Genomic DNA, 54,557 nt, shown 5'->3' on the forward strand with positions numbered 1-54,557 from the left:
CTCCAGGTCCACCGTGTCGTAACGACCGTCATAGATCGCGTCGACGTGCTCCTCATAGCCCTCCTGGAACGGGAAGACCTCACGGGAGTTCATGACCACCGCGTCATCACTGATCGGCTTGATCAGGTTGTCCACGATCTGCTGGCGCGGGACACAGTGGGCAAAGGCCTCGCGAGCGGCCAGGCCACCCTCGTCCTCGTGCCACGGGCTGCCCTCGGCGAAGTTGAAGTCCAGGTGCTCGAAGGTCATCGTGTCACCACGGATCAGCTCGACCGAGTCGCCCAGCGCCTCGATCTGCTGCACGGTGTCCACCGTGGCCTGCGGCTCGATGATGTTCAGGTCACCATTGCTCAGCGCCTGAACGTGGGTCTCCGGAGCCGCGAACCGGAAGGTCAGGTTCGACGTGGCCGGCGGCGGACCCCAGTAGCTCTCGTTCGGGCCGATGGTGATGTACTCACCCACACTCCACTCCGCGCCGGTGGCCGGGTCGATACTGTACGGGCCGCTGGACAGCGCGATCGAGGGATCCGGCAGCGTCTTCTCCGGCGACAGCCACCCGGTGTTCCAGAACTCCGCGGCCGGCGCGATCGCGTCGACGTCACCCTCCTCGATGGCGGTGACGAGCTCCTCGGAGGTCATCCCGCTCTGCTCGGCAGCAACGTGCGCTGGCAGCGCACCGCCGACCAACAGCTCATAGTCCGGGTAGGGCTCGGGGTAGGTCAGCGTGAACGTCTTACCGTCCAGCTCACCCTCCGGACCATCAGGCACGTACAGACCCCAGTCGGTGGCGACCGAGTTGAACGCCGGGACAAAGTCCTCGGCGGCCGGGTCGTCCGCGGCCGGGGGCTCACCATAGATCGACGGCGGGTTGTTGGAGGCCCAGTCGAACAGGAAGTCGTTGTACGTGATCGGCGTGCCGTCCTCCCAGACAGCCTCATCCGAGATCGTGTACTCAACCGTCAGCGGGTCCTCGCTGGTGACCTCATAGGAACCGAAGTCGGTGTCCGGGTAGATCGTGCCATCGGTGCCGTAGTACCAGAAGCTGGAACCCAGACGCCCCGAAACCGCCTGGTTGTAGACCGAGTTCGTCTCCGGCGTATTGGCGTTCAGCCCCACCCACTCGTCGGCGCCGACCGAGAAGGAGATGTTGTCCTGCGTGGTGGTGATGTCACCCAGGTCGGGCTTGGCACTATCACCAGAGGCCGCCTCGCCATCAGAGGTCGCCTCGCTGTCGTCCTCCCCAGGGGCCGCCGACTCGTCAGCACCCTCGTCGCTCTGGGTGTCCTCCTGCGTCGACTCCTCGTCTTCGGTGCCGGACGTGCAAGCGGACAGCACCAGGGCTCCCGCGGCCACAATCGCCATAGTCGTGCGCCTGATCTTCACGGTTCCTCCTGCAAGTGACCGAAGTGTTTAGTCCCAACGAGTGTCGTTCAGTTAGAGTGTACACACGCCAGTTTTCGGGGATGCGCTTCGCTACGAAAGGAATGAGGTCAACCGGTGGTGATGGATCGGAGGGGGCAGCACGCCCCGACTGACCAGGTGCTCATGAACTGCTCGGCCTTCGACGGGACAGGCGAGGGCTCGGTCGGTGACCAGGCCATCTGGCTGCGCTCCGACGGAACGGTGGCCCAGGTCGGCGATCGGCAGGCCGTGCTGGACGCTGCGGGAGCCACCCCGCAGCCAGTCAACGTGGTGGACCTCGCCGGCGGCTACGTGGCGCCGGGTCTGGTCAACATGCACGTTCACCTGGGCCTTGCCCTGCCCGGGGCCATGACCGCGGCATCGGACCGCACCGACCCTGCCGCACGGGCCCTGCAGATGGCCGGCAGCGCGCGGCGCGCCCTGCATGCTGGCATCACCACCGCGCGGCTGGTCGGCGAGACCGGCTACACCGACTTCACTCTCCGCCGCGCGATCCGGGCCGGCACGGTGCCAGGACCGCGGCTGTTCACGGCAGGCCACGCGCTGTGCTGCACGGGAGGTCATGGGCACGACTCCGACGGGCTGGAGGCCGACGGCGCCGACGGCTTCCGCCGCGCCACACGCGAGCAACTGCGTGCGGGGGCCGACCTGATCAAGGTGTGCGTCTCCGGTGGACTGGCCGGTGAGCACGAGGCGATCGAGACCCCGCAGCTCACGGACGACGAGCTCTCCGCCGTCGTGACCGTCGCCCACGACTGGGGCCGCAGCGTCACCGCCCATGCCGGACCGGCCGACGTGATCGAGCGGGTGATCGAGCTCGGCGTGGACGGCATTGAACACGGCTACCAACTCACCCCGGAGGTCGCGACCGAGATGGCGCGGCGCGGGACGTGGTACGTGCCGACCATCACGGTCAGTCGGTGCCGGGAGTTCTTCGAGGAGCACCAGGTGCCCGCCTGGATGATGGAGCGAGCGCTGGGCGCCGGCCCCCGACACTGGGAGAGCCTGCAGCACGCCATCGCCGCCGGTGTGCGGATCGTGATGGGCAGCGACATGCCGCCGGACGCACCCTTCGAGGGCACCACCGCCACCGTGCGTGAGATGGAGTACATGGCCGAGGCCGGCATGCCCCCCTCCGACGTGCTCCGCGCCGCGACCAGCCGAGCGGCCGAGTGGCTCGGTGCCTCGGGGCAGGTCGGCACACTGGAGCCCGGCGCCGCCGGTGACCTGATCGTGCTGGATGCCGACCCCGTCGTCGACGTCTCGGCACTTCGCACCCTGCACGCAGTGGTCCAGGGGGGTCGCGCGGTGCGCGACGACCGGGGCCACTGGACGAGAGAGGAGTCGCGGTGAGCGACGACGCCCGGCCCTGCGACGCGGAGGACGGAGCCATCACCCGACTGCACGACCTTCGGATCCTCGTGGACCGCATCGAAGGCCGCTCGGTGTGCGGCCTGCAGCCGGGAGACTACTTCGAGGTCACGGAGTCCAACCGGGTGCGCGTCCCGGAGGGGCAGCACTTCTGCCTCTACGCGATGGCCGCCGTGCTGCCACTCCTGCCGGCGAAGCAGCGTCCCTTGCCCGAAGGCGACTGGATGGCGCGCGACTCCGAGGTCGCCTGCCCTGACCCCGAGGAGCGCCTGATCATGCGGATCGAGCGCACCGGTCACCGGAGCATCCCGACAGAGGACCTGACGTGAGCACCGGGCAGCCCACCGGCCGGGCAGTGTCCCTGGCGCTGCAGTCGGACAAGTCGACCCCCGCCTACGCGGAGCTCGCCCGCCGGATCGAGCACTGGGGCTTCGACGGCCTGTCGATCTACGGGGACCTGGGCTACCAGCCGCCGATGCCGGCCCTGATGACCACCGCAGCCCACTCCGACCGGCTGAGGCTCGGGCCGGCCTGCCTCAACCCCTTCACCACACACCCGGTGGAGGTCGCCGGACAGATCGCCGCCCTGGACGAGGCCAGCGGCGGACGCGCCTATCTCGGCCTCACCCGTGGCTCATGGCTCTCCGACCTGGCCGTGCCACAGGACCGGCCACTGGCTGCCCTGCGGGACACCGTGGCAATAGTCCATCGGCTGCTCTCCGGGGACACGAGCGGGTACACAGGCGCTGCCTACCGGATCGAGCCGGGCTTTCGTCTGCGCTACACACCGCTGCGGCCTCGGATCGACGTGCTGCTCGGGGTGTGGGGCCCCCGGGGAGCCGCGCTGGCGGCCGAGATCGCTGACGAGGTCAAGATCGGCGGCACCGCCAACCCCGACATGGTGCGGCTGATGTCCAGCTGGCTGGCCGAGCGCTGTCGGGAGCTCGGGCGCGACCCGGCCGAGCTGGGTCTGGTGGCTGGAGCGGTGACCGTGGTGGACACGGACGGCGAGGCTGCCCGTGACAGGGCCCGCACCGAGGTCGCGATGTATCTGGACGTCGTCGCAGCACTGGACCCCACCGTGGCCGTCGACCCAGAACTGCTCGCCGAGTTGCGCATCCTCCTGGCCGAGGACCGAGACCAGGACGCCGGCGCGCTGCTGTCGGACGACCTGCTGGACCGGTTCGCCTTCGCCGGCACCCCCGAACAGGTGGCAGCCCAGGCCTCCGGTCTGTTCGAGGCTGGCGCGACCCGGGTGGAGTTCGGGACCCCGCACGGGCTCGACCCCGGCACGGGTATCGACCTGCTCGGCGCCCGGGTGCTCCCCTTGCTCCGCGGCACCACCGCGCTCTCCACACACAGGGACTCCCCCACCACAGGCTCCACGGCCGACCGACTGACCGCCGACACCCCCTGAGGATCCATGACTCACCGCACCGTCACCGCCGTCGCCGACGACTACGTCGCCTCGCTCGCCGCCCTCGACCCTTCCGCAGCCGAGGCACTCGGTCAGCAGGCCGACCTCGTGGTCCCAGACCTGTCGCCTGAGACGTTCGCGGAGCAGCTCGCGATAGCGCGCCGCACGCTCGCGGCTCTGGGCGAAGCCACCGAAACCGACCCAGATGAGCAGGTCCTCCGGGTCGCGCTGACCGAGCGACTGACCAACGACATCGCGCTGGCCGAGTCGGGCTTCACCACGCGGCTCCTGGCCCCTCTGGCCACCCCGATTCACCGGGTCAAGCAGATCTTCGACAACCTCCCGAGTCGTGATGCCGACGAGACGGGCCGGCTGCTCCGCAACCTGGAACAGGTGCCGACGGCACTGGAGCAGTATCGGCAGACCCTCACGGCCGCGGCCGACCAGGGCTTCGTGGCACCGTCCCGGCAGGCCAGGCTGGTGGCGGAGCAAGCCCGTGGCTGGGGAGACCCCGAGAACGGCTACTTTCGCCGGCTGGTCGGCGGCATGAGCTCCAGTTCGGAGGCTCTGACGCGGGCCGGTGCCGCCGCTGCCGCCGCGACACTGGAGCTGGCCCGCTGGCTGGAGACCGAACACGCCGCCCGTGGGTCCGACCAGGACGGTGTCGGCCATAATCTCTACCGCGTCACCTCCAGTGCCTTCCTCGGTGCCCAGATCGACCTCGAGGAGACCTACCAGTACGGCTGGGACCGGCTCGCCGCCCTCACCACCGAGGTCGACCGGCTCACCCGGCGGATCAGCGACGACGGGCCGGCCGCCGCGATGGAGGTGCTGGACGACCGCCCCGGCCAACGGCTGCCGGTAGGCCCTGAACTGGTCACCTGGATCGAGGACCGGATCAGTGCCAGCATCAGGACCCTGGACGGCACGGTTTTCGACATGCCGCCTGCGGTGCACCAGTGCGAGGGGCGGCTGGCCACACCGGGCTCGGGCGTCATCTACTACTCACCGCCGGATGTGGGCCTGACCCGGCCCGGACGGGTCTACTGGTCCACCCCGCCGGGGGCCGACACCGCGCCGGTCTGGCGCGAGGTCAGCACCGTGCACCACGAGGGGGTGCCCGGCCATCACCTGCAGTATGCGATCACCATGACCCAGGAGCATCTGCACCCGTGGCAGCGCTACCTGTGCCACATTCACGGGTATGCCGAGGGCTGGGCCCACTACACCGAGGGCCGGGCCGAATCCTGGGGTCTGGTGCACGACGACGCCGAGCGCCTGAGCGTGCTGCTCGCCCAGCGGTGGCGGGCCGCCCGGATCGTCGTCGACCTCGGCCTGCACCTGGACCTGCCGGTCCCGGCGGGCAACGGGGTCACCACTGCGACCCGCTGGACCCGCGAGGTCGGCCAGGACGTGCTGGTCGAGGTGGCGGGCATGGACCGGCACACGGCCGTCTTCGAGGTCGACCGCTATCTCGGCTGGCCCGGTCAGGCACTGGCCTTCTGCGTCGGAGCTCGGCTGTGGGAGCAGGCACTGGCCTCTGCGCGCACCACAGCGGGAACCGCCTACGACGAGAAGGCATTCCACATGGCTGCGCTGCAGCTCGGGCCGATGGGACTGGACCCGCTCCGACAGATGTTGGCCGAGAGGGCGGTGCGCTGATGCCCACCCCCGAGACCGTGGGTTCACACCCGGTGCTGGAGCGCTACGCCACCTGGGTCCATGAGACGGAGCCGCTGTCACCAGCCTCGGTGGCCAAGGGTCTCTGGGACGGTCAGTTGCCGAGCCGGGACGTCGACGCTGCGACCGACCGGGCAGAGCAGCTGCGCGTGTTCCTGCGCGAGTTTGACGAGGTCGGAGCCACGACCGCGGACGATCGCCTCGACCTGGCCACGTCCCGCATCGACGCCACACACCGGTTGCGAGAGCTTGAGGAGCTGCGCCCCTGGGCCCGGGTCCCCTACCTGTATGTCGAGGAAGCCGGCAACGCCCTGCAGAAGGCGCTGCAGACGCCAGGTGAAGCGGGCCACGACCTGCTCGCCACCTGCCTGACGGCCCTTCCTGACTACCTGGCCAGCGCGGGACGGAGCCTGGATTCGAGAGCGACCCCCTCGGCATACGTCGAGGCTGCACGCTCAGCCCTCACCGGGCTGCAGGACCTGCTCGACCAGGCCGGCGCAGGGGCGGCACCCCGCGACGCCGTCGTCGGCTTTGCCGCCGTCCTGGAGGACCTGCAGGGGCGTGCCGCTGGGAGCTGGGCAGCGGGCCGGGACTACCTGGAGCACTGCCTGAACGAGTACTTCCTGGTCGATACCCGCGTGGACGAGCTTGCGGACTGGGGACGTCAGCAGGTGCGGACGGACCAGGAGCGGTTGCGGGCTCACGCCGCGCAGACCGACCCCGGTCGAGACTGGCAGCAACAGATCCAGGATGTCCGGAGCGACCATCCGGCACCGGAGGAGGTGCTGGACACCTACCGAGCGGCCATGGAACGATCTCGCGCGCACACCCTCGAACACGACCTCGCCACGATCCCCCCGGATGAGGACTGCCGCATCGACGTGGTGCCAGAGTTCCTGCGCCCCACGATGCCAATGGGGTTCATGGACCTGGCACCAGCGTGGGGGCCCAGCCTGTCGAGCGCGCTGCGGATCACCCCCATCCGCATCCTCGACGACGGCTCTCCCGACGCCGACCACCTCGCGGAGAGCTGCCACGCGCTGATCACGACGATCGCCGGCCACGAGACCTACCCCGGACACCACCTGCAGCGCGTGCACCACAAGCAGGCGACCGAGGGCAACACCTCTATCCGGCGCACCTTCTTCTCGGCTCTGTTCGTCGAGGGGTGGGGCCTGTACGTCGAGGACCTGATGCGGGAGACCGGCTACATGGAAACCCCTGGGTTGGTGCTGTATGCGCTGCGCAACTCACTGTGGCGGTCAGCGCGAGTCGTGGTGGACGTGGGACTGCACACCGGCACGCTGAGCCAGCAGGAGGCGGTTGACTACCTGATGAGTGAGGCGTCGCTGGGCCGCCACATCGCCGAGGGCGAGGTCCGCCGCTACATCCGCCACGACAACCCGTCCTACCCCTCCGCCTATGCCCTGGGCCGCGAGGAGTTCCATCGACTCCGCGCCGACTGGGAACGCGCCGGCGGGTCAACCCAGCCGCTACGCGGGCTGCACGATGCCATCATGGGATTCGGCAGCGTGCCGCACGCACTGATCCGTGACAACGTGCTGGCGCTGGCTGCTCACGCTCGATGACCAGTGACACGACCGAAGAGAGGGCCGGCTCCATGAGCACGCTCGGCACCCGACTGGCAGAGTTGCGTCGCAAGCACGGCTACTCGCTGCGGGGCCTGGCCGCCGAGGCGGGCGTGTCACCCGCACTACTGAGCCAGCTCGAGAACGCGACCACCGACCCGTCACTGGCCACTCTGCGCAAATTGGCCAATGTCTTCGACACCTCCATCGCCACGCTCTTCGGCGACCCCGACGCGCCCCTGGTGCATCTGAGCGTTCCGGGCGAGCGCGTGCACCTCACCGCACCGACCGGCAACTTCGCCTACGACCGGGTCACCCCGGGGCGGGGCGACCTGGAGGTGCTCCACGTCGTGATGGCACCAGGGGACCAGAGTTCGGCCGAAGGGTGGGCCCACCAGTCCACCGAGTGCGCCTACGTCATCGCCGGCGAGGTCACGGTGGAGCTGTCCGGTGAGCGCCGTGTGCTGAGCGCGGGTCACGCTCTGACGTTCGACTCACAACTGCCCCACCGCTACATCAACGACTCGGCGGGCCAGGCCGAGATGATCCTGTCGGTGACCCCACCCACCCCCTGAGCTGGTCCGACCTCGGCCAGTGAGGGTCCGCCGGTGGTCGGCCACTCCCCCGCCGGTGGTCGGTCATGACCCCGCCGGGGAGAGGGTCATAGACTGGACCTGGCGAAGTGAGCGAGGTGACCGTGATCGTGGACATGACCAGTATCCCGGACACCACACGGACCTTTCCGCCCTTGCTCGTGCGCCGGATGATCGCTCGCGCCATTGACTCTGCCATCGCCTTCGTGCTGGCCTGCCTCATCGTGCTGCCCTTCACCGTCAACCAGGCTGCCGACGCACTCTTGCTCGGCGGCTTCGACTCCTTCAGGGACTTCTTCGCCGAGTGGGACGCCGGCACCGCCGCCGGTGGATCGGTCGGAGCCGCTGTGGAGCGGCTCCAGCCGGTGGCACTGAGCACGACCTACCTGCTGGGGCTGGTCATCTGGGCCTATGACTGGCTCAGTCACACATTGACCGGCAGCAGCATCGGCAAGGCGATCACCCGGGTGCGGGTGACGCGGCATCACGGCGGCCTCGAGCCGACGATCGCCCCAGAACTCCGGGCCCGCCGGTCCTGGATCGAGCGCCCGCTGCGGATGGGGTTGCGCGCTGCCCTCGTCGTTGGCCCCCCGACCCTGGCGGCCGGGATGGTGGTCGCCGCAGCCCTGGCGGTGCCCGGCGCCGTCGACCTGGCGGAGTTGTTCATCGCACTGTCGGTCGTCCTGCTCATTGCCTGGCTGGCCGGTGGGGTGGGCCTGCACGGGCTGGTCACCGGCACCCGGGTCGTCGGCTTCGAGTGGCAGGAGCTCAAGCAGGAGGCCGAGCATCAGATCGAATACCACACCGGCCACGCCGACGACTACCTCCACAAGCTCCAGGAGGCGGCCCGGACGCCGCGTGTCCAGGGGGCGGTGCGCAGCGCCGAGCACGACCCCCGTGTGCGTTCCGCGATGGCGCAGGGCCTGCGCTCCCGGGAGGATGCCACGTCCGCTGCCACCGCGACAACGCGCCACCTGAGGGAGGTCTACCGCAAGGACGGGCTGCGCGGCGTGGTCGAGTCGTTCCGGCGGATCCCACCGGGGCCGGGCGGGACGTGACCAGCGCGCTGCGCAACGCCATTGGATCGGATCACCAGCCGCAGCCGTGAAAGGAAAACCCCGGCCCCGCATGGTCGTGCAGGTCCGGGGTTCTCATGCACCCAGTGTGACGTGCCCACCGCGTGTGGTGGAGGTGGCGGGAACCGCACCTATAACGCTGTGACCTGCACCGATGCGTTCTCAATGGACGCTGTGCCAGTTCTGTGACAGGCTCCTAGCCAACTTCTGCACACTCCTGCGCGCTGTCAGTGCACCGTTGGTCTGGGAACTGTAACGGCAGACCACACACTCCCCCACCACCGTCACGGCACGCATACTTCCGTTCAAGCGATTGTGAACTCACGCTGGCCGGCCGCACAGCTTGGCGCCTGCATCACACGTGGCCGCTCCGAGTGCAAGGATTACACCGAACTCATGTCCGAGCTTCGTGTCGTCGCCGACCATCTGCACTGAGACCTCGAGCACAACTCACCGGGCGAGTATGAAACCAACCACTCGCTATCCGGCGGGCGAGCCTCACCCCAGTTCGCCACACAGCGAGTCTCCACTGACCGCGGGGCATCGCCGTCATACACCACTCCATCGGACTCGACCGACGTGTCAAGTCCGGTGGAGTGGTGTATGACGGTGATCCCTCGGTAGGGGTTTTCAGGTCGTCAGTGCTGGGACGGTAGCAGGTAGCTCCTGGTGGTTGGTGGGGGTCGGGGTGAGGGCTGCTCGGCAGCGGGTGAGGGTGTCGATGCCGATGTAGCGGCGTTGCTCGGCCCAGGCGTCGTGTTGCTCGGCCAGGACGGCGCCGACGAGGCGGATGATGGACTCGCGGTGGGGGAAGATCCCGACGACGTCGGTGCGCCTGCGGATCTCCCGGTTGAGGCGTTCCTGGGGGTTGTTGGACCAGGCCTGGCGCCAGACCTCCTTGGGGAAGGCGGTGAAGGCCAGGATGTCGGCTCGGGCGTCCTCGAGGTGGGCGGCGACGGCGGGTAGCTTCTCGGTCAGCCCTTCGACGACCCGGTCGAACTGGGCGTGCACCGAGGTGGCGTCGGGCTGGTCGTAGATGGAGTGCAGCATGGCCTTGACCCAGGGCCAGCTGGACTTGGGGGTCTGGCTCATGAGGTTGGCGGCGTAGTGCGTACGGCACCGCTGCCATGCCGTGCCGGTCAGGGTGGCCCCGATGGCCTCCACCAGGCCGGCGTGGGCGTCGGAGGTGACCAGCCCTACCGGGCCGGCCGCGGTAAGCCCGCGGGCCACCAGGTCGCGGAAGAACGCCAGCCAGGAGGCCGTGGTCTCCCCGGTGGCGACCTGGATGCCCAGGATCTCCCGGTAGCCCTCGACGTTAACGCCGGTCGCGACCAGGGCGCAGACCTTGACCACCCGCCCGCCCTCGCGGACCTTCAGCACCAGGGCGTCGACGGCCACGAACGTGTACGGGCCGGCGTCCAGCGGACGGGTGCGGAAAGACTCCACGTGCTCGTCCAGCTCGGTCGCCATCACCGAGACCTAGGACTTGGACAGCCCGCTGATACCCAGGGCGGTGACCAGCTTGTCCATCCGCCTCGTGGACACCCCGAGCAGGTAGCAGGTGGCCACCACGGTCGTCAGCGCCGCCTCGGCACGGCGGCGCCGTTCCAGCAGCCAGTCGGGGAAGTAGCTGCCCTCGCGCAGCTTGGGGACCGCGACGTCCACGGTCCCGACCCGGGTGTCCAGGTCCCGGTGGCGGTACCCGTTGCGCCGGTTGGTCCGCTCAGCCGTGCGGGCCCCGTAGTCGGCGCCGCACACACTGTCAGCTTCGGCGGACAGCAACGTGTTGATGAAGGTCGCCAGCATCTGCCGCATCAGGTCAGGACTGGCCTGGGCCAGCTGCTCGTGCAAGAACGCCTCAGGGTCGATACTGGGTCCAGCGGTCATCGTGGTGCTCCTCTTCGAGAGTGCTTTGGAAGGTTCACTCGAAGGATCACGCGGTGGCCGCGCCTACCTCAGCAGGACACGCTCACCGGGGTCGTCGTACACCACTCTGCTGGACTCCACTCCCTCAAGGCGTGCGTGCGTTGTCAGGTGAGTCTCTGAGGCTCCGTACCTGGGCTTTAGGTGGCATGACGGCACAACCGAAGACACAAAGAGGCCAAACAAGGCAGTTCGAGTCGCTCAGCGCGGCGGCCGAGCGTACGGGCATCAGCGTGCGTACGTTGCGGCGACGCATTGCAGTGGGACGTTTGCCTGCGTTCCGCAGCGGCCCACGCATCATCCGCGTTGATCCCGCGGATGTGGATCGACTCATGGTCAAGATCCCCACGGTATGATTGTGGCGCTCCTGCAGATGTGGCCGCCCCCATGCCCGGCGTGGTGCTCCAACTTGGGGAGTCATTGGCGGTGATGAACCGGGTCTGGTCGGCCGTCTCGTTGACCACAAGCGACCATGCCGCCGTCTGGACGCGGCGCTGGTCCATGTCCTGCGGTGCCAGGGTGAGTTGAGACCAACAACGCTGCTACGGGTCAGCGCGGTTAACGGGCGGTTAACGGTGCGACCGCGGTGAGAAACCCACACGCTTAGCTTTGCGATCGGGTGGTCCTCCTGGGCGCAGGTAGCGACGATGGCCTGTCCCAAATCGGTCGGCACTGGCAGCGGTCGACCCGGTTTCCTTTGCCGTGAACCCGGACGTCCCGCCTGCCAGTCCGTGTCATCGAGCCGTAGCACGGCGACCTCGTCGCAGCGCAGACCAGACGCAGCAGACAGGCGATGACGTCCAGGTCTCACCTGCCGACCCGCCGGGCAGGGTCGAACGCGCCGACCACGGATTGCACCTGCGGCGGTGTCGACGGCTGCGACAGGCCGGACTGCCTGCGGTACGCGAACGACGGGACAGCGACCGCCAGGTCCACGGCAAGTGGACCCGCGTCGTGCAGGTACAGCAGAAACGAGCGCAGCGAAGAGGGCCGTCATCTGTGCGGTCTTGCGACCCAACCTGGGCAGGTGATCGCGAGGAAGCCAGCGACCAGTCCGCGCTCCAAGCCGCCGGCAATACGTGCGCCACCTTCTGACACGATCATGGGACGAGCACTGGCTTCATCGCTCTTCCCGTCCGCATGTCTTGAAGGGCCACGTTCACCTCTTCAAGCCGGTATTCGCTCACGAGGTCCACAGTGTTGAAACGACTCACCAGTGACGGCAACGTCTGGACGTAGGCGATGAAGTCCTCTGCCCCGAAGGCCCATGACCCCATGACCTGGAGTTGCTTCTTGGTAATCAGGTGGGGGTTGATCGGGGTAGTCCCGTGGTCGGTGTATTGTCCCACCACTAGGTATCGACCATTGCGCTTACACAGGTCGATTCCTTCCGCGACGGCAACAGGAACACCGGCAGCCTCGATCACAAGGTCGGCACCGCGACGACCCGGAGTATGCCCCAAAACCTCGTCCAACCGGTCCACAGCCCGGGGGTTCTCGTCGATGTCGACCGTCAGGTCGCAGATTCCCAGGGCTTCGGCCAGCGCCAGACGGGACGCAGGCCCGCCGATCATCACCACCGTGCCCGCCCCCGCCAGACGTGCGTACATCGCTGCGGCCATACCGACAGGCCCGCTCCCCTGAACCACCACGAACTCGCCTATTCGTGGAGGGGCGATGCGGAGAAGCGCGTGAGCGACGGTTGGTCCCGCGCACCCCAGGGACACTGCTTGGAGGGAACTCACCCCGGATGGAAGCCGGACAATTGTCGAGCCGGGCCGAAGGTAGATCTGCTCCGCCCAGCCGCCAGACAAGTGGGGTGGGCTCGAAACAGTTTGGTTGATTCCGTAGACCACACGCTTCTCGCAGAGCGAGAACTCCTTCTCGATCACGCAGTAGTAGCAGGTCCGACAGGGGATGCTGGACGCCCAGGTGACGGTGTCCCCCTCGGCAAGTGTCTGGCCCAAAGCATCCGTGGTCACTCCTTCCCCCAATTCGGCGACACGGCCTACGGCCTCGTGACCCAGGATGAGCGGTGTTGGGACGGGGAGTCTGCCCTGATGCAGGTGGACGTCCGTGCCACACACCCCCCCATACTCGATATCCACTAGGACCGCGCCCGGGACAAGGTCACTACCCGGCACGTCTAGAATCTCAATCGGCTCGTTGAACCCTGTCAGGACAGCAGCCCTTTTCGAGGTCATTTCAAGTTCCTTCGCGTGGGTCAGGTTGTGCCAGTTGCGCTATCACGGCCGGGACCTGAAGAGTTCCGTCGATGCGGCGGATGATGTCCGTTGTCTCGTCTCGAAGTTCGACGGGAAGCACCTCCTGCGGTGCGTTCTGCCACGCCAACGGTCGTTGAAATCGGCGCACGGCAGTGGCGCCCACTGAGGTGTGAAGGCTGTTTGATGCCGGCCAACCTCCCCCATGGTTCTGCGCCCAGGACACCGCCACCCCAGTAGGGAAACCGTTGTACACGAGGCGACCGCACCGCGACTCAAGCGCGACGCGGAGGGACTCGTCGACGTCGGTGAGGTCCGCGGCGGTGTGTAGGGTCGCTGTGAGCGAGTGAGGCAGCTTGTCGATTGCCGCTAGGAGATGTGCTCCACCATCGTATCGAACAACAATCGCTATGGGTCCGAAGCACTCCTCGACCATGCCCTCAGTCAGCTCATCTAGGTGCACTTCCAAGAGCTGAGCCACTGGAATATCCTCCGCCACACCGTCCATCTGGCCGGAGGCCACCCGCCGCACTACATGTTGCCTGATCAGGGTGTTGACCCCTTGGGCAAACGACTTAGTGATCCCGGCGTTGAGCATGACGGTGCCGGGCTGGCTCTCGATTACCTCAGCAGCCGCACTCACGACCCGATCTCCGTCCGCGCCCGACGGAACGAAGGCGACCCCTGGCTTGGTGCAGAATTGACCCGCACCGAGGGTGACTGAGGAAGCGAGGCCCCGTCCGATCTCCTCTGCGCGCTCAGCCGCCGCCCCTTCGCTGACAACAAGCGGGTTCACGCTACCCAGCTCGCCGTAGAAGGGAATGGGCTGAGTGCGCTGCTCGATGAGGGCCATAAGGGCACGACCACCCTGTACGGAGCCGGTGAATCCGACGGCGCTCACGCTCGGGTGCTGCACCAACTGCGAACCCGCCGGCCGACCATACACGATCCCGATGGTCCCCTTGGGTGCGCCCAGACGCTCGGCTGCCTCCTGCATCGCGGCGTGGCAGAGTCGGGACGTGTCGGGGTGGGACTCATGGGCCTTGACCACTACCGTGCAACCGGCTGCGAGGGCAGCGGCGGTGTCCCCACCCGGTACAGAGAACGCGAGCGGGAAGTTACTTGCCCCGAACACGGCTACCGGACCGATGGGAACTAACATCCTCCTGAGGTCAGGCCGCGGGCCCATAGCCGTGTCTCCTGAATGGTCGATGATTGCTTCGACGAAGCTTCCCTCCTCCACTACGCCCGCGAACATGCGCAGCTGGAAGCAGGTGCGGGTGAGCTCGCCGTCGATTCGGTCAGCGCCCAGCCCAGTTTCTGCGTCTGCTATAGCAACGATGTCCTCTCGACGCGCCGCGAGCGAGTCTGCCATCCCACGAATGAGTTTGGCACGCCAGCTGCGGTCCCGTTTGTGCAACTTCCGGAATGCCTCATGCGCAAGCAAACATATGGCATCCACCTGCTGCGGACTCGTCTCCACTCCTACCAGTGCACGTACATTGCCCGTGCGGGCGTCAACGCTCTCAACTTCAGCCACTTGTCTGCCTCTCCTTGATCGATGCGGGTACCAGGTCTTGACGCTGGGTGCCGAGTCCTGAAATGCCCATCTCAACGACGTCTCCGGCTTTAAGGTAAGGGAACCTACCCGACAAAGCGACTCCCTGGGGTGTTCCAGTGTTGATGACGTCGCCTGGTTCCAGTACGAGGAACTGCGACAGGTGCCAAACGAGTTCATTCACCGAGAAGACCATGTCCTTCGTGGACGAGTCCTGTCGTGGTTCCCCGTTCACTGTTGACCAAATGCGAAGCTCTTGTGCAGGGACCGAATCGGCTGGTACCAGCGTCGGACCGAGGGGATTGAACGTCTCGCAACACTTGCCCTTGGACCACTGCCCCAGCGACTCCTGCATTTGGTAGCGTCGCTCGGACACGTCATTGCTAACCGCGTAGCCCGCGATGAACCCTGCAGCCTGGTCGGGAGATTCCAGATAGCGCGTCCGACGTCCGATCACGACCGCGAGCTCCACTTCCCAATCAACCTGTGAGGCGCCCGGTGGGATCCGGACATCATCGTTTGGACCAACCACCGTATTGGGGTGCTTAAAGAAAAGGATGGGCTTTTCTGGCGGTGGGTCGTTGGTTTCGGCCGCGTGTGCAGCATAGTTCTGACCGATGCACAGGACCGCCATCGGTCGCGCGATCGGTGCTCCAACGCGAAGGCTCTCCGCGTCAGGCAAGACTGGTAAATGCCCGGCAACCAGTGCATCCCTCGTCCGCTCGATCCCGGAGGCGGCAAAAAATTCACCGTGCACGTCATTCGTGATTGAGGTCAGGTCATAGACGAGACCGTCCTCTGCGCGGACGCATGGACGTTCTGCACCAATTGGACCGAGACGAAGTAGTTCCATAGCTATCTCATTTCTTTGCATTAGCGAAAGGCACCAGGTCGCCGTCTGATTGCGTCTGGCCTCCGGCGGTGGTCACACAGTTCATGAGCGTGCCGACCTCAGGAATTTCGATGCTTACTACGTCACCCGGGAGCGTGGTGAAATCCAGCCCAGGCACGATTCCCGTTCCTGTAGAGAGAAGTGCGCCATCCGGAAGCGTGTAACATCGGAAAAGGTGTTCGACTAGTTCCGCGAAGCGACGAGTGAACGAGCCAGTGGTGGTTTCGCCCCGCCAAACCCCTACGCCGTCCCGCGTCACATCCATCTTTATCATCAACTGACGGTCTAGTCCGGCAGGGCCTCCAAGTTCCCACGCAGGACGGATACCGGAGGACAAGGCGAAAGCGCCGTTGTAGATTTTGGCTTGGGGGAGGTACAGCGGATTCTCGCCCTCTATTGACCGCGAGCTCATATCGTTGCCTACTGCGTAGCCGACAATTTCGGCGTGACAGTTTAGGATCAGGACGAGTTCGGGCTCCGGGACGTTGAGCAGAGAGTCGATCCGGATCGCGACCGGCGACCCGTCGGACACTACGCGCCACGCCGCGCTCTTGAAAAACAGTTCCGGTCTAGTCGCGCCGTAGACACGGTCGTAGACGTCTTGCACCACGGACTCTTCTACTCGCGCGTCTCTAGAACGCTTGTAGGTGACCCCGCTCGCCCATACCTCCGTCAATCCGTCCACCGGGGGCAGCAGCGACACAGTTCCGATATCAAAGGCCGGCGAGGTGGTGGTGGACTCGACTAGACTTCGGATCTCAGCAACACGAAGTTGGAGCAAGTTGCTGATCGAGTCGGTGCCCATTGCGCGGAGGGCGGTCCCGTCGAGCACCCCTACGTGGGTAGTTTGGTCGCGGGTTGCGTATCGAACAATTTTCGTCAAGAGGACATCTCCTGTTCGTGGACGGTCACGCCATCGCGGGCGCGCCGATGAATGCGTACGAGGAGCAGCCCGGCGGCCGCCGCCGGTACAGCGATGAAACCAAAGCCCGCCGAGAAGCCGGCAAACGCGATGAAAGTTCCTACGCAGTAGGGCGTCACGCCCGCAACCAGAAAGTTCGCGGTGCTCTGCAGGCCGAGCGTCGTTCCCATCCGCCCCGGAGGAGCGAGTTCACCTGCCACCGTGAACGCCAAACCGTTCCAGCAGATGACGAACGCACCAACGATCACCGAAAGCACGACGAGAAGTGGTAGGGGACCGTCAACTGCGAGGCCGAGCGACGCTCCGCCGGCCGCCATCCCAAACGCCACCACCCGCAACGGCATCAGCCGGTCAGGAACGTTATCGGACCAGCTTCCCACGAGTACCCGTGCACCCGCTCCTGTCAACTGCGCGACAGCGAACACCAAGCTCGCTGACCGCAGGGTGAGGCCGCGGTGACCGTGCAACATTTCAACAACGAAGGAGACGAAGGTCGCCTGGCACATTACGAGGGCGACGCCAGCAACGATGACGTTCCGGAGCGCACGCTGACGATTTCGACGTTCGTTGTCAGGCTCCTTTACCCGCGCTTCTATAGTTCCCGCAGTTCCGAACTCGTGGTCCTGTGGGGGTTCCCTGATCCAGATCCACGACGAGACCGCGGCCATCATAGCCACCGCTGCGAGGCTCCTGAAAGCAAAGCCTATCCCCCACCCTGCGACCATGGTTGGCAGCATCAGAGCGGCTGCGGCTGCACCCAGCGGTACCGACGTTTGACGCAGACCCATCGCAAACCCGCGGCGTTCCCTCGGGAACCAGCGAAGCACCGCTCGACCGCTAGCGGCGTTCACGGATGCGGCCGCCGCGCCCGCGAGAGCAAGGCAAAGGGAAAGGGGCCACAGCCCCGACACGGAACTCGTCAGCACCAAGAAGTACGCCGTCGCTGCAAGCCCGACAGCCATCACCGGGCGCTCGTCGAAGCGGTCTGTAGCGGCTCCCCAGAGGAGAAGGGTCATCACGAAGCCCGCCATTGGAGCGCCGAGGAGGATGCCGAGTTCGCCGAGGGATAACCCTTCCGCGTGGCGCAGCGCGGGTCCAATAGCCGCTAGCCCCACGAAGAACGTGCTTGTACTCGCCTGCGCAAACATCCCGACGATGAGCACAACCCACTTGTAACGAGTGCGTGCTTCCGTGCCGGATGTTTTTTTCAGGTGAGTCAACGGTCCAGCCGCCTACCCATGGACTTGTTGTACCGCTCTCCGACGGCCGCCCCTTTAGGCACCAGTCGCTCCAACTCGTCGAGTACACCTGGATCCAACTCTACGTATGCTGCATTCAAGTTGGCACCCAGGTTCCGGAAGCTACGAGTTCCGGGGATCGGGACGATGTCGTCACCGCGTGATAGGACCCAGGCCAGTGCCAGCGTGGCCGGTTGCATGCCGAGACGCTCCGCCAAGGCGAACATCGCTCCGGCGAGATCAAGGTTGTGGTCGAGGTTCTCGGGTGAGTAGCGCGGGTACCGACTCCGCCGCGCATCGTCCGCCGGTAGGTCTGTGGCGCTACGGTAGGCCCCGCCGAGCAACCCCCGACCGAGGGGGCTGTACGCCACGAGCCCGACGCCGAGCTGGCGCATGGTGACGAGCAGCTCGCCTTCGAGGTCACGCGACATCAGGGAGTACTCCTGTTGTACGACCGTGATCGGGTGAACTTCATGTGCCGCCCGAAGTGTCCGAGCAGTCACCTCGGAGAGCCCGATGTGGCCGATCTTGCCTTCCGCGACCAACTCCCCCAGCGTGCCGATCGATTCCGCGAGCGGAGTCGTGGGGTCGATCCTGTGCATGTAGTACAGGTCGACCCGGTCGGTGCCCAGCCGGGTCAGGCTGGCCTCGAGGGCCTCACGGATGCGCTCGGGGCGTCCGAGTCCCTCGCGCTGGATGCCGAATTTGGTCGCGAGCACGACATCATCGCGGCGGCCTGTGAGCGCGCGCCCCACGAGTTTTTCGTTGTGCCCCTGTCCGTAGGAGTTCGACGTGTCGAGGTGCGTGATCCCGGCTGCCATCGCCTCATGGAGCAGTCGGATCGAGGCCGCGTCGTCCACCTCTCCGTAGAGTCCCGAGAGCGGCATGCAGCCGAAGCCGAGCGCACTTATCTCGGGTCCTGACCGCCCGACTCGGCGACGAGGAAGTTCCCTGCTCACAGAGGAACCGCCAGGTACTTCGGTTCGAGGAACTCCAGGATTCCCGCGTCACCTCCCTCGCGCCCGAGCCCGCTCTGCTTCATCCCTCCGAACGGTGCGGCCGGGTCGCTGGCGACACCGCGGTTGATTGCGACCATGCCGGTCTCGATCCGCTCGGCCGTACGCACGGCTCGGCTCAGACTCGAGGAGTAGACGTAGGCGATCAGGCCCATGTCCGTGTCGTTCGCCCAGTCGATGGCTTCGTCGTCCCTGTCGAAGACGGTCACCGGGGCCACCGGGCCAAAGACCTCCTGGCGGATGATGTCATGCCCGTGATGAACGTCGGCGAGCACCGTCGGTGGATAGAAGGCCCCTGCGCGCTCCAACCGGGAGCCGCCCGTCAACACCGTCGCTCCTTCCGTCACGGCGTGGTCGACCAGCCGGGCGATCTTCTGGCACTCCGCCTCCGACACCATCGCCCCCACCTCGTTCGCTGGGTCGTCGCCCGGGCCTGCGCCGAGCTGGCCCATGCGCTCGGCCAATTGTCGGGTGAATGCTTCTGCCAAAGAGCGGTGCACGTAGAACCTGTTGGCCGCCGTGCACGCAGCACCACCGTTCCGCAACTTCGCCACCAGGGCGCCTTCGACCGCCTCATCGACGTCGGCGTCGTCCAGGACCAGGAAGGGCGCGTTCCCGCCGAGCTCCATGGAGGTGCTTACCACCTGATCTGCAGCTTCGTGCAGCAGTGCGCGTCCAACCTCGGTGGAACCGGTGAATGACAACTTACGGACCGCCGGGTGGTGCAGCATCGCACTGACCGCCGGTCCGGGATCGGCCGGTGTCACGCAGTTCACGACACCTGCCGGCACACCGGCGCGCTTCAGCAGGTCCATGAGGTAGGTGGCCGTCAGAGGAGTCTCGGTTGCCGGCTTAAGCACCACGGAACAGCCCGCTGCAAGGGCTGGCCCGATCTTGCGCGTCGCCATCGCTGCCGGGAAATTCCACGGCGTCACCAGGACGGCGACACCGATCGGCTGATGCGTGACGATGATCCGCTTGTCGCCGCCGGGGGCGACCCGGAAGTCGCCTTCGACCCGAACGGCCTCCTCGGAGAACCACCGGAAGAACTCCGCGGCGTAGTCAACCTCCCCGAGTGCGTCCGCGAGCACCTTGCCGTTCTCGCGGACGATCAAACGGGCGATGGTGTCACGTTCCTCAGTCATCAGCGTGAACGCGGTACGCAGAATCTCTGCGCGCGCGCGGGGCGGCGTCGCCGACCAGGACGGGAACGCATCCCGTGCTGCCTCGACGGCCTCGATGCACTGCTCCGCCGAGGTGTCGGCGACCTCGGCGATCACTGACCCGTCGGCCGGATCCACCACGGACTGGGTGGCACCTTCGGTGCTCTGAACCCAGCATCCGTTGATGAAGGAGCCGGTGAAATGCTCCTGGTTCTGCTGAGTGGTAATCATCTGTGCGCCACAGCTGCGACGGTCTCACGCTCGGCCAGAATGCTGAGTGCAACGTCGATGATCATGTCCTCTTGGCCGCCGACGTACCCGAGTTCGCCTACGCGGCCCAGGATCTCGTGCGCTGGCACGCTGTACCGCTGCGAGGCTGCCTCCGCGTGTTTCAGGAAACTGCCGTAGACGCCGGATTGACCCTGGATGATGGTCGTGCGTGTCATCAGCGGCGGGTTGATGAACGGGCGCACCACGTCGTCGGCGGCGTCGAGGAGGGCGGGTGTGTCGAGTCCGGTCGGGATCCCCAGCCGGTCGAACACCACCGAAAGAACCTCGGTAGGGCTGTTGCCCGCCGCAGCTCCGAGTGCGCAGAGCGTCCCGTCGATTTGCCGGGCACCGGCCCGGTACGCGAGCACGGAGTTGGCGATACCCAGGCTCAGGTTTTGGTGGCCGTGGAAGCCGACCTGTGCGTCGGTCCCTACCTCCTCGACGACGGCGCGGACCCGGTCGTAAGCTTCCTCAAGGACCAGTGCGCCCGCGGAGTCGACGACGTAGACGCACTGGCAGCCGGCATCGACCATGATGCGGGCTTGGCGGGCCAGTTCGGCCGGGGTCACGCTGTGGCTGAGCATGAGGAAACCGACCGTCTCCAGGTTCATGTCCCGCGCTGCGGTGAAGTGCTGGACCGAGACGTCGGCTTCTGTGGCGTGCGTGGCAACCCGGATGATGGACGCGCCGGCGGACGCGGCCTCCTTCATGTGCTTGATGGTGCCTACGCCAGGGAGCAGGAGGCAGGCGATCCGTGCGCGGGTGGCCTCGTCGGCGGCGGCGGCAACGAGGGAGATCTCGTTCGTCAGTGAGAACCCGTAGTTGAACGACGACCCGCCCAAGCCGTCTCCGTGGGTCACTTCGATGACTTGGATGCCGGCCTTGTCGAGGGCCCGGACGGTGTCTCGGACCTGCTTTTCGGTGAACTGGTGGCCGACCGCATGGCTGCCGTCGCGCAGCGTCGTGTCCGTGACCCTGACCGGATCGAGCGGTGCGCTGCCGGCTGTTGCGAGGGAGTCGTTCATGCCGAGACCTCCTGGGTTGACTTGGCGAGCATTGCGCCGACGCGTGCTGCGGCCGACGTCATGATGTCGAGGTTCCCGGCGTAGGCGGGCAGGTAGTCAGCCGCCCCTTCGATGCGCAGGAAGATGCCGACCCGCGCTTGGCCGCCCCACCCCGGTCGGGGGTCGTCGAACTGCGGATCGTTGACGAGTTCGTAGCCGGCGACGTACTGCTGTACCTCGGCGACCTTGGCGTGGATGGACTCCTCGATGGCGTGGCGGTCCGCGTCGGGTGAGATCGCGCAGAACACGGTGTCCCGCATGATCATGGGCGGCTCCACGGGGTTGAGGATGATGATCGCTTTGCCCCGTCCAGCTCCGCCGACGTTCTCGATGGCTTCTGCCGTGGTCTCGGTGAACTCATCGATGTTCGCCCGGGTTCCCGGGCCTGCCGACCTGGAGGCGATCGAGGCGACGATCTCGGCGTATGGCACCGGTGTCACTGCGCTGACAGCGGCGACCATTGGGATAGTCGCCTGGCCACCGCAGGTGACCATGTTCAGGTTCGGTGCCCCCAGGTGCTCGTCGAGGTTGACCGACGGGACGACGTACGGGCCGACGGCAGCGGGCGTCAGATCGATCGCCGTGACGCCCGCCTCGGCGTATCGCGGCGCGTGGGCGGCGTGTACCTGTGCCGCGGTGGCCTCGAAGACGATATCCGGGAGTTCCGCCCTTTGTAGGAGCCAGTCGACCCCCTCACTGGACACCTCGATTCCGAGTTCGTGGCCCCGGGCCAGTCCCTCGGAGGCAGGGTCGATCCCGATCAGGTAGCGCAGCTCGATCTCCGGCGTGCGCTCCAGCTTGATCATAAGATCGGTCCCGATGTTGCCGGAACCGACGATGGCGGCGGTGAGTGTCATGGGAACTCCAATTGGGATTGTTGATGTGCTGCTGGTCAGAGACCGAGGAGCCGGCGGGGATTGTCGATGACGGTCCGGCGGAGATCTTCCTCCGGTACGCCATGGTGAAGGAGGTTGTCGAGCAACACCCGCAGGGTCTCGTGAGGGGAGGGCGTCTGGATGCCACCTCCGTCCGAGGCGAGCACCACGTTGTCGCAGCCCACCCGTTCGATGATCTGTAGGACGTTCTCCAACCGGAGCTTGTCCCAGAAGCCCCCGACGAGGATCGAGCAGATCTCGACGAGGGCGCCTCGGCGGACCACCTCCTCGATGAACTCGTAGTCGCAGTCCGGCATGTACATCACGTGGTTGACCAGCACGCGGGTCCCGACCATTGCGGCGTCATCGACCACGGCCAAGATCTCGTCGGGGGCGAGGTGGCTGGTCGCAAGCAGTGCGTTGCTTTCGGCCAGTAGTCGGTTCACTTCGCGGGCCTCGTCAGTGAGACGGCCCTGTTCGTCGAGGACCGTTAGCCCTTTCGCCCCGGCTGGGTTCTGGAGCTTCATGAAACTGTTCCCCCAGCCGCCGAGAGTGCCTGTGATCTCTGCGTGGTAACAGGAGTGGCCGCTCGGCATCCAGACCACCTTGCCTCCGACGGCGAGGCAAGCGTGGACAGCTGTCGGGTTGATCCCCCCAACCGGATAGTTCAACGTGATTCCGCCATACATCGTGAAATCGGGGACCATCTGATTGACCAGGTGTGCACGTACCGCAGTGCTCTCGAAGTGACACTTGACGGCCATCCCGCCCATGCCCGCGGTCGCGCACCTTCGGGCGATCTCGGCGTCGTCGCCGAGCCGCGGGAACAGGTCCGGGCCGGTGTGCACGTGCATGTCGATAGCGCCGGTCATGTCGAACATTTGGCCTCCTCAGTGTCGTGAAGCAGGGAAGGGTCGGGAACGGTGTTCCCCGCGACGCGTCGCAGCGTCTTGGCGTACTGGCCCAGGGCGCGGTCGTCGAGAGCACCAGTCAGGCGCAGGAGCACCGTGCCTTGGGTGAGCCTGTGCTCAGGTTGGAGCATTTGGCCGCCCTCGTCGAACCCGTAGGTCTGGGCGACGAGGGTTTGTTTGTCGAGCTGGCGAAGTCTGGCCTGTACGTCCCTAGGCGTGTCATAGACCTCCACGACACCGCCCTCGCGGATCACCCGGCGGGGGTCATCGGTGGATACGCGCAGGTCGTCGAACGCGGCGGCGCGTGGGCGCGGGTGCCCCGGTGGTGCCGGAGCGGGAGGCGTGCACACGGCGATGTGTCGGACCGGGAGACCGGCCTCCCGCAGCCCCTGTGCAACCCCCACCGCTGTGGCGATGGCCACCTCGTCAGGTCCTGGCGTGGCGCCAGGCGCCTCGAGTTGCGCCGTGGCGGAGCCAGTGAGGACTGCAAGGAGTAAACACGCCAAGGCGCCGGGCACGCCGAATTTGAGTGCGGCGGATGCGCTGCGCGTCCTCATCGGCTGCCCGCCTGAGCGGAGAGCCGCGTCCGGTCACCATCCCAGGCGGCCTCAAGGATTGCGAGGAGCAACGATTCGTCGGCGGGGACGGGAGCGTTCTGCACGAGCCTCGCGAAGGTGCTGGTCTGCGCGGCGAACGCCGGCAGCTGAGCACGGTCGGCGCCGATCTCGGCCAGGGACCGAGGGATGCCGATATCTGTGAAGAGGGACTGCACCTCATCGATGACCGCGGTGACCCTGTCGTCGGTGGCGCTTCCGGAGGGGACGCCCAGCGCGTCGGCGACCGCCAGCAGGTCTGCCTCGCGGGCCGACCGGGAGACTTCGAGCACGTAGGGCAGGAGCAGACCGACCCCAAGCCCGTGCGAGGTGTGCGTGGCCGCCCCGACGGAGTACTGCAGCGCGTGTCCGAGGTGGGTTCCTGCAGAACCGAACGACATCGCTGCGCACAGGCTCGCGTAGGACATCGACGTACGGGCGCTCTCGTCCGCGGGGTCACTGACTACCCGGCGCAACGACGATGCGATCGCGGTGACCGCCTCCAGCGCCAGCGTGCGGCCCAGCCGGTTGGTGCCGACGAAGACGGGGAGCTCCTCGCCCCAGTTGGGCGTACGTCGGCCAGCCGTCAGTGATTCTAGCGCGTGCGCCAAGGCGTCGGCGCCGGAGTGGGCGGACACGACCTGCGGACATCCCAGGGTGAGCGAGGGATCGACCACGGCGTACGTCGGGACGAGGTAAGGGCTGGACACCCCCACCTTCAGCAGACGCTCGGGATCCGAGACGACAGCCACTGGGGTGACCTCCGAGCCGGTGCCGGCCGTGGTTGGTATTGCCACCAGCGGACAGACCGGACCCGGGACGAGGTTCTCGCCGTAGTAGCGCGACAAGGGCCCAGGGTGTGTGATCAGCAGCGCAGTGGCCTTCGCGAGGTCCAGGCTGCTGCCACCCCCGAACCCCACGATGACGTCGGGCCCAAAGGCGCGCGCCTCTTGCACCGCGGCGCCGATGACGGTGAGGGGCACCTCGGGCACACCCTGGGCGAAGACGGCAACCTTCACTCCGCGAGACTGCAGTTCCTCGACGAGGGAGAGGAATGTGGAGGTGCGTGCCATGGTCGGGTCCGAGCAGATCAGGGCTCGGCTTCCGTGCCGCTGCACCAGGTTGGGTACCGAGGCCACGCTCCCGGCGCCGAAGAGGATCTGGTCGGGCAGCCTGAGGACGCCCGTCGTGTCGGCAGATAACGGAGCCGGCCGCACGTTCTCGGAAGGGATGGTCATGGCAGCAACTCCTCCGCGGCCTTCCAGACCGCATCCGGGATGGGGATTCCGTGGGCGATTCGCTCCGCACGGGTGCGGCGCGCCCGGTCGCCGGGCACGTCGATGCTGGTGAAACCCTCGGCGAGTGGGCTGTTGCGCACCTCATCGAGGTATGTGCCCATCCGTGACGCGACTCCGCCCAGCCCCAGTGCGTCGGGGCTGAACACGACGAACAGGTCACCCTTGTTGCACACCGCCCGCGCGTCCAGGGTGCCGAGCACGCGCTGGCCGGTCTCGGAGCCGGTGAGCCCAGCGACGACCAACTCGAGCGCAAGGCCGAGCGCGTAACCTTTCGGCCCCCCGAATGGTGAGATCGCGCCGTCCACGGCAAGCTCGGCGTCCATGGTGGGAGCCCCCTCGGCGTCGATCGCCCATCCTTGACCTAGTGGCTTGCCGTCGCGTGCGAAGGCAAGGATCTTGCCGCGCGACGCAGCACCGGTGGCCATGTCGAGCACGAACGGCTCGCCGTCAGTGGGTACGCCTACGCCGATCGGGTTGGTGCCGACCATCGCGGTTCGCCCACCCGACGGGTGCACCAGGGCTTCGCTCGTGGTGAAGGCAAGACCGATGTGGCCGGCATATGCCACGCGTTCGACGTAGCACGCGAGCATCCCGACGTGGTTGTTGTTGCGCACGCTTCCGACCGCCAGGCCGACCTTCGAGGCACGTTCGATCAACTGGTCGACCACGTGGAAGGCGACGACGGGCCCGAGGCCCCGTGCACCGTCCACGTCGAGGTACGACTCAGACACCCACTTCTCCACAGGGACGGCGGCCGCGTCAATGACTCCGTTGGTGATGCGCTCGACGAGCACGGGCAGGCGCTGCAGGCCGTGCGACTGCTGGCCGCGGAGGTCTCCCTCAACCAATACGCGGGCCTGGATCTTGGCCGCGGGACTGGGCGCCCCGTGGGCCAGCAGCACCTTGGAGACAAGCTCTAGCTCGTCGGCTTCGTTGACGATCATGTTCCCGAGGCCGCCACCCGGACCGGCTGGGTGCCGCTGAGCAGCGCCTGACCGGTTGCCTGTGCGAAGTGGTCTATCGCCGCCTCGGGCGGACGGCCGTAGGCGCCCGCGTGGCTGACTCGCAGCCCGGTCGTGCGCTGGAGACGCACCAACGTCTCGGCGTAGCCCAGAAGAAGGCCGTAGGCGTCCAGCACCGGAACTCCGGCAAGCGTGTGGATGCCTCGCCGCACGATTGACGTGTTGAGCACACCCTCTGCGGGCACAATGAGGTCAGCACCGCGGTCAACCGCGACCTGGGCAACCTTCTCCAGGCGAGCCTCGAGGTCGCCTCCGCCGGTGTAGACGTCCTCGAGCTCTTCCTCGGTGATGGGCGGATCGAGGGGCAACGTCGCCGCGACCCGTGCGTCCGCACCGTACCGGTGCGCGAGCTCTTTCAGGGCGAACAGTTGCTCGCCCTCCAATCCGATGAGGCCGAACCTGCCTCCCACCGACGTGCCGAGGAGCAGGGACGTCTCGCAAATACTGACGACGGGGATGTCCACGAGGCTCCGCGCCTCGCGCAGCCCAGGATCGAAGAAGCAGCTGATCGCCATCGCGTCAAACCCCTGACGTTCCGCCTGGACGGCGTTGTAGGCGATCTGCGATGCAAGCACGTGATTTGACCAGGGAAAACGGGTGGCCTCGATCGGGTTCATCTCTTTTGGGTAGCTGCCTGGTCGCACACCGTGCACCTCCACCGTGGTGTCAGGGGCACATACCCGTGCCGCGTGCTCGCGGAGCATGGTGGCGTACGCAGGCAGCAGCTCGAGGTCGGTGAAGCTCTGGTGCCAGATCCGGAGAGCCATGACTCAGCGCTCCTTGAGGGACTGCAACCCGGAGAGCCGGTCGATGCTCTCGGCCCGCCACAACTCGTCCATCAGCGCCCGGGCGTCCCAACCGGAACCCGAGAAGTTGCAACAGTCAGCGAACTTGGCCTCGAGCTCCGCCCTCGAGAGTGGCGCGCGGCGGTCGCCCCGCGGGATATCGGTGCGGAACGTGAACTCCCCCGCATCCGTCTCGACAGTCACGACCGAGAAGGCCTGGTCCCACCGCTCTGGTCCCACGGGGGGGACGGCCGCCACCTCCCAGGTCACCGTTTCCACCAGCCGCTGTGCCTCAGGGCGCAGGACGGCCTCGTCGGTAAAGCTTTCGAGGTTGACTTCCCCGTCAAGGAGCGCGGCCGCGATGACGTACTCGATGCTGAACTTCCCCTCCAGCCCGGTGCGCGGTCGGTGGTGGATCAGCGGGTCGAAGCCGCCGGGCTCGAGGACCACGTGGACGCGGCGCACGGCGGAAGGATCGATCCCGTCGCGCTCCCGCAGGTCGAGGGTGGCATCGGCGGTCCGGTGGGTGTTATAGCAGCACGGGTACTTCTTGACATTGATCCCCGCATCCATGAATGCGCCGGTGCCCGAGAGCGCGGTGAACGCGGCCTCAAGGTCGGGGTCCGGCGAGAACATCGAGAAGTAGCCCAGCGGCGACTCTAGGTTGTCGACGTCGGCGGTGAACCCTTCCCTTGCGAGCCGGGCGGCCATGATCCCATCCCGGGCCGCGAGGCCGGGGTGGAGGGGCTTGGTCATCGTCCCGAAGTTCTGACGGCTACCGCCGGCCATCGACGCCGCCAGCCCGATCGCGCACCGGGCGCGTTTCTCGTCGAGCCTCATCAGCCGGCTCACTGCCGCTGCGGCACCGACCACACCGATGGTTGCGGTCGAGTGCCAGCCAGCTCCGTAGTGCGCGCGCACGTCCATCGCCCGGGCCAGTGCGACCTGGACGCCGAAGCCGATGACGAACGCCTCGTGGAGGGCCCGGCCATCGGATCCCTCGTGCTCGGCAGCCGCGAAGATAGCTGGCCACAGCACGACGCTCGGGTGGCCGTAGGTAACGTCGGTGACGTCGTCGAAGTCGAGCGCGTGTCCTGCGGTTCCGTTGAGCAGGGCGGCGACTGCGCCGTCGGTCTTCTGACCCGACGCCCAGATCGTCGCTGGCCCCTCCGGCAGTACGCCTAGGGTCTGCTCGAGAATCCGCACAGGAGGTTCGTTCCGCGCGGCAAGTGCGACACCGATCGTGTCGACCAGTGTGCGCTGGGCGAGCTCGACGACTTCGTCGCTCATCGGTCCCACCTGGCTCAGCGTGTAGGCCGCAACCGCCTGGGTGAACTGGGGTGCTGTGTTCTCAGACATGTTTCTCCGTCGGGTTCAGTGTGGTTTTCACGGCCGTAGCGAAGGCCTGGTGCATCAGTGCCGTGTCAACCGATAGGACGACGAGCCGGACGCCCGCAGCCAACCAGGTGTGTGCGTCCTGAGGTGTGGGCGCGAAGATCGAGGTGGCCTTGCCGGAGTGATTGGCTCTGGCCACGATGTCATTCGCGGCCGCGTGCACCCGAGGGTCGTCAGGGGCGTCCGCCAGACCGAGCGATGCGGCGAGGTCCATGGGGCCGACAAACACGCCATCGAGGTCCCCGACATGCAGGATCTCGTCGAGTCGAGCGTGGGCCTCGCTGCCCTCCACCATCGCAAGCACCGCGACCGAGTGGTTGGCCGAGGAGACGTATCGGTCCTGTGCACCGTACTGCGCGGCACGGACCCAGGGGTGGACTGACCGGTTTCCGTCCGGTGGGAACCGGGAGGCGCGGGCAACCCGTCGTGCTTCCTCGCCGGAGCCGACGTGCGGGACGAGAACGCCGTCCGCTCCGCAGTCGAGCGCCGCCCCAACTGCCTGTTCGTCGTTGCCGGGGACGCGGACGATGGCATAGATGCCGGCGCCGTGCGCCGCTGCCACCAGTGGAGACAGGACATCGACGCCGTATGGCCCGTGCTCACAGTCGAGGATGACGACATCGAATCCCGCCGCCGCCGCCGCCTCGACCACCTCGACGCGCGGCACGATGATGAACAGTCCTAGCAGCTGGTGGCCGGTGCCGTGGATCCGTTCGCGAAGTCCCGAGAGCGTGCTCATGGTGCCTCGACCACGAGCGCATCCAGCACCGCAGTACCCTGCCCCACCGGCATCACCCGGACCGGGTTGAGGTCGATCGCCTCAAGAGCCCCCCCTTCGTCGGCCGCCACCTCCGACAATCGGACGAGCAGTTCGACCAACGCATCGACGTCCGCGGGATCGGAGCCGCGGTAGCCTCTGAGGAGCCGTCCCACCTTCGTCGACGCAACCATCGAACGTGCAACTTCCGCGCTGAGCGGCACGGGAGCCACCGCGACGTCACCGATTAGTTCGGTGAGCACCCCGCCAGCACCCATCACGAGCATGGGCCCGAAGTCGGGGTCCACCGTGAGTCCGAGCATCACGTCCACCCCTGGAGCGACGAAGCGGGATACGAGAACGCCTTCGTACCCTGTGGGATCTAGTGCGCGCCCTCTTCGGTCCAATTCGACGAAGTGCTGGTTGAGCTCCTCCTGGTCCTTCACGTCTAGGACTACCAGCCCATGCTCTGTCTTGTGTGTCAGCCCGGACCCCGCCGCCTTAAGGACCAACGGATAGCCGACCTGCGTGGCGGCCGACCCAGCCGACTCCGGACTGGTGGCGACAACCTCGGGGAGCACCGGTATGCCGCGCCTCGCCAACCATTGCTTGCTGGCGGGCTCGGACAACGGCCGGCCGGTCAGGCCGGACGTGGTTGCCGCGCCGTCCGGCAGGGGTGACGGCGCCGGATGGGCGACGTCCAGCACCGCACGCACGGTGACCACGGCGTCCAGGAGCGAGGCCACGACCGGGACTCCCGCCTTTGCGTACGTCTCCGACTCCAGGCTGCTCATCGGTGCCGGACTCACGACGATAACCGGAAGAAGCGGATGCGCCGCGGCTGTGGCCGCGACTCCCTCGGCGAGGGCTTGACGCCACTTCTGGGTGGGCGTCGGCGTCAGGTAGAACAGCATCATGCCGGCGCCGGGGTCCTCGGCCAGTGCCTGCAGGTTCGCCTCGATGGTCGTCGGGCCGGCGGCACCGACATCGAAGGGATTCATCACCCGGGCGAAGCCAGCCAGCGGAGCCATCGTCTGACGAGTCTGCTCCGCGAGGTCGGCCAGCTCGACCGAGTGGGCACCGAGTGTGTCCGCGAGCAGGATCCCACCGGCTCCCGAGGTGCTGAAGGCGACCACGCCACGCTCGTGCGGCCAGCGGCCGTGGGCAAGCACGGCCGCGGCGAGGGCTAAGGTCTCCAGTGTCGGCACGCTGATGACCCCTTCGGCAGCGAACACGGCTTCGTAGGAGGCCTGCGCCCCGGCGAGTCGCGAAGAATGGGCCTGCGCCGCAGTGGTACCCGACGAGGTGTTTCCGAGCTTCATTGCCACTACCGGTTTGTCGGCGGCGCGCGCCCTCTGCAGCGATCGGCGGAAGCCGGGGCCGTCGGAGACCCCGTCCAGGATGAGCGCGATGACCTCGGTGTCGGGGTCTTCGACGAGGTGGTCAACGTAGTTGGTCAACTCGAGGTCCACCTCGTTGCCGCACGACACGAACACACTGAGTCCGGCTCCGTAGCGCTCCAGCAGCGGCACAAAACCTCCCAGCATGGCGCCGCTGTGTGAGACCAGGGCGACGGATCCGGCTACGAGGCGCTGCGAGTGGGTGTAGTTGTAGCCCAATGGGAGGGGCACGCGGGTCTCGTAGATCCCGTTGCAGTTGGGCCCCACCAGACGGACCCCGGACTCCTGGGCCGCTCGTTCGAGCTCCTCCTGCAGCCGGGAGCCCTCTGGTGTCCCCATCTCCGCGAAACCGCTGACTGCGATCACGGCGACGGGCACGCCCGCCGCGCCCAGCTCGCGGACTGTGTCGGGGCATCCCGCGGCGGGAACCATCACCATGGCTACGTCGACGCCATCCGGGAGGTCGGCGATGTCGCGCAGCGCTGGAACGCCGCCCACCTCGCCACCGCGGCGGTTGACTGGGTAGATGGGGCCGGGGTAGCCGGCAGTGCGCAAGTTGCGCAGTGGCTGTCCGGAGAACTTCTCCAGATCGCTGCTGGCGCCCACGAGCGCGACAGCTCGAGGCTGAAGCAGCCGCGCGACTGCCTCGTTGGCGCCTATCCGGGCAGGCGTTGCGGAGTGGATGGTGTCCCTCATTCCGGCCTCGCCGGACTGGTAATGGGTTCCTTCCAGGGCGACAACGCGCCTGTGTAGGCCGACGGTCCGAGCCTGAAGTGCTGGGCTTCCTCGAGGGTCTCCACGAACGGCATGTCCATCGGGTACAGATCCGTGCCGCGCGGGCGACCCCCAGCCTTGGAGACGTGACCGTACAGCTGGTGCCCAACGACCTGCTCGGCGAGGACGACGGTCTCGATCAGTTCCTCTAGGTCGACCCCGGTGTTAAACCCGAGCTCCTCGAGCAGGTAGATCAGGTCCTCTGTCGGAGTGAGCTGCGCTGCGCGACCGTTGCCGCAGTAGGGGCAACCGGCCATTCCGCCGAGTGAGGAGTCGAGTTGCACGGTATGCCGGTCGTCGAGGATCCGCAGCGCCGAGTACGCCGAGATCGGCGCCGTCCCGCGCGTGTTGTGCAGGTGCAGGTGGAAGGTTCGGATGGACGGCCACCGTCTCAGGATCTCCTGGAGGTCCTCCTCGACCTGGGTGGGGATGTGCCAACCCATCGGGTCCCCCATGAAGACCTTCGTGACCGGGATCCGGGCGTCGAGCCATAGGTCCATCTGCTGCTGAAGCTTCTCCATCCGCTCCTCGTGCGAGATGTCGCCGATCCAGTTTGAGCCCCAGGCCGCGTTCACACCGATCTGTGCCTCGGTCGCGCCGGAGTCGACGGCCTTCTGGATGATGTCAGGCCAGGCATCCATCTCTTGCTCCTGCGAGCGGTTGGTGTTGCGCTGCACGAAGACGTCGCACAGGTGCACGAGGGTGGCGGGCCGGGCGTCGTCTAACGACAAGGGCGGGACGTGCTCGGCGCGCCTCTCGACGCCCTTCGCGTTCAACGCCAAAGCGGTATAGATCACGCCCTCGGCGGGCTCGAACTTGTCGACGATCTCATCGATGTGCGCCATCTGTGGCGTCCACTTCGGGCTGACGAAACTTCCGACCACGATCCGCTTGAGGCCACTGCGGCTCATCGCGTTGAGGAGTCGCACCTTGTCCTGGACGGGGATCCCGGCATCCTCGATCTGAAGCCCCTCGCGCATTCCTTCGTCCACCACGACGACCGCCGGGTAGCCTGCTGGCCCAATCGCGGCGCTTTGCATGGTGGGCACCGCGACCTGAGGGGTTCGTGCCTCGGTCTCGGTGGCCTGCGGCTGTGCCGTATGTGTCATGACTCCTTCTTCCCGCCCTCGGTAGTGGATCGGTCACCGAGGACCTCCTGGTTGTGCTCACCCAACAGCGGCGGCACGCGACGCACGGGCGCGTACTCACCGTCGACCTGGATAGGCAGGTTGACGATCCGGAATCCCTCGATGCGGGGATGCGGCAACTCGGGCAGCGCCCCTATGGCCGCCACCTGTTCGTCGGCGACCACTTGGTCGAGGGTCTGGATCGGCGTGGTCGGAACGCCTGCAGCCGTCAGCTTCGTCACCCAGCTCACACCGTCGGCGCCGCGCAGCGTGGTGGCCAACTCCTGGAAGAGTTCCTCCCGGTGGGCGACGCGGTCGGGGTTCAGCAGGAACCGTGGGTCCCGGGTGAGTTCCTCGCGGTCGATGGCACCGCAGAGCCTTTGCCAGAGGTTCTCGTTGCCGGCGGCGATGATGATCCAGTTGTCCGCAGTCGGGAACGCGGCGTAAGGGTAGATGCCGATCGTCCCGGAGCCGAGCCGGGGCGGGATGACCTCGGCGGCGAAGTAGCCCGCCAGCTGAGCGGGGAGCCACATCAGCGCCGTGTTGAGCAGTGACGTGTGGACGTGCGCTCCCTTGCCGGTGCGCTCCCGGCTGCGCAGCGCGTCGAGCACCGCGATGGCGGTCCACATGCCGGTGCCCTGGTCGAGGATTGACGCCGGGATCCGCGCTGGTGCTCGGCCCTCTTCACCGTTCAGGCTCATCAGCCCGCCGTACGCCTGCATGAGTGGGTCATATGCGGGCGACATCGCCTGCGGACCCTTGAGGCCGTAGCCGCTCATATCGCAGTAGATGAGCCGGGGATTGATCGCCCGCATCTCTTCGTGCCCGAGGCCCAGCTTCGTCAACGAGCCGGGGCGGATGTTCTGCACGAACACGTCGGCCTCGCCGATGAGCTCAATGAATGCCTCCCGGTCCCGTTCCGCCTTGAGGTCAAGCACCACGCTCCGCTTGTTGCGGTTCAGTGCGGTGAACGTGCAGCTTTCGTCCTCGTCCCAGAACGGAGGACCCCACCGTCGCGTGTCGTCGCCGACCTCGGGTCGTTCCACCTTGATCACGTCCGCGCCGAGGTCTCCAAGAATCTGGGTCGCGAACGGCCCGGCGACGCTCATGGTCACGTCGACGACTCGTATTCCTTCCAGTGAGCCGAGCATCAGACGTACGTTCCTTTCTCGAGCACCTTCAGGTCGTGGCTGGGTATCACGCTGCAGTTGAGTTGCTCGATCTTCTTAAAGCTGTCCATGTATGCGTGCAGGTCGGTGAACGCTCCGGACGGGATGTGGCTAAGCCGGTCGTCGCCGGCCCAGTTGACGTGTGTGTCGACGCAGTCGCCGGCGAGCAGGTACCTCGACTCCTCCCCCTGGATGAGGACCCCTTGAGAACCGGGGGTGTGCCCGGGAAGGTGCACCACCGACAGGCCGGGCATGATCTCGGCGTCCCCCCGAACGGTGGTGATTCGGTCCAGCGCCCGGACCCAAGGCGGCAGGATGCCTGGCAACCGCTCGAAGGCGGCAAGGTTCGGCTCCAGCGGGTCGACGGCGTACTTCAACTCTTCGCTCTGCACCACGATTCGGGCGTTCGGGAACATGTCGTTGTTGGAACAATGGTCCCAGTGGAGGTGGGTGTTGATCACGGTGCCAACCTCGGCTGGGTCGACACCTGCACGTTCGAGCACGACGCGCGGCTCCTGCTCGGGGGGCCTGACCAGGTTGTACCCGTGGTACTTGGCGGTGAACTCCGGGTCGCCGGTGCCGGTGTCGACGATGACAGGGTGCTCCCCGCCTGTAACCAGGAACATGATCATCGCTACGTCATGTGTCGTTCCGAATCCGCGTTGGAAGGTGATGGCAGCGGTCGGGAAGTCCTTCAGGGTCCCGACGTGCAAGGCCTGGATTTTCAGTGCCATGGCGTGCTCCTCTCGTCAGTTCGAGTACGGGTCAGGACTTGTCCTCGCCGCCGTCGGCGACGAGGACAGCGCCGTTGACGTAGCTGGCCCGGTCGGAGGCCGCGAACACGATGAGGTTGGCCAGTTCCTGAGCCGTGCCCCACTCGTGGTTGGGCCGGGCGATGTTGCGTCCCCATTCCTTGCGCTTCGCGCGGGCAGCCTCTTCATCGAAATCTTCCTTGGCCATCTCCCGCTCCCACTTGTCGAAGCGCTCGTCGGTGTAGACGTAGCCGGGAACCACGCAGTTGACCCGGATGTTGTGCTCGCCGAGTTCGGTGGCGAGCACCTTGCTAAGCCTGATCTCAGCCGACTTGGCCGGGCCAGTGCACGAGGAGCGAAAGGGCGGTGTCAGGACGCGGATCCCCGACTCCCCCGCAACGTTGATGACGATGCCGTAATGCTGGTCGATCATCATCGGGGCGAATCGCTGGGTGATTCGGAACTGAGCAAAGAAGTTGATGGCCATGCCGTACACCAGTTCCTCGTCGGTCACCTCCAAGAACGGCTTGTAGGTGCCTGTGCCGGCGTTGTTGACAAGCACATCGATCCGTCCATAGCGCTCCTTGACGTAGCGCACCAACTTCTCGATATCGCCGATGTCGGTGACATCGACCGACAGCGTGTCTACCGAGGTTCCCGTGGTGCGCTCGATGTCCTCGGCAGCTCGCGCCAGTGCCTCCTCACGCCGACTGCAGAGTAGGACATGGGCGCCCTCCTCGGCGAGCAGCCGACTCGTCTCCAGGCCGATCCCGGCGCTGCCGCCGGTGACGACCGCGATCTTGTCCTTCAGGTTTAGATCCACGTCTTTCGCTTCCTATTCAGTGTTCGGGTCCGGTCCTGCGTCAGCAGCCACGTCCGGGCTCAGTAGGATTTGGGTAGACCCAGGACGTGCTGTCCGATGTAGGCGAGCACGAGGTTGTTATTCACCGGCGCGACCATGGGGAGCCTGGCCTCGCGGAACTTCCGCTCGATGCCGAACTCCACGGCGAGGCCGTAACCGCCAAACGTATCCATAGCGGCGTTCGCAGCCGCCCAGGTCGCTGTGGACGCAAGCAGCTTCGCCGCGTTCGCCTCGAAGCCGGGGTTGGCTCCAGCATCGAACAGCGAGGCCGCCTTCAAGCGCATCAGGTTGGCAGCCTCCAGGTCCGCGTACGCACGTGCCAGCGGAAAGGCCACGCCCTGATTCGCGCCGATGGGCCGACCAAAAACGACTCGCTCGTTGGCGTACTGGCTGGCGCGGTCGATAAACCAATAGCCATCGCCCAAGCACTCCGAGGCGACGAGGATACGTTCCACGTTTAGTCCCGAGAGGATGTAACGGAAACCCTTGCCTTCCTCACCGATACGGTTCTCCACCGGCACACGGAGGTTGTCGAAGATGAGCTCGTTGGTCTCATGCGCCGTCATCGTGCGGATCGGTTGCACCCGGATCGAGTCGCCGGCCGCCTTGATGTCGACGAGCAGAATCGACAGCCCATCGGTCTTTTTCTCGACATCTTCGTACCGAGTCGTCCGGCACAGCAGCAGGAGGTAGTCGGAGTGTTGGAACCGCGAGGTCCATATCTTTGCGCCGTTTACCACGTACTCGTCGCCGTCGCGCTCCGCGAACGTCCGGATCTTCGTGGTCTCCGAGCCCGCGTCGGCTTCGGTTACACCGAACGCCTGCAGACGAATCTCGTTGGTCGCAATTTTCGGAAGCAGCCGCTTCTTCTGCTCATCGCTACCGTGACGCAGCACGGTACCCATGGTGTACATCTGCGCGTGCGCTGGCACCCCGCTGCCACCGGAGCGGTTGATCGTCTCAAGGATGATTGCTGCGTCCATGACACTTCCCCCGCCACCCCCGTACTCCTCGGGGACCAGCACCGAGAGCCAACCCGCCTCCGCGAGTGCGTCGACGAACTCCTCCGGATACTCAAGCTTCTGGTCGCGTTCGCGCCAGTACTCCTCCGGGAACCGGGAGCACAGATCAGACACGGCGGATTGGATGGCCAGTTGTTCCTCATTGAGCAGGAAGTCCATTGTCTCTCGATCTCTTCTCAGGTGCGATTTCGTGTTGAATGGAAGGCGTGGATGGCCTCATGGACGACCTTCCTGGCAGGGACCGAGTCATCCGCCTGGACGAGCGCGTCGACAAGAGCCGCGCCGGCAGGGCCGTGGAGCGATTCGGAAATCCGGCGCTGCTCGTTGGCATCGCGGAAGAACAGCGTCCGAGGCAGGTCGGCGCTGCGGCAGGTGTGTTCCTGCCCGTGCGCCCTCACCGTCACCACTCCGTCGAGGTAATCGAGCGCCTCGTCGGGGACCACCTCGACGCGCTCGGCGAGCGACACCACGGCCGGGTCGTCTCGACGCTCGTAGTCGTCGAAGTCCAGAGTTCCATGCACCAAGAGCTGAGCGGTAACAAAACGGACACTCGACAGCGCCGATGTCAGGGTCTTGTAAGGGGGTCGGGTCTGCGTGCCCGGGAAGTTGCGGAAGTGTTCGTTCATGCTGACGACCACTTCGTCGACCTTGCCCAGGTCGATCCCGCCCAGGCCCCGCCTGTTCAGCTCAAGAGCGGCGAGCGCGACGGCCATATTGTCACCGAGCGTGGGCAGCGCCTTGTGCCAGACATCAAGAACCATTCCGGCGTGGGGCGGACGCTCCATCGCGACTGGTACCTCTGTCATTCCGGCGGATAGTGAGAGAAAGCCGTGCCGGGAGTCGAGCGCACCAGAGCCCGCTGTCATACCGGCCCTCGCAGCGAGGGCATAGAGAAGGCCGTCTCGGGCGGCCCCCGGGTTGTGCAGCCGCCAGTCCTCGCCGCCTGACCCGACGCTGTGGAGCGATCCCCGGCCAACGAGCAAAGCTCCGCTCACCGCATGAAGAGTTTCCTGCCGGTTGAGGCCTGCCGCGCGGCAGGCCGCCGCACAGGCACCGGCCGGGCCGAAGGTCGGGCTGGGACGTCGCCCCGATTTCATCATGCCGAGGGCCACCTCACCGCCCCCGCCTAACCAGACCGTCATCGCGTACCCGGCGATAAGTCCGTCAACGAGTTCACCGTAGGCGCGGTCAGTCTCGACGGCGGCGCCTACCGCGGCTGGCACCACGAAACTGCCAGGGTGGCTCCAAGAACTCATTTCCGTGTCGTCCTGGAATCGCGCGCATATCGCCGCCGCGTTGGACTGCACTGCGTCCGCCGCTCCAAGGCCGTTTCCGCTATACCAGGCCGCGTGCTCGCCCGCTCCTACTCCCAACTCAAGCAATTCGGTCGCCCCCGGCACGGTGTCCGCCGCAAGGGCGAGCGTGACCGCATCCGCGAGCAGGACCCGAGCCCGCGCGCGGACCTCGCTGTCGTTGTAAGTCTCATCGGCGACGAATGCGGTCGCGTTTTCGAGGAGTTGCTGGTCGTTGGTCACAGGTAATCCTCCGATAGTGCTAGCTCACGGATTTCGGCAACGGCTCCGCTGCGACGCAACGAGCCCGACCGCAGCACGTATCCGCGGCTGGCTAGTTTTAGGGCGGGTCGGGCCATCTGCTCCGAGATGAGGACAGCCATTCCCTGTTCTTGCACCACACGGATAGCGTTGCTCGTTTCGGCGATCGCCACAGGAGAAAGGCCCAGGAAAGGCTCGTCGAGGAGGAGCAACTTGGGACGTGCCGTCAAAGCACGCGCGATAGCCACCATTTGCTGCTGCCCTCCGCTCAGGGTTCCTGCCTTCGCGTTGCGGCGATCGGCGAGCATGGGGAAAGTGTCAAACAGCCACTCCATCGAGGCGGCCCGTTCCTTCGTGCTCATGGTGTATCCACCGGCGAGCATGTTCGCTTCGATCGTCAGGTTCGCGAATACGCGCCGGCCTTCCGGGGAGATCCTGATACCCATCTTCGCGCGCTTCGCGGTCGACGTGGACGTGATGTTCTGCCCTTCAAAGACGAGGCTTCCACCAGCCACCGGAACCATGCCGATTACTGCCTTCATCAGGCTCGACTTGCCAGCCCCGTTGGCACCAACGACGACGACGGTCTCGCCCGAATTCACGTAAATATCTATGCCTCGCAGCGCCTCAATGCCGCCGTACCGCACCGTGAGACCCTCCGACCTCAACAGCTCTGTCGCCTCAGCCATGATTCATCTCTTCCTGCTGGGAGCTGTTCGCGGTCTCTGGCACGTCGTCGTCGTCGACGACTCCGAGGTAGGCGGTGATCACCTCTGGGTTGTTCAGCACTGAGTCGGGCGAGCCGTGGTCCAGAGTCTTTCCGGTGTCCATGACCAGAAGGCGCGGGCAGATACGCCGGACAAGGTCCATATCGTGCTCGACCAGCAGCACCGCCGTACCGCGCTCAACCGTCCAGTCCACGAGTTGATCGATACGGCCGCGCTCGGAGAGTTCCAGACCGGCGGCTGGCTCATCGAGAAGAAGGACGTCCGGACGGATCGCCAAGGGCAGGATCAGGCCGAGAAGCTTCTGCAGGCCGTAGGGCAGGTCGCCCGCTCGGTCCTCAAGCCGTGCGAGGAGCCCGGTAGAGCGTAGGAGGTCCGCGATCTCGTCGTCGGTTGCCCACCGTCTGCTGAAGGATTTCGCCCGCGCCAGGTTTTCGCTCACGGTCGCCCCACGGAAGACGGACGTCTGCTGGTAACTCCTTGCCAGACCCTGTCTGCTCACGCGCTGGGAGGACCAGCCGGTCACGTCCTTACCCAACAAAGCGACTGTGCCAGCGGTTGGGGTCATGGCCCCGGCGATCATGTTGATCATGGTCGTCTTGCCGGCCCCATTGGGACCAATCACACCAAGCACGTCGCCGCGCCGGAGTTCGAATGAGACGTCGTTCACGGCCTTGACTCCGCCGAAACTCTTCGACAGTCCATCGACCGCCAGCACCACGTCGCCTGTCTCGACCACCTGTCGGGGGGAACCGAGAGGCGTGCGGTCATTGGCGCGCTCCCGCGCTGTTGTGACGGTGTCTTCCTTCTCCGCGTTGCGTGGACCTTTCGGACCGTTCGTGCCCTCGTCCAGTCTCGTTGTTTTCGTCCTGCCGAGAATCTTGGCACCCGCACGGCTCAGGTCGCCCACGACTCCGGTGATTCCCCCCCTGGCGAACAGGGTCACAATGATGAGAGCTGCGCCGAGAAACAGTTGGGAAAGCTGGGCCTGGGACGCGAAGGTGTGGACCAACCAGGACAGCAGAAGCGCACCGATGACGGGGCCGAGGAACGATGCACCGCCTATCACAGCTGCTGCTAGGTGGTTGACCGAGCTTAACGGGAGGAAGCTGTCCGGATGGGCGTTGCCGAGCTGATTGATCAGGATTAACCCCGCGAGCCCAGCGACGCCCGAGCCCACGACGAAAGCCAGCGTCTTGTAGATCCAGGGGTTGAGACCCAGACTTGCGGCCAGCGGCTCATTCTCCTCCAGCGCAGCGAAGTGGCGACGCCAGGTGATCGCCACGGCGGCCGCGACCACGAGACCAACGATCGCAACCGCGACAGAGAAGCGCACCAAGGCCCCTCCAGCACCAAATTCGGTGCCACCCACGGTGGCGGGCGGGATCCCGGAGATCCCGCTGCTCCCGCCCAGTGGCCCTTCCGCAATGATGATGATTAGCATCACGACCTGCGCGAGAACAAACGTCACCAGGGCGAAGTACGTTCCGCGTAGCCGAAGGAGAACCACCGCGAGCGGAAGCGCCATGAGTGCGGGTACAGCAAAGCACGCAAGCACCAACACAAACGCGTTCGACGTGTAGTTTGTTGCGACCAACGCAAGGGTGTAACCGCCGATCGCCATAAAGGGCGGCGAGCCAAAGGAGAGGAGATCCACTCTCAAGAGCAACCATACGTGCATGGCCGCGAGCAGCGTGACCAAGACCGTTGGCACGAATGAAAGGAGGAAAGGGTCCGCGGTGAACTTTGGGGTCGCTGCAGCGAGGCCCACGAGTATAATCGCCACTGCAGGCGCGACCATGGCGCGCGCCAGGCCTCGCTTACGTGAGCCGAGGGCGGCCGCGTCTTTGGTAATCGATGTCTCAGGCATTGACCGTCCTATGTCCGAGGATTCCGGTGGGTCGGATTACCAGGAGCACCAGGATTCCGGTGAAGAGAATGAGGGGCGCCCACGATCCTCCGACGTACACGCCCACGAATGACTCGACTAAGCCAACGAGGACGGAGGCGATGACGGCGCCAGGCAGGCTCCCGAGCCCGCCGAGGATGACGGCGAGAAAGGAGATCATCAAGACGTGCTCGCCTACGAAAGGGGCGAGGGAGAACTGTGGCGTCACGAGAGCACCGGTTAACCCTGCTAGGCCGGCCGCGATCGCGAAGGCGAGGGGGAACAGGACCTTAGGGCGCATTCCCATGGCTATCGCCATTTCGCGGTCGTCCGTCAAGGCGCGAAGAGCTCCCCCCATCTGCGTCTTGTATAGCAAAAGGTACACGGCTGCGATGGCGAAGGCCGCCACGACGATCACAAGGATCCGGCCGTACGGGATGTACACGCCCCCTAACTGGAGAGTTCCACTGACGACGGGGGGGAACCTCACCGCCTGCGGCCCGAAGAGGCCAAGCATGGCCGCGCCGCCGATGAGGGACAATCCGAGAGTGAGGACAATCGTGGCCAGGTGATCATCGATACGACGCTCAATGATGAAGAGCTCGAAAAGGTAGCCTATCGCCGCAGTGGCCAAGACTGCCGCCATGACCCCAAAGACATAAGGGAGACCGATCTGCCCGGTGACGAAGTACGCCACGTAACCGCCCACAACGTACAACGCTCCATGCGCAAAGTTAATAACTCTCAGGATGCCGAAGGCCAACGAGAATCCTAGCGCCATCAACGCGTACTGTGCGCCGAGAGTCAGGCCGCCGACCGTGGTTTGGATTATTTCGTTCATCGCTGTTCCTCCTCCTTTCTTTCGACTTTTCGGGCTGGTGTCCGGACAGTGCCGATCCGGGGCGCCCCGCCGCAAGGGCGGCCGGGACCTCCGGGTTGGGTAGCCGTCAGTCGGCCGAAAGTTCGGTGAACGTCGGCTCGGCGCCGTCCTTTATGAGGCCCATGAAGAAGGGCCACGACATCTCCTGGTTGACCCCAAACTGCTCTTCACCCGTCCAGACTCCCTGCCCGAGAGTGGGATCACTGAGGTCGTTCTCGCGCATGACCTCGGCGACTGCTTCGGTGTCGTCAATGGTGCCGGCCTCCTCGATCGACTCAAGAAGGGTCCGCGCACCGGGAATCCAGCCCAGGGAGATACCGGTTGCCTCCATCCCGGTGGCCTCCTTGAAGTCGGGCTTGAGCGCCACGATCTCTTCAGCGTCGTGGTCGACTGGTGCGTAGTAGAAGAAGTCCTGCACGTTCTCTTCACCAGCGACGCGGAGGATCTCGGCGGTGCTCTCACCACCGAGGCGGGCGAAGACGCCGTCGTAGCCTGCCTGCCTCAACTGCTTCATCATCGTGCCGGCATCGACGGCCGGGCTGGACGCGAAGTCGATGACGTCAGGATTGCCACGCATGAGTCGGGCCACGATGGGCGCGAAGTCCTGAGTTCCGCGCTGATACGTTTCCCTAGTGACGTCTATACCCGCTTCGGCGAACTTCTCCTCATTGATGATCGCAATGTCGTCGCCGCTTTCGTCGTTAGTGGCGATGACCTTCGCGGTCTCAAAATCGAAGTGCTTCTTGGCCTCCTCGATGATCGGTCCAGACCAGACAAAGGGGCCGGGACCGAGGTGGAAGACCAATGGGTACTCCTCTTCCAGTGCCTCTCGCCCGAAACCGTTTGCGTCCAGCAGCATGTCGTAACGCGCCGCGACGGGCTTCATACCGGTGAGCTCGGTTGCGCCGAGTGGCCCAACCACGAACTTGATCCCCTGAGAGGCGAACTCGGTGGCCCCTGTCGCTGCCCCGGCACTGGTGTAACCGGTGTCGTAGCTGGACACCTCGACCGTGCAGGTCTGGTCACCGACCTGAAGACCACCGTTCTGGTTGGCCTCCCAGGCGACGAACTTGGTGGCGGCTTCCATGGAGAGTCCGAAGTCGGCGGCGGGCCCAGTCAGGGGACCGAGTGTCCCCAGCGTGAGGACGCAGTCGCCGCTACCGCCACCGCCACCGGATGACTCGCTCTCCGCGTCCGCCCCGCATGCAGCGAGCGTCAGGATGAGCGACCCTGCCAGGAGCAGGGTCCCTCCTTTTTGTGATGTGTGCATCGAGTCCTCCTAGGACTACATGGTGTGAATAGTGATATGAGTGGACCTCGCGGCCCGAGAGTGCGCGACGATCAACGCCCCGCCCACTGCGGTTGGCGTTTCTCGATGAAGGCGCGTATACCCTCCTCGCGATCCTCGCTGAGGTAGGGATTCGGTCCTGCATTTAACCGCAGCGCCTGGTGAACCGAGAGCTCCCAACCCTTGGTGGTCATCTCCTTGTATCGCCGGAGCGTGAGGGGCGCATTCGCGACGATCCCGCGGACGAATGTCTCACTCGCCTCCCGGAGCGACTCACCAGGGACGACCTTGTTGAACAGACCCCACCGCTCCGCCTGCTCCGCCGACAGTGGGTCGCCGGTGTACAGCATCTCCAGTGCGATGGCTCGGGGGACCAGTCGAGGCAGGAGGACGGTGGCGTAGTTGGCGCCCATTCCTCGCTTAGCCTCGGGCATTCCGAGCGTCGCGTGGTCCGCCGCGATACGTAGGTCGCATGCAAGCGCCAGCTCGCACCCCCCGGCCAGCACCGGGCCGTTGATGGCCGCGATGACGGGCTTGTAGGTCTCGAGGACGACCTCGAAGAGGTTTCGCTCTGGCCCGGTCATGGGCATGGGGAACCGGGTGCCCTGGCGGGCCAGCTCGTCGAACTCCTTGAGGTCCCCGCCTGCACAGAAGGCCTTGTCGCCGGCGCCGGTGAGCAGCACCGCCCACACGTCTGGGTCCTCCCCCGCCTCACAGAATCGCCGGATGAGTTCGCTCGTCGCCGAGAGGTTCAGTGCGTTTCTGCGTGAGGGTCTGTTGATGGTCACGTACGCGACGTGGTCTCTGACCTGGTATAGGACTTCCTGTTCCACGTAAGGACCTCTCTTGTTGCCGCCGTTGGCCGGTGGAAGCTCATGTGTCCGGGTGTGGTGCCAGGCACGGGGTTTCCTCGGGTAACTTTGGCGAGCGGCGACGGGCGTTCCAAGAGAAGTTCCGCATATCGGAACAATACGAGTGATCCGTGTCGGTTCGCTGCTTTAATGGACTCTCACGCGATTACTTTGACGACAGGGGGTCCGAGATGCGGAACACCACGAGGAACGACTCCTCACTTCTGAGGGGGTTGACCATCCTCGACACCTTCGGCCCGGACGACCGGGAGCTATCACTCACTCAGGTCGCGCAGCGCGCCAGCCTGCCGAAATCCACCGCGCATCGGCTGGTATCCGACCTGGTCACCTGGGGTGGACTCGAGCGCACAGAAGGAGGGCTCAGACTGGGCATGAGGGTCTTCGAACTCGGCCGCTCAGTGCCGGTGCAACGAGACCTCGGCAACGTGGCCATGCCCTTCCTTCGCGACCTGTACGACATCACCGGCAAGACCGTGAACCTGGCCGTGCTCGACAAGGGCGAGATCGTCTACGTCGAGAAGCTCGAGGCCTCCGGGTCACCCACTGCTACCCGGCCGGGGGGCCGTCTCCCGCTCCACTGCACTGCGCTGGGGAAAGCCATGCTGGCCTTCTCCCCACCATGTGTCAGTGACGAGACGATCCGGGCCGGTCTGAACAGCGTCACCGAGCGCAGCATCACGAGCGTGGCTGTGTTCCGCCGTGAGCTCGCTGCGGTGCGCACCAGCCGCCTCGCTTTCGACCGCGAGGAACTCGTGCCCGGTCTGTTCTGCATCGCAACTCCAATCTTCGACGGCGAAGGGATCCTCGCCGGCGCAATCTCGGTGTCCAGCCTCGGGTCCATCCTCGGCGCGGAGAAACTCGGCCCAGCCCTGTTGACGATCGCGATGGCACTATCGCGAGAGCTAGGGGCATCCTCAGGTCACGATCGACCCAGACCACCCAAGACACTGCCGCGACGTGAGGCGTACGTTGTCTGAACTCATCCGGGGACTGATCCCCGTAGCACCGACGGTATTCCTGCCGAGCGAAGAGTTGGACCTCCCTGGGCAGCGCCGGGTTGTCGACTTCGTCGTCGACTCAGGCAGCGCTGGTATCTGTGTCCTAGCCAACTACTCGGAGCAGTTCTCGATCACTGACGATGAGCGGCGCCAGATCACGGAGGCGACCGTCGACCAAGCCGCTGGCCGGATCGAAGTCATGGTCACCACAAGCCATTACAGCGCTCGCGTGGCCGCCCAACGGAGTAGGGAGGCTCAAGACATGGGAGCGAGCATGGTGATGCTCATGCCCCCCTTCTTCGGAAAGACAATCAGCGCGACCCCTACGGATGTTGCGGACTTCTTCCGACGGGTCGCCGATGAGGTTGACATCCCGATTATGCTCCAGGACGCTCCGATGAGTGCGACGCCCATGTCCGTCGATCAGATCGCGCAGTTGGCACGAGAGATCCCGCACTTCAAGTACGCCAAGATGGAGACCGCTCGCGCCGCGGAAAAGATCCGCGCGCTGCAGGCCGCTGCGGGCGACGACATGCCAGGGCTGTACGACGGGGAAGAAGGTGTCACACTTATTCCCGACCTGGACGCCGGGGCTGTGGGCAGCATGTCGAGTTGCTTGGTGCCTGATCTGCTTTCCGCAGTCGTGCGCGACTACCTTAAAGGTGACCGGGAAGCGGCCTCCAAACGTTGGGAGGAGGTCCTGCCCCTGATTCACTTCGAAAACAGGCATTGCCACCTGCTCGCTGCCAAGGTGCTGTTGGAGGAGGGCGGCGTCATATCCAACGCCACCGCCCGTGCACCGTTCGGGCGACTCGATGCTGAAACGCGACGAGCGCTAATCGAACTCGCACGACGTCGTGATCCGCTAGTTCTTCGGTGGGCTGCCTGAGCACGCCTACCACTATCCACCCACCGCAGTGCCCCGAACCGTAGGAGTCCGCGTGGCGAAACTAAACATCGGCATCTACTTGAATTCCCAGAATCCCGAGACTGACGACGCTCGCGCGCGTCTAGAGGGCCTGGTCAAACAGGTGAAGCTCGCCGAGTCCCATGGATTCGACTCGATCTGGGCCGGTGAGCATCACCTGACTCCAGGCTTTCATTTCTTCCCCCAATTGCCACTTCTCGCACATCTTGCTGCTTACACGGGTGACATGACGTTGGGCACCAACCTACTGCTCTTACCTTTGCATCGCCCTGTCGAGGTAGCCGAGCAGGTTGCTCTGATCGACATCGCCACGCGCGGTCGGTTCATTCTAGCCGTTGGCCAAGGGTACCGCCGGGAAGAGTTCGCGGCATTAGGCGTGCCCTTTGAGGAGAGGTTACCTCGCATGGTGGAGAGCATCGAGGTTATTCGGCGGTTGTGGACGGAGAGAAATGTGGATCACGAGAGTTCCTCGTTCTCCCTTAAGGGTGCGACCCTGAGACCAAGTCCGTACAATCCTTCAGGCCCACCGATCTGGATAGGCGCCACAACTGACCGTGCGATTCGCCGTGCAGCCGAGATTGGGGACGGCTTCATGGCCACCCCGAACGCGGACAACAACGAGGTCTCCCGCCAAGTGCAGCTCTTTGCCCGATCAGGGCCACAGCGCCGTGTTCAGGGTAAGCCGGCAGTTGGACGCATGCTGGAGGTGTACTGCCATGAGGACGCTGATGAGGCTCGGCGACGGGCAGCGCCCCACTTGCTCACGAAGTATGCCTCGTACGCGAAATGGGGGCTGACCGGAAGTGCTGGCGAAGCAGCCCGTGCTGCTGGAACCATTGAGGACCAGAACGACTTCACCGGCCTCGCCGAGGACCGCTTCGTCATCGGCAAGCCCGACGACGTAGTCGCTGGTCTGCTCGAACAGCACCGGAAAGTGGGCGTAACTCACTTGGCAATGCGCCTTGCGTGGCCCGGCTCCAAGCAGTCGGACGCCATGGAGTGTATCGACCTGCTGGGGGCGGAAGTGCTGCCCCGAGTCCGAACAGAGCTTAGCTGACCTTCCGTGCACGGACCTTAGCACCTCTCATGGCTCACCAAGCGTCTAGATGGGATCGTAAATGCAACGCGTGCGCTTCGACGGGTTCGGCGGTAACGACGTCGTGCGCCTTGAGAGCTTAGAGGACCCTCGGCCGGGCGATGAGCAGGTCCTGATCGCTGCTCCATATGCCGGTGTGAACCCGCTCGACGTTCTTCAGCGCAACGGGCAGTACCCAGTGCCACACGGGGCGTCACCCGAACTACCCGGCGTAGAGGTCGGCGGTACCATCGTCGCCATCGGAGGGAGGGTTACCAGGTGGCGACCGGGCGACCGTGTCATGGGACTAGTGACAGAGGGAGGGCTGGCTAGTCGCGTCCTCGCGCACCAGGACCACCTACTCGCCGTACCCGATGACGTATCCGACCTCGCCGCGGCCACTCTTCCGGAAGCCGTTATCACAGCCTTTGACGCGCTGTGGCGGGGACGGACCCGCACCAAGGACGTAGTTTTGGTGCGTGGCGTAAACGGCGGCGTCGGCATAGCTTCGTATCGAATTGCAGAATCAATGGGCGCTATGACATTCGGCATCGTACGCTCCAGTAACACTAAACAAATTCTCCGAACGTACGGGATAACGGCCTGCCTGGAGGACGAATGTTCGGATGCACTAGTCGAGTTCGGTGGTGCTTCCGTCATCGTTGACCTCGTCGGTGGCGAGTACATCGACGACGACCTGCGACTCCTTGCCCCTGGCGGTCGAATCGTCGCCGTGAGCATCGCCGCCGGCGCGCATGCGAAGGTCCCTCTCGACCTTCTAATGAGCAAGCGAGCTGACCTCATGGGGACTGTACTGAGGCCGCGGTCGATATCTGAAAAGGCCAAACTGATAATGGAGGTGGAGAGGAGTGTCGGGCCCTTGATCCGGAGCGGTGCGTTGACGCTGCCAGTGGAGCAGGTGTTCCCGGCCGGGCGCGTTGCGGATGCATTCGACCACCTACAACTCCCAGGGAAGGTTGGCAAGGTCGTTCTGGAATTTTCAGCCGGCTGAACGGGAAGGGGCTTCTGGTGGAAGGAGACACTGGTCCGTGGCGCTCGTCAAACGACTGCAGAAAAGTCGGGACTGTCAAGTCCAGATCCACGTCGACTCGCCCAGTCCTACGGCGAAGCGGCACTTGCGTGAGCGCGGACAACGGGGAGTGCCCCAAGTCCTGGCATGCGTGCGCACGCAGGTCAAGACGGAAGGGACGGCGACCGCTGACATTCCAGGATGCCCTTTTGGTGTAACCGGCGGCGCGTCATGCCGCTTGTAGGCTGTCGGCCCCTCGACGAATGTCCGGGACTGCCGCCATGCCGGACTCATGGGGAGGCGGCACCTGTGTCTGATGCGCCGGGACCAGAGCGCCGCCGAGCCGTGCGCGGACGGTGTTGACGATGCCATCACTGGAGGGAGGATCCGACCTGGTGACCCTTCGGTAATTCCGGGGTTAGCGAGCGGGGCCCTCGAGTGCTCGTGCTGTGGCCATGGCGGTGCGCCAGCGGGCCATCCGTGCGGTAGTGGTCGTCGGGGCAGGTTCTGAACTCGCCTGCTGAGGTGCTTCGGCTCGAGTCCTTCCTTTGCCTTCGATTCCCGTCGCGGTACCCATCGTGCGGGCGGCAGCCCGCACCGTGGCGTCGCCCAGTCTCCGCATCGTCGGGACCAAGACGGTCGGGAGAGGAGTGCTTGGTTGATTGAGTGCCCGCAACGGCACTCCGCCCTCGGTGCGGGCCTGCTCCTGACTGGCCCATCGCATGTTCGGGAAGGGCATCGACTGCAGTCGCTCGTTCTGCATTGCCATGGCCGGTTTCGGTGCCACCTGGATGGCCTTGAAGACCGCTCTGGTGTCTCGGAAGGCGTGAGCCAGTTCCACGGACGTTGACAAGGAGTGTTGCAGCGTCGGGACCAGGACTACCAGGTCCGTCCTGGCTGCGACCAGTTGCCCGTGCGCAGGCGCGGTCCGGTCGTGGGTGAGTTCGCGGGTCGCGGCCCGGAGCTCCGTGGCCGCGGCCCGCAGCTCCTGAGGCGCTGGCGCACCGGTGCGGGGGGTCAGTGCCTCCCAGACCCTGGTGTTCCGGTCCCACGCCCGCTGGAGGTTCTCCAACGCCGGCGCGAGCCGGGTCCGGTACTGGTTCTGGTGGATGTGACCCCTTTCGGCGGCGATGCGCCAGAGCAACTGCATGTGCCCGGTGGTGACCATTTCCTGGGACGTCACCGTCCACAACGTTGCTGCGCTCGGGCTGTTCGCCAGCGCCCGGTGCGCGGCCACGTCCCAGGCGCTCAGGGCATCGGCAAAGCGGTCCCGCTGCAGGGGCTCGCGGTGTTCCCCGTCCAGCGCGACGGGGTAGGTCTTTTGCACGTAGGTGCCGGCGAGTTGCTCACTGGATCCGATCCTTCTTTGGGCGTCCAGCACGGCGTTGCGCGGGAAGTTGGGTTCTCGTCCGAGGCTGTGCAGGTCATCGGTCAGGGCGACCGTGACCGCATGGGACGTCAGGTAGAGGGCGTGCATGATGCGCGCCCGGGCGGCGTCGACGTCGGCGGCCACGTCTTGGGGCATCCGCGCGCTCGTGCTGCGTCCCCGGTAGGTCTGGACGAGGTCACCAGCGCGAAAGAGCTGGCCGGCCAGGTCGACCAGGGTGTCATCCACCGGCGCGGAGAAGCGGCCGGCCCCGGTCGCGGCCCGCTCGATGCGTTTCTGCACCGAGGCCGCCGACTGCTGCAGTTGGTCCATTAGGTCGGCCGGGCGCTGCCTGTCACCCCAGGTTGGGTCGGCACCCTCGTCTGTGGGTAGAGCGCGCCAGAGCTCATGGGCGGCACCGATGACCTCGACCCAGCCTCGGGCCATCCCCAGACCCGACCGCTCTGGTGCCTCATGCAGCAGGTCGCGGACCTGCTGTTCGGCTTCCAGGAGCAGCTCACCGACGCTGCGCCGATCCGCCTGGGCACTCATGCCAGGTCTCGGATCGCGACGATGAGCCGGACGATCAACTGGGACATGCCCCGCGGGAACTGCTCGATGGGCAGCTCCGCGCTGAGCCGCTCAGCCTGTCGGAACAGGGCGACCGGGTCCTTCCCCACCGCGACGACCTCCACCTCGGGGTAGGTCTGCCCGGGCAGCATCGCGACCGTCTCGGCCCACATGAGCATCGCTTCCAGGCCCAGGTCGCTCGTCCGCAGCGACAACTCGGTGCGCCGCAGGTCGGCTGCTTCACGGGTGGCCTGGTCCAGCAGCATCGCGATCCGGGTCAGGATCCGGACCGCCTCGGCTGATGGGGTGAAGGTGCCTACAGATGGGTGGGTCATGGTGGTGCTCCTTGTCTTGTTCTGGAGGGCTCGAGCACCATCGACCCACGCCGCCCAGGCAGTACGGGAGGTCGCTCGGCAACCTGTGGATAACTTCTCGGCACTGTCCGTGCCTGCTGGCAGGGTCCTCATATGGACCTAAAGCCGCACCACGGCTCCCCAGAGAGTCACCACCACGGACTGCGCAACGTCACGACTAGTGCTGTTTAGACAGTTCTTCAGACGACAAAGGACAAGATCGGGATGGCCGCAACACGGGCACGAGTCGCACGAGGACTGCTTCTCGTGGTTCCTCTGCTGATGAGTGCGGCGCTGGCCCTGGTGTTCGGCTCGCTCATTCCCGTCTTCGGTGCCTCAGCGCTGTTCGGGGCGCTCGGACTGGCGGCGTGGGCGGCGTGGGCGCCGGCGGGAGAGCGGGCGGTCGCCCGGGTACTCCTGGGGGCGCACGAGCCCACCATGTTCCAGCGGTACACCCTCGCGCCGGTCGCCCAGCTCCTGCTGGATTACACCGGGGATCCCCCCGAGAGGCTCCAGTTGCGGGTGATCAAGAACCCCGAGGTCGCGGCCTACGGCTGCGGCCGCGGAACGCTCCTGGTCTGTACCGGCCTCATCGAGGCGCTGGCCAGGAACCGTCTCCCTGCCACCGAGGCGGCCGCGGTCATCACGCACGAGCTCGGGGTCATGCGCGCCGGCCTCACCCGCAGCGAACCGCCGCTGCTGGTGCTGCTGCTGCCTTGGCGCCTCTGGCTGACCGTGATGGGCGCCATGTGGCACGTCGCAAAGTCACTGATCCCCGGCCCCCTGTTCCGGATCGCTCCCGGCCTGATGTTCGGTGCCATGCTCTGGCTCGGCTACAACCGAGGCGACCCAGCCTATTTCCTGGCCGCAGCCCTCCTGGCCGTCGCCTTCGGCACCTACCGGGCGCACCTGTGGTGGGCCAACGAGCGAAGCCGGGTCGGCGACCGATACGTCTACCAGTGCGGACTGGGGCAGCCGCTAGCCAACATCCTGATGCGCAGCCACGACGACCGGCACACCCGCGACCGGGTCGTCCGCCTACGGACCGGAGTGTTCGCAACCCACGGCACCGACACAGGCTGGGCCACCCCGGCACCCGGTGACCTCCCCGCACGCCCCTAGCCAAGGTGCCTCAACGAGATGGCCCCGGACGCTCGAGCGCCTCGTCCTAGGGTGAGTACTCGACCAGGCTGCTGCGAACGGCCCTGTCGTGGGCCAGGCGCTGTTCGGCCGACACCCGCTGTCGGGAGGTCCTGTTCGACCAACCGCGCGACCAACGCCGCACGCCTGGCCATCTCTTCCGGACGCACGCTCACGATGCCTCTCCCGAATCAAAGAGGACCGCTCCGACCGCCCGCAGCCCGCGCGGGCGCCGTAGACCGGGTTGTGCGGCCACCGTCCCCAACGCCAGGTTCAGCAGCTCGAGGCCCTCGCGGGCCGGCCCGCCCGCGATCGCGACGAACCGGCCGCACAAACCGACAGACACTCCGCCGATCAGTTCGACGTTGGCATGGGTCGGCTCCGCGGCCGCCAACGGCGCCAGAGCGCGCTCTGCCGCGCTCAGCGCCAGGGCCAGCGAGGCCGCGGGACCCGCGAGGTCAGCACCGCCCTCGACCAGTTCAGCGCCACCGACGCTGCGCATCGCCTCGAGCAACCCGCACGCCTGACGACGCACGCCAGTGAGGTTGCGCAGCACGTCCACGGCCTGGTCAACCGCCACGCGATCCTGCCCAGCAGTCAGCGCATCGCGCAGCGCGGCCACGTCGCCACCGCGGCGTTTCACGACCACACGCAGGTCGCCCGTCAGACCACCAACTCGCGCAGCGTCTGCACAAGGTCTTCGGCACCTCGGCGGTGCACCACGAGATGCATCACCGGGAGATCCCCCGGTCCAGTTCATGAGTGGGAGTGCCCTCTGCGCGGCGCGCCTCCAGCAGTGCCCGTGACCCCTCGGCCATCGCCCCAGAATGCCCCACGGCGTGAGCCAGGTCAGCCGTGACCTGCACCAACGATTCCTCCGCGTGCGCCCCGCTGCTAAAACTGCTCAGCAAGGATCGACTCATCGCCTCCACTTCCGGCCCGCTCACCCGCTCAACCCCCTCCAGGGCGGTGCGGGCCATCGTGCCAGTGCGGCGCAGCGCGCTCGTGGCCTCCTCGACAGCAGGGGTGGCCTGGTCGATCAATACGCCCAGACGGTTCACTCTCGTGCTCAGTGCCACCCCGTCCACCCGGGACTGCTCCCGGTCACCGTGAGCTGGAAGATCCTGCATCTTCGTCCGTGCGGCACCAACACACCAACCGGCCTGAGCCAGGTGCTCCTGCGCGGCCAGGCCCGCCTCGACACCTCGCCCGGCATACCGCATGAGCTCGCGCAGCCCGTCAGCCACGGTTTCCCCGTTCGGGTCCGGCCGCTGCCACCGCGGCCAAACTCCACGTCAGCCAGCGCGCGCAAGCCACGCGCTAGGCACTCCTCCACCTCGGTGACGCCGTCACGGGCCAGCCGGACAGTCCGCCTGGCCTCCAGGCCTCGTGGATGTCCAGTTGCGGGCCGGGCCGCATGTAGCACTGCTCACTCATGACCGGTCCCCCATCCCCGCGGTGTCGACCACCCCGGTGCTGGTTCGATGATCTTGGCGGCCACACCAAGAGCCTCATCCACCTGGTGACCGCCCTTAGCGGCAGACCGTTGAGCCGCAGTCAACTCCTCCCGCGTCGCGCCCACGACCTCGTCCACCTCTGGGATGCCTTCACTCACCGCGTCCACCGCCTCACCTTGGAAGAATCGGGACCACCTCACCCGGCCCTCACCCCCTAAAGCCCCAGCAACTCCTCCCAGAGACTCACCCTCCTGATCGAGTTGCACATACCAGAAGGCTTGGGCCGCAGCAGATCCGCGGTGACTTGCACGGTGCGTCAGGGCCAGTGGCGCGCATGTGGCTGGCTATATCTTTGTTCATCAATTGCCCGACAGATAAAGGAAGATAAGCAATGGACCGTCGAGGTCCAGAAGAGCCGCCGCGACCACGCACTGGGACGCGCAGGTGATGCGTGACGTAACCACAATCGGGCACTTCGGCCCGGGAGACCTCGAGTACCCCCTCACCAGTCCCGGGCAGCTGGCCCAGGTAGCTAGGTCCCCTGATCCCGACCGCCCCTACACCCAGAAGGCCCAGCCGTATCTGACCGGTCTCGGCCCTGTCTCGCGGTGACACCGGACCGCGGCACAGTGAGACGAAGCCCCATCAGCGCTGGTCAAGGCCGCCACGATCGGACATGGAATCCGATGCCCCCACTACCCCTTCCGGGACAAGCCCCCTGCCGGACGCCGTCACAGTCTCAGGCGCGTAGTGCTCTGCGGGGATCATCAGAGACGTCGACGGCCCTGCTGTACTCGCGGCTAGGACGTGACCAGATCCGCTGGGCCGCGGGCCGCAGCAACGCCTCATCCACTGCAGCACGGACAGCGACGGCGTCCTCGAAGCCGTCCCCAAAGCCCAGGTGCTGACGCAGCGCCGCAGTAGCAACGACCCGCAGGTGCTCCGCGATCTCCTCCGCCAGGAGGGGAACAAGGGTGCCGAGCCGAAGACGTTCCCCATCGACCTCGGTCTCGAAGTCGATTCCGACGCGCTCGGCCCGACCCAGCAGCATCAGTTGGAAGACGTCGGGCACGGAGGTGAGGGTGTAGGAGAAGGTGTAGAAGTATGCCCCTGACGGGTCGTACAGATGCAGGGACATACTGGTGGATCCCTCGTCGTGACGTAGCGCGATGGAGAGGGTTTGCGCGTCCAGCGAGGCCAACGCGTGATCGCAATCGTCTCTCTTCAACGCAACGCGCCACCAGGGCATGGGTCCAAACGTTCCTCTGGATGCCTCCAGGCGGTCGTCCAGTCTGGTTGTGCGGTTACGCGCGGTGAACGCTTCCAAGCAGGCCGTCTGGAAGTGGTGGTCGGCATCAAGCCGCAGCCGCCCAACCTCGTGGTTGGTCAACAGATTCATGAGTCCCTCCGTGGCTGTGCGTGCCTCCTCGAGGAGGAGCCGTGCACCTGCAGCAGCGATCGCGATCTCATGTTTGCCTTCACTGTGGGCCATGGTCCCGAACGCATGGACCTTGTCACCGATCAGAGCGATCGAGGTGACGTCCACGGCGACGGCTCGCAGGTGCTCGATCCGGGAGACCGCCATCGCGTCCATGATGCGCTCTCGGCCCGCGTGGACCCTCTGGTCGGTGAATACCTTGGCGAGCACGGCCTGAACCAGTTCACGGTCGTCGGCCTCCGCCCGCCGCGTCAGGGTGAGGTGTCCATCAAGGGGATCTGGGCCCAGGCCCGTCAGGTACGCGAGCACGCGAGAGTCGGTGATGCCCCAATGACGTCGCAGCTCAGAAGACAACTGCTCGGAGGTCACGTCCCGTTGACGCTCAGCTGACCACAGTTCCAGAAGGAAGGTGAAGCCGCTGCGTGGATCCCAAGGCTCTGCAACGGGCAACCCCCCGGCGAAGAGCGCTGCCTCCACACGCTGGACCAGGCCTTCAAGACGTTCCTGCGTGGCATCCTCCGCGGTCAGCACTCGACTGGAGAACACCGCGTCAACTACGTGGCCCTCGGACTCCCCCGCTGTCAGCAAGGACGCTACCTGTGCCGTCAGCAGCGCAGCAGTCAGGTGTTCAAACCCGAGTTCAGGACGAACTGAGCGCTCAAGATCGTCGCCAAGCCTCCCGATCCGTCCGAGGACCTCGAAACACACCCCATCCACCCATGGGTTGAGTCAGCGTTCGTGTCCGGTTTCGGGCTGAGGATCAAGCAACATCTGTACGGTCTTCGTGACACCTGTAGGAGGGTGCGCGATGAGCACGAACGAGTCCTCGGTGCCGAGG

47 protein-coding genes and 2 pseudogenes are annotated in these 54,557 nt (G+C 65.9%); 13 read left to right on the forward strand and 36 right to left on the reverse strand.

The annotated features are described in order from the left end of the window. Positions 1 to 1,383, reverse strand: a 1,383-nt coding sequence (locus tag DPQ65_RS02545) for an ABC transporter substrate-binding protein (protein WP_162801973.1), incomplete at its 3' end; no start/stop codon positions are given. A gap of 120 nt (positions 1,384 to 1,503) precedes the next feature. Between DPQ65_RS02545 and DPQ65_RS02550 the strand changes: the two genes are divergently transcribed. The 7 genes from DPQ65_RS02550 (at position 1,504) to DPQ65_RS02580 (ending at position 9,130) form a co-directional block, all read left to right on the forward strand. Next, entirely contained in the window at positions 1,504 to 2,775 is a 1,272-nt protein-coding gene (locus tag DPQ65_RS02550; protein WP_238146636.1) for a metal-dependent hydrolase family protein, read from the forward strand. Next, positions 2,772 to 3,122, forward strand: a complete 351-nt coding sequence (locus DPQ65_RS02555; RefSeq protein WP_114905824.1) for a TIGR04076 family protein — start codon at positions 2,772 to 2,774, stop codon at positions 3,120 to 3,122. The genes DPQ65_RS02550 and DPQ65_RS02555 overlap by 4 nt, the downstream gene beginning before the upstream one ends. Continuing rightward, a complete protein-coding gene (locus DPQ65_RS02560; RefSeq protein ID WP_238146637.1) occupies positions 3,119 to 4,210 on the forward strand; it encodes an LLM class flavin-dependent oxidoreductase in 1,092 nt (363 codons plus the stop codon). Before DPQ65_RS02555 ends, DPQ65_RS02560 begins: the two co-directional genes overlap by 4 nt. Before the next feature lie 6 nt (positions 4,211 to 4,216). Further along, on the forward strand, positions 4,217 to 5,872 hold the full coding sequence (locus tag DPQ65_RS02565) for a DUF885 domain-containing protein (RefSeq protein ID WP_114905825.1): 1,656 nt from the start codon (positions 4,217 to 4,219) through the stop codon (positions 5,870 to 5,872). Then, a complete protein-coding gene (locus DPQ65_RS02570; protein ID WP_114905826.1) occupies positions 5,872 to 7,479 on the forward strand; it encodes a DUF885 domain-containing protein in 1,608 nt (535 codons plus the stop codon). Before DPQ65_RS02565 ends, DPQ65_RS02570 begins: the two co-directional genes overlap by 1 nt. Positions 7,480 to 7,511: 32 nt before the next feature. Beyond that, the gene (locus tag DPQ65_RS02575; RefSeq protein WP_114905868.1) at positions 7,512 to 8,054 is read left to right on the forward strand and encodes a cupin domain-containing protein; all 543 of its coding nucleotides are present in this window, start codon (positions 7,512 to 7,514) and stop codon (positions 8,052 to 8,054) included. A gap of 107 nt (positions 8,055 to 8,161) precedes the next feature. Beyond that, complete coding sequence (locus tag DPQ65_RS02580; protein ID WP_114905827.1) at positions 8,162 to 9,130, forward strand: RDD family protein; 969 nt, start codon at positions 8,162 to 8,164, stop codon at positions 9,128 to 9,130. A 648-nt stretch (positions 9,131 to 9,778) separates the two neighbouring features. Here the strand turns inward: DPQ65_RS02580 and DPQ65_RS02585 are convergent. The 29 genes and pseudogenes from DPQ65_RS02585 to DPQ65_RS02730 form a co-directional block, all read right to left on the reverse strand. After that, a pseudogene (locus tag DPQ65_RS02585) lies at positions 9,779 to 11,035 on the reverse strand (IS256 family transposase). 1,136 nt (positions 11,036 to 12,171) lie between these two features. Further along, entirely contained in the window at positions 12,172 to 13,275 is a 1,104-nt protein-coding gene (locus tag DPQ65_RS02595; RefSeq protein WP_114905829.1) for a zinc-binding dehydrogenase, read from the reverse strand. 1 nt (position 13,276) lies between these two features. Continuing rightward, positions 13,277 to 14,833, reverse strand: a complete 1,557-nt coding sequence (locus DPQ65_RS02600) for an aldehyde dehydrogenase (NADP(+)) (protein WP_114905830.1) — start codon at positions 14,831 to 14,833, stop codon at positions 13,277 to 13,279. Then, positions 14,826 to 15,704, reverse strand: a complete 879-nt coding sequence (locus DPQ65_RS02605) for a fumarylacetoacetate hydrolase family protein (RefSeq protein ID WP_114905831.1) — start codon at positions 15,702 to 15,704, stop codon at positions 14,826 to 14,828. Before DPQ65_RS02605 ends, DPQ65_RS02600 begins: the two co-directional genes overlap by 8 nt. A gap of 7 nt (positions 15,705 to 15,711) precedes the next feature. Next, positions 15,712 to 16,575, reverse strand: coding sequence for a fumarylacetoacetate hydrolase family protein (locus DPQ65_RS02610; protein WP_202862984.1), 864 nt, complete (start codon positions 16,573 to 16,575; stop codon positions 15,712 to 15,714). A gap of 47 nt (positions 16,576 to 16,622) precedes the next feature. Beyond that, entirely contained in the window at positions 16,623 to 17,828 is a 1,206-nt protein-coding gene (locus tag DPQ65_RS02615; protein ID WP_114905833.1) for an MFS transporter, read from the reverse strand. A gap of 53 nt (positions 17,829 to 17,881) precedes the next feature. Beyond that, entirely contained in the window at positions 17,882 to 18,862 is a 981-nt protein-coding gene (locus DPQ65_RS02620) for an aldo/keto reductase (RefSeq protein ID WP_272947627.1), read from the reverse strand. Then, a complete protein-coding gene (locus tag DPQ65_RS02625) occupies positions 18,859 to 20,313 on the reverse strand; it encodes an NAD-dependent succinate-semialdehyde dehydrogenase (protein ID WP_114905835.1) in 1,455 nt (484 codons plus the stop codon). The genes DPQ65_RS02620 and DPQ65_RS02625 overlap by 4 nt, the downstream gene beginning before the upstream one ends. Then, complete coding sequence (gene dmpG, locus DPQ65_RS02630; RefSeq protein ID WP_114905836.1) at positions 20,310 to 21,377, reverse strand: 4-hydroxy-2-oxovalerate aldolase; 1,068 nt, start codon at positions 21,375 to 21,377, stop codon at positions 20,310 to 20,312. The genes DPQ65_RS02625 and dmpG overlap by 4 nt, the downstream gene beginning before the upstream one ends. Then, entirely contained in the window at positions 21,374 to 22,273 is a 900-nt protein-coding gene (locus DPQ65_RS02635; protein ID WP_114905837.1) for an acetaldehyde dehydrogenase (acetylating), read from the reverse strand. Before DPQ65_RS02635 ends, dmpG begins: the two co-directional genes overlap by 4 nt. A 35-nt stretch (positions 22,274 to 22,308) precedes the next feature. Next, the gene (locus DPQ65_RS02640; protein WP_114905838.1) at positions 22,309 to 23,172 is read right to left on the reverse strand and encodes a DUF6282 family protein; all 864 of its coding nucleotides are present in this window, start codon (positions 23,170 to 23,172) and stop codon (positions 22,309 to 22,311) included. Continuing rightward, a complete protein-coding gene (locus DPQ65_RS15465; RefSeq protein WP_162801974.1) occupies positions 23,160 to 23,624 on the reverse strand; it encodes a hypothetical protein in 465 nt (154 codons plus the stop codon). The genes DPQ65_RS02640 and DPQ65_RS15465 overlap by 13 nt, the downstream gene beginning before the upstream one ends. A gap of 131 nt (positions 23,625 to 23,755) precedes the next feature. Next, positions 23,756 to 25,033: an iron-containing alcohol dehydrogenase gene (locus tag DPQ65_RS02650; protein ID WP_114905840.1), complete on the reverse strand. Its 1,278-nt coding sequence runs from the start codon at positions 25,031 to 25,033 to the stop codon at positions 23,756 to 23,758. Further along, a complete protein-coding gene (locus DPQ65_RS02655) occupies positions 25,030 to 26,037 on the reverse strand; it encodes an Ldh family oxidoreductase (RefSeq protein ID WP_114905841.1) in 1,008 nt (335 codons plus the stop codon). The genes DPQ65_RS02650 and DPQ65_RS02655 overlap by 4 nt, the downstream gene beginning before the upstream one ends. Next, positions 26,034 to 26,882 (reverse strand): aspartate/glutamate racemase family protein, encoded by an 849-nt coding sequence (locus DPQ65_RS02660; protein ID WP_114905842.1) that lies wholly within the window; start codon positions 26,880 to 26,882, stop codon positions 26,034 to 26,036. Before DPQ65_RS02660 ends, DPQ65_RS02655 begins: the two co-directional genes overlap by 4 nt. Before the next feature lie 3 nt (positions 26,883 to 26,885). Further along, on the reverse strand, positions 26,886 to 28,259 hold the full coding sequence (locus DPQ65_RS02665) for an MmgE/PrpD family protein (protein ID WP_114905843.1): 1,374 nt from the start codon (positions 28,257 to 28,259) through the stop codon (positions 26,886 to 26,888). Further along, positions 28,252 to 29,034, reverse strand: coding sequence for an HpcH/HpaI aldolase family protein (locus tag DPQ65_RS02670; RefSeq protein ID WP_114905844.1), 783 nt, complete (start codon positions 29,032 to 29,034; stop codon positions 28,252 to 28,254). The genes DPQ65_RS02665 and DPQ65_RS02670 overlap by 8 nt, the downstream gene beginning before the upstream one ends. Continuing rightward, positions 29,031 to 31,148, reverse strand: a complete 2,118-nt coding sequence (locus tag DPQ65_RS02675; RefSeq protein WP_114905845.1) for an acetate--CoA ligase family protein — start codon at positions 31,146 to 31,148, stop codon at positions 29,031 to 29,033. The genes DPQ65_RS02670 and DPQ65_RS02675 overlap by 4 nt, the downstream gene beginning before the upstream one ends. Next, positions 31,145 to 32,335 (reverse strand): beta/alpha barrel domain-containing protein, encoded by a 1,191-nt coding sequence (locus tag DPQ65_RS02680; protein ID WP_238146639.1) that lies wholly within the window; start codon positions 32,333 to 32,335, stop codon positions 31,145 to 31,147. Before DPQ65_RS02680 ends, DPQ65_RS02675 begins: the two co-directional genes overlap by 4 nt. After that, on the reverse strand, positions 32,332 to 33,504 hold the full coding sequence (locus DPQ65_RS02685; protein ID WP_114905846.1) for a CaiB/BaiF CoA transferase family protein: 1,173 nt from the start codon (positions 33,502 to 33,504) through the stop codon (positions 32,332 to 32,334). The genes DPQ65_RS02680 and DPQ65_RS02685 overlap by 4 nt, the downstream gene beginning before the upstream one ends. Continuing rightward, positions 33,504 to 34,256, reverse strand: coding sequence for an N-acyl homoserine lactonase family protein (locus DPQ65_RS02690; RefSeq protein WP_114905847.1), 753 nt, complete (start codon positions 34,254 to 34,256; stop codon positions 33,504 to 33,506). Before DPQ65_RS02690 ends, DPQ65_RS02685 begins: the two co-directional genes overlap by 1 nt. A gap of 31 nt (positions 34,257 to 34,287) precedes the next feature. Next, positions 34,288 to 35,097: an SDR family NAD(P)-dependent oxidoreductase gene (locus DPQ65_RS02695; RefSeq protein WP_114905848.1), complete on the reverse strand. Its 810-nt coding sequence runs from the start codon at positions 35,095 to 35,097 to the stop codon at positions 34,288 to 34,290. Positions 35,098 to 35,156: 59 nt separating this feature from the next. Then, positions 35,157 to 36,317 carry an acyl-CoA dehydrogenase family protein gene (locus DPQ65_RS02700; protein ID WP_114905849.1) on the reverse strand — a complete coding sequence of 387 codons (1,161 nt, stop codon included), beginning with the start codon at positions 36,315 to 36,317 and terminating at the stop codon, positions 35,157 to 35,159. Positions 36,318 to 36,334: 17 nt separating this feature from the next. Next, complete coding sequence (locus DPQ65_RS02705; protein ID WP_162801975.1) at positions 36,335 to 37,693, reverse strand: MmgE/PrpD family protein; 1,359 nt, start codon at positions 37,691 to 37,693, stop codon at positions 36,335 to 36,337. Beyond that, complete coding sequence (locus DPQ65_RS02710) at positions 37,690 to 38,400, reverse strand: ABC transporter ATP-binding protein (RefSeq protein ID WP_114905851.1); 711 nt, start codon at positions 38,398 to 38,400, stop codon at positions 37,690 to 37,692. The genes DPQ65_RS02705 and DPQ65_RS02710 overlap by 4 nt, the downstream gene beginning before the upstream one ends. Then, positions 38,393 to 40,306 carry a branched-chain amino acid ABC transporter ATP-binding protein/permease gene (locus DPQ65_RS02715; protein WP_114905852.1) on the reverse strand — a complete coding sequence of 638 codons (1,914 nt, stop codon included), beginning with the start codon at positions 40,304 to 40,306 and terminating at the stop codon, positions 38,393 to 38,395. Before DPQ65_RS02715 ends, DPQ65_RS02710 begins: the two co-directional genes overlap by 8 nt. Further along, complete coding sequence (locus DPQ65_RS02720) at positions 40,299 to 41,165, reverse strand: branched-chain amino acid ABC transporter permease (RefSeq protein ID WP_114905853.1); 867 nt, start codon at positions 41,163 to 41,165, stop codon at positions 40,299 to 40,301. The genes DPQ65_RS02715 and DPQ65_RS02720 overlap by 8 nt, the downstream gene beginning before the upstream one ends. Before the next feature lie 106 nt (positions 41,166 to 41,271). Beyond that, positions 41,272 to 42,474, reverse strand: a complete 1,203-nt coding sequence (locus DPQ65_RS02725) for an ABC transporter substrate-binding protein (RefSeq protein ID WP_114905854.1) — start codon at positions 42,472 to 42,474, stop codon at positions 41,272 to 41,274. A 71-nt stretch (positions 42,475 to 42,545) separates the two neighbouring features. Then, positions 42,546 to 43,325 carry an enoyl-CoA hydratase/isomerase family protein gene (locus DPQ65_RS02730; RefSeq protein WP_114905855.1) on the reverse strand — a complete coding sequence of 260 codons (780 nt, stop codon included), beginning with the start codon at positions 43,323 to 43,325 and terminating at the stop codon, positions 42,546 to 42,548. A 209-nt stretch (positions 43,326 to 43,534) separates the two neighbouring features. On the opposite strand from DPQ65_RS02730, the pseudogene DPQ65_RS16430 reads away from it, so the two are divergent. From DPQ65_RS16430 to DPQ65_RS02750, 5 genes and pseudogenes are all read left to right on the forward strand, one after another. Beyond that, positions 43,535 to 43,699, forward strand: a pseudogene (locus DPQ65_RS16430) (helix-turn-helix domain-containing protein); the annotation flags it as partial. A 36-nt stretch (positions 43,700 to 43,735) separates the two neighbouring features. After that, on the forward strand, positions 43,736 to 44,341 hold the full coding sequence (locus DPQ65_RS02735) for an IclR family transcriptional regulator (protein ID WP_238146641.1): 606 nt from the start codon (positions 43,736 to 43,738) through the stop codon (positions 44,339 to 44,341). Then, entirely contained in the window at positions 44,334 to 45,251 is a 918-nt protein-coding gene (locus tag DPQ65_RS02740) for a dihydrodipicolinate synthase family protein (RefSeq protein WP_114905870.1), read from the forward strand. Before DPQ65_RS02735 ends, DPQ65_RS02740 begins: the two co-directional genes overlap by 8 nt. A 52-nt stretch (positions 45,252 to 45,303) precedes the next feature. Beyond that, a complete protein-coding gene (locus DPQ65_RS02745) occupies positions 45,304 to 46,347 on the forward strand; it encodes an LLM class flavin-dependent oxidoreductase (protein WP_162801977.1) in 1,044 nt (347 codons plus the stop codon). Between the two features lie 61 nt (positions 46,348 to 46,408). After that, entirely contained in the window at positions 46,409 to 47,377 is a 969-nt protein-coding gene (locus tag DPQ65_RS02750) for a zinc-binding dehydrogenase (RefSeq protein ID WP_114905858.1), read from the forward strand. A 436-nt stretch (positions 47,378 to 47,813) separates the two neighbouring features. Here the strand turns inward: DPQ65_RS02750 and DPQ65_RS02755 are convergent, their stop codons facing one another. Both DPQ65_RS02755 and DPQ65_RS02760 read right to left on the reverse strand, forming a co-directional pair. Then, positions 47,814 to 49,313, reverse strand: coding sequence for a hypothetical protein (locus DPQ65_RS02755; protein ID WP_114905859.1), 1,500 nt, complete (start codon positions 49,311 to 49,313; stop codon positions 47,814 to 47,816). Next, complete coding sequence (locus DPQ65_RS02760; RefSeq protein ID WP_114905860.1) at positions 49,310 to 49,666, reverse strand: hypothetical protein; 357 nt, start codon at positions 49,664 to 49,666, stop codon at positions 49,310 to 49,312. Before DPQ65_RS02760 ends, DPQ65_RS02755 begins: the two co-directional genes overlap by 4 nt. 285 nt (positions 49,667 to 49,951) lie before the next feature. Here DPQ65_RS02760 and DPQ65_RS02765 point away from each other — a divergent pair, with 285 nt between their 5' ends. Beyond that, the gene (locus DPQ65_RS02765) at positions 49,952 to 50,806 is read left to right on the forward strand and encodes a M48 family metalloprotease (protein ID WP_114905861.1); all 855 of its coding nucleotides are present in this window, start codon (positions 49,952 to 49,954) and stop codon (positions 50,804 to 50,806) included. A 190-nt stretch (positions 50,807 to 50,996) separates the two neighbouring features. Here the strand turns inward: DPQ65_RS02765 and DPQ65_RS02770 are convergent, their stop codons facing one another. The 4 genes from DPQ65_RS02770 to DPQ65_RS02785 form a co-directional block, all read right to left on the reverse strand. Further along, entirely contained in the window at positions 50,997 to 51,467 is a 471-nt protein-coding gene (locus DPQ65_RS02770; RefSeq protein ID WP_162801978.1) for a hypothetical protein, read from the reverse strand. Positions 51,468 to 51,555: 88 nt separating this feature from the next. Next, positions 51,556 to 52,071, reverse strand: coding sequence for a hypothetical protein (locus DPQ65_RS02775; protein ID WP_114905863.1), 516 nt, complete (start codon positions 52,069 to 52,071; stop codon positions 51,556 to 51,558). A 182-nt stretch (positions 52,072 to 52,253) separates the two neighbouring features. After that, complete coding sequence (locus tag DPQ65_RS02780; RefSeq protein WP_162801979.1) at positions 52,254 to 52,439, reverse strand: hypothetical protein; 186 nt, start codon at positions 52,437 to 52,439, stop codon at positions 52,254 to 52,256. Positions 52,440 to 53,020: 581 nt separating this feature from the next. Further along, positions 53,021 to 54,265 carry a hypothetical protein gene (locus DPQ65_RS02785; RefSeq protein WP_162801980.1) on the reverse strand — a complete coding sequence of 415 codons (1,245 nt, stop codon included), beginning with the start codon at positions 54,263 to 54,265 and terminating at the stop codon, positions 53,021 to 53,023. Between the last annotated feature and the right edge of the window lie 292 nt (positions 54,266 to 54,557).

Origin of the sequence: Ornithinimicrobium murale (assembly GCF_003352835.1) — a bacterium.
In the GTDB taxonomy this organism is placed as follows: Bacteria; Actinomycetota; Actinomycetes; order Actinomycetales; family Dermatophilaceae; genus Ornithinicoccus; species Ornithinicoccus muralis.

What these genes read in the sequence shown, in the direction of transcription:
- DPQ65_RS02550 (WP_238146636.1), top strand. Translation starts at nt 1,504, where the DNA reads ATGGATCGGAGGGGGCAGCACGCCCCGACTGACCAGGTGCTCATGAAC.
- DPQ65_RS02565 (WP_114905825.1), top strand. Translation starts at nt 4,217, where the DNA reads ATGACTCACCGCACCGTCACCGCCGTCGCCGACGACTACGTCGCCTCG.
- DPQ65_RS02570 (WP_114905826.1), top strand. Translation starts at nt 5,872, where the DNA reads ATGCCCACCCCCGAGACCGTGGGTTCACACCCGGTGCTGGAGCGCTAC.
- DPQ65_RS02575 (WP_114905868.1), top strand. Translation starts at nt 7,512, where the DNA reads ATGAGCACGCTCGGCACCCGACTGGCAGAGTTGCGTCGCAAGCACGGC.
- DPQ65_RS02595 (WP_114905829.1), bottom strand. Translation starts at nt 13,275, where the DNA reads ATGACCTCGAAAAGGGCTGCTGTCCTGACAGGGTTCAACGAGCCGATT.
- DPQ65_RS02605 (WP_114905831.1), bottom strand. Translation starts at nt 15,704, where the DNA reads ATGGAACTACTTCGTCTCGGTCCAATTGGTGCAGAACGTCCATGCGTC.
- DPQ65_RS02625 (WP_114905835.1), bottom strand. Translation starts at nt 20,313, where the DNA reads ATGATTACCACTCAGCAGAACCAGGAGCATTTCACCGGCTCCTTCATC.
- dmpG (WP_114905836.1), bottom strand. Translation starts at nt 21,377, where the DNA reads ATGAACGACTCCCTCGCAACAGCCGGCAGCGCACCGCTCGATCCGGTC.
- DPQ65_RS02635 (WP_114905837.1), bottom strand. Translation starts at nt 22,273, where the DNA reads ATGACACTCACCGCCGCCATCGTCGGTTCCGGCAACATCGGGACCGAT.
- DPQ65_RS02640 (WP_114905838.1), bottom strand. Translation starts at nt 23,172, where the DNA reads ATGTTCGACATGACCGGCGCTATCGACATGCACGTGCACACCGGCCCG.
- DPQ65_RS02650 (WP_114905840.1), bottom strand. Translation starts at nt 25,033, where the DNA reads ATGACCATCCCTTCCGAGAACGTGCGGCCGGCTCCGTTATCTGCCGAC.
- DPQ65_RS02655 (WP_114905841.1), bottom strand. Translation starts at nt 26,037, where the DNA reads ATGATCGTCAACGAAGCCGACGAGCTAGAGCTTGTCTCCAAGGTGCTG.
- DPQ65_RS02660 (WP_114905842.1), bottom strand. Translation starts at nt 26,882, where the DNA reads ATGGCTCTCCGGATCTGGCACCAGAGCTTCACCGACCTCGAGCTGCTG.
- DPQ65_RS02665 (WP_114905843.1), bottom strand. Translation starts at nt 28,259, where the DNA reads ATGTCTGAGAACACAGCACCCCAGTTCACCCAGGCGGTTGCGGCCTAC.
- DPQ65_RS02670 (WP_114905844.1), bottom strand. Translation starts at nt 29,034, where the DNA reads ATGAGCACGCTCTCGGGACTTCGCGAACGGATCCACGGCACCGGCCAC.
- DPQ65_RS02675 (WP_114905845.1), bottom strand. Translation starts at nt 31,148, where the DNA reads ATGAGGGACACCATCCACTCCGCAACGCCTGCCCGGATAGGCGCCAAC.
- DPQ65_RS02680 (WP_238146639.1), bottom strand. Translation starts at nt 32,335, where the DNA reads ATGACACATACGGCACAGCCGCAGGCCACCGAGACCGAGGCACGAACC.
- DPQ65_RS02685 (WP_114905846.1), bottom strand. Translation starts at nt 33,504, where the DNA reads ATGCTCGGCTCACTGGAAGGAATACGAGTCGTCGACGTGACCATGAGC.
- DPQ65_RS02690 (WP_114905847.1), bottom strand. Translation starts at nt 34,256, where the DNA reads ATGGCACTGAAAATCCAGGCCTTGCACGTCGGGACCCTGAAGGACTTC.
- DPQ65_RS02700 (WP_114905849.1), bottom strand. Translation starts at nt 36,317, where the DNA reads ATGGACTTCCTGCTCAATGAGGAACAACTGGCCATCCAATCCGCCGTG.
- DPQ65_RS02710 (WP_114905851.1), bottom strand. Translation starts at nt 38,400, where the DNA reads ATGGCTGAGGCGACAGAGCTGTTGAGGTCGGAGGGTCTCACGGTGCGG.
- DPQ65_RS02715 (WP_114905852.1), bottom strand. Translation starts at nt 40,306, where the DNA reads ATGCCTGAGACATCGATTACCAAAGACGCGGCCGCCCTCGGCTCACGT.
- DPQ65_RS02720 (WP_114905853.1), bottom strand. Translation starts at nt 41,165, where the DNA reads ATGAACGAAATAATCCAAACCACGGTCGGCGGCCTGACTCTCGGCGCA.
- DPQ65_RS02725 (WP_114905854.1), bottom strand. Translation starts at nt 42,474, where the DNA reads ATGCACACATCACAAAAAGGAGGGACCCTGCTCCTGGCAGGGTCGCTC.
- DPQ65_RS02735 (WP_238146641.1), top strand. Translation starts at nt 43,736, where the DNA reads ATGAGGGTCTTCGAACTCGGCCGCTCAGTGCCGGTGCAACGAGACCTC.
- DPQ65_RS02750 (WP_114905858.1), top strand. Translation starts at nt 46,409, where the DNA reads ATGCAACGCGTGCGCTTCGACGGGTTCGGCGGTAACGACGTCGTGCGC.
- DPQ65_RS02755 (WP_114905859.1), bottom strand. Translation starts at nt 49,313, where the DNA reads ATGAGTGCCCAGGCGGATCGGCGCAGCGTCGGTGAGCTGCTCCTGGAA.
- DPQ65_RS02760 (WP_114905860.1), bottom strand. Translation starts at nt 49,666, where the DNA reads ATGACCCACCCATCTGTAGGCACCTTCACCCCATCAGCCGAGGCGGTC.